The 57671-nt window shown below is 72.2% G+C and carries 51 protein-coding genes (1 of these 51 cut by a window edge); 26 read left to right on the plus strand and 25 right to left on the minus strand.

The annotated features are described in order from the left end of the window. Nucleotides 1-199: 199 nt before the first annotated feature. The gene (locus tag V1634_RS23925) at nucleotides 200-2089 is read left to right on the plus strand and encodes an acyl-CoA dehydrogenase (protein WP_331210136.1); all 1890 of its coding nucleotides are present in this window, start codon (nucleotides 200-202) and stop codon (nucleotides 2087-2089) included. A 145-nt stretch (nucleotides 2090-2234) separates the two neighbouring features. Further along, nucleotides 2235-2504: a DUF6458 family protein gene (locus tag V1634_RS23930; protein ID WP_101368713.1), complete on the plus strand. Its 270-nt coding sequence runs from the start codon at nucleotides 2235-2237 to the stop codon at nucleotides 2502-2504. Nucleotides 2505-2588: 84 nt separating this feature from the next. Here the strand turns inward: V1634_RS23930 and V1634_RS23935 are convergent, their stop codons facing one another. Continuing rightward, on the minus strand, nucleotides 2589-3185 hold the full coding sequence (locus V1634_RS23935) for a SixA phosphatase family protein (protein WP_331210271.1): 597 nt from the start codon (nucleotides 3183-3185) through the stop codon (nucleotides 2589-2591). A 277-nt stretch (nucleotides 3186-3462) separates the two neighbouring features. Here V1634_RS23935 and V1634_RS23940 point away from each other — a divergent pair, with 277 nt between their 5' ends. Then, the gene (locus V1634_RS23940) at nucleotides 3463-3729 is read left to right on the plus strand and encodes a DUF6458 family protein (protein ID WP_331210137.1); all 267 of its coding nucleotides are present in this window, start codon (nucleotides 3463-3465) and stop codon (nucleotides 3727-3729) included. Between the two features lie 24 nt (nucleotides 3730-3753). On the opposite strand, the gene trhA is transcribed toward V1634_RS23940, so the two are convergent. The 6 genes from trhA to V1634_RS23970 all read right to left on the minus strand — a co-directional run bounded on the left by trhA (nucleotide 3754) and on the right by V1634_RS23970 (nucleotide 9710). Beyond that, nucleotides 3754-4431, minus strand: a complete 678-nt coding sequence (gene trhA / locus V1634_RS23945; RefSeq protein ID WP_331210138.1) for a PAQR family membrane homeostasis protein TrhA — start codon at nucleotides 4429-4431, stop codon at nucleotides 3754-3756. A 76-nt stretch (nucleotides 4432-4507) separates the two neighbouring features. After that, nucleotides 4508-6346: an NHL domain-containing thioredoxin family protein gene (locus V1634_RS23950; protein ID WP_331210139.1), complete on the minus strand. Its 1839-nt coding sequence runs from the start codon at nucleotides 6344-6346 to the stop codon at nucleotides 4508-4510. A 156-nt stretch (nucleotides 6347-6502) separates the two neighbouring features. Beyond that, nucleotides 6503-6856: a hypothetical protein gene (locus tag V1634_RS23955; protein ID WP_331210140.1), complete on the minus strand. Its 354-nt coding sequence runs from the start codon at nucleotides 6854-6856 to the stop codon at nucleotides 6503-6505. A gap of 221 nt (nucleotides 6857-7077) precedes the next feature. Next, on the minus strand, nucleotides 7078-7863 hold the full coding sequence (locus V1634_RS23960) for a class I SAM-dependent methyltransferase (RefSeq protein WP_331210141.1): 786 nt from the start codon (nucleotides 7861-7863) through the stop codon (nucleotides 7078-7080). 18 nt (nucleotides 7864-7881) lie between these two features. Further along, a complete protein-coding gene (locus V1634_RS23965) occupies nucleotides 7882-8673 on the minus strand; it encodes an ABC transporter permease (RefSeq protein WP_331210142.1) in 792 nt (263 codons plus the stop codon). Nucleotides 8674-8684: 11 nt separating this feature from the next. Further along, complete coding sequence (locus V1634_RS23970) at nucleotides 8685-9710, minus strand: ABC transporter substrate-binding protein (protein WP_331210143.1); 1026 nt, start codon at nucleotides 9708-9710, stop codon at nucleotides 8685-8687. Between the two features lie 343 nt (nucleotides 9711-10053). On the opposite strand from V1634_RS23970, the gene V1634_RS23975 reads away from it, so the two are divergent. Continuing rightward, nucleotides 10054-10248 carry a winged helix-turn-helix domain-containing protein gene (locus V1634_RS23975; RefSeq protein ID WP_234359154.1) on the plus strand — a complete coding sequence of 65 codons (195 nt, stop codon included), beginning with the start codon at nucleotides 10054-10056 and terminating at the stop codon, nucleotides 10246-10248. A gap of 102 nt (nucleotides 10249-10350) precedes the next feature. On the opposite strand, the gene V1634_RS23980 is transcribed toward V1634_RS23975, so the two are convergent. The 5 genes from V1634_RS23980 to pdhA form a co-directional block, all read right to left on the minus strand. Beyond that, nucleotides 10351-13272: a hypothetical protein gene (locus V1634_RS23980; RefSeq protein WP_331210144.1), complete on the minus strand. Its 2922-nt coding sequence runs from the start codon at nucleotides 13270-13272 to the stop codon at nucleotides 10351-10353. A gap of 360 nt (nucleotides 13273-13632) precedes the next feature. Next, nucleotides 13633-13770, minus strand: coding sequence for a hypothetical protein (locus V1634_RS23985; protein ID WP_203867450.1), 138 nt, complete (start codon nucleotides 13768-13770; stop codon nucleotides 13633-13635). A gap of 237 nt (nucleotides 13771-14007) precedes the next feature. Further along, nucleotides 14008-15453, minus strand: a complete 1446-nt coding sequence (locus V1634_RS23990) for a dihydrolipoamide acetyltransferase family protein (protein WP_331210272.1) — start codon at nucleotides 15451-15453, stop codon at nucleotides 14008-14010. A gap of 5 nt (nucleotides 15454-15458) precedes the next feature. Continuing rightward, entirely contained in the window at nucleotides 15459-16448 is a 990-nt protein-coding gene (locus V1634_RS23995) for an alpha-ketoacid dehydrogenase subunit beta (protein ID WP_331210145.1), read from the minus strand. Then, nucleotides 16448-17629 (minus strand): pyruvate dehydrogenase (acetyl-transferring) E1 component subunit alpha, encoded by a 1182-nt coding sequence (gene pdhA / locus V1634_RS24000; RefSeq protein WP_331210146.1) that lies wholly within the window; start codon nucleotides 17627-17629, stop codon nucleotides 16448-16450. The genes V1634_RS23995 and pdhA overlap by 1 nt, the downstream gene beginning before the upstream one ends. A gap of 484 nt (nucleotides 17630-18113) precedes the next feature. Between pdhA and V1634_RS24005 the strand changes: the two genes are divergently transcribed. After that, entirely contained in the window at nucleotides 18114-18926 is an 813-nt protein-coding gene (locus tag V1634_RS24005; protein WP_331210147.1) for a hypothetical protein, read from the plus strand. A gap of 30 nt (nucleotides 18927-18956) precedes the next feature. On the opposite strand, the gene V1634_RS24010 is transcribed toward V1634_RS24005, so the two are convergent. After that, nucleotides 18957-19652, minus strand: a complete 696-nt coding sequence (locus tag V1634_RS24010) for an NUDIX hydrolase (RefSeq protein WP_331210148.1) — start codon at nucleotides 19650-19652, stop codon at nucleotides 18957-18959. A 390-nt stretch (nucleotides 19653-20042) separates the two neighbouring features. Between V1634_RS24010 and V1634_RS24015 the strand changes: the two genes are divergently transcribed. Both V1634_RS24015 and V1634_RS24020 read left to right on the plus strand, forming a co-directional pair. Next, complete coding sequence (locus V1634_RS24015) at nucleotides 20043-21575, plus strand: M28 family metallopeptidase (protein ID WP_331210149.1); 1533 nt, start codon at nucleotides 20043-20045, stop codon at nucleotides 21573-21575. 155 nt (nucleotides 21576-21730) lie between these two features. Beyond that, complete coding sequence (locus V1634_RS24020) at nucleotides 21731-22345, plus strand: Uma2 family endonuclease (RefSeq protein ID WP_331210150.1); 615 nt, start codon at nucleotides 21731-21733, stop codon at nucleotides 22343-22345. A 7-nt stretch (nucleotides 22346-22352) separates the two neighbouring features. On the opposite strand, the gene V1634_RS24025 is transcribed toward V1634_RS24020, so the two are convergent. The 4 genes from V1634_RS24025 to V1634_RS24040 are packed head-to-tail and all read right to left on the minus strand — an operon-like array spanning nucleotide 22353 to nucleotide 27774. Then, nucleotides 22353-23582 (minus strand): hypothetical protein, encoded by a 1230-nt coding sequence (locus V1634_RS24025; protein WP_331210151.1) that lies wholly within the window; start codon nucleotides 23580-23582, stop codon nucleotides 22353-22355. Nucleotides 23583-23591: 9 nt separating this feature from the next. Next, nucleotides 23592-24143: a hypothetical protein gene (locus tag V1634_RS24030; RefSeq protein ID WP_331210152.1), complete on the minus strand. Its 552-nt coding sequence runs from the start codon at nucleotides 24141-24143 to the stop codon at nucleotides 23592-23594. After that, on the minus strand, nucleotides 24140-25858 hold the full coding sequence (locus tag V1634_RS24035) for a GTPase (protein ID WP_331210153.1): 1719 nt from the start codon (nucleotides 25856-25858) through the stop codon (nucleotides 24140-24142). The genes V1634_RS24030 and V1634_RS24035 overlap by 4 nt, the downstream gene beginning before the upstream one ends. Then, a complete protein-coding gene (locus tag V1634_RS24040) occupies nucleotides 25855-27774 on the minus strand; it encodes an ABC transporter (protein ID WP_407951839.1) in 1920 nt (639 codons plus the stop codon). Before V1634_RS24040 ends, V1634_RS24035 begins: the two co-directional genes overlap by 4 nt. Before the next feature lie 304 nt (nucleotides 27775-28078). Between V1634_RS24040 and dnaK the strand changes: the two genes are divergently transcribed. The 7 genes from dnaK to V1634_RS24075 all read left to right on the plus strand — a co-directional run bounded on the left by dnaK (nucleotide 28079) and on the right by V1634_RS24075 (nucleotide 35736). Next, complete coding sequence (gene dnaK / locus V1634_RS24045; protein ID WP_331210154.1) at nucleotides 28079-29959, plus strand: molecular chaperone DnaK; 1881 nt, start codon at nucleotides 28079-28081, stop codon at nucleotides 29957-29959. A gap of 57 nt (nucleotides 29960-30016) precedes the next feature. After that, nucleotides 30017-30994, plus strand: coding sequence for a nucleotide exchange factor GrpE (grpE, locus tag V1634_RS24050; protein ID WP_331210155.1), 978 nt, complete (start codon nucleotides 30017-30019; stop codon nucleotides 30992-30994). Between the two features lie 174 nt (nucleotides 30995-31168). Next, on the plus strand, nucleotides 31169-32356 hold the full coding sequence (gene dnaJ / locus V1634_RS24055) for a molecular chaperone DnaJ (RefSeq protein WP_331210156.1): 1188 nt from the start codon (nucleotides 31169-31171) through the stop codon (nucleotides 32354-32356). 84 nt (nucleotides 32357-32440) lie between these two features. Next, nucleotides 32441-32833 carry a heat shock protein transcriptional repressor HspR gene (locus V1634_RS24060; RefSeq protein ID WP_107264418.1) on the plus strand — a complete coding sequence of 131 codons (393 nt, stop codon included), beginning with the start codon at nucleotides 32441-32443 and terminating at the stop codon, nucleotides 32831-32833. 635 nt (nucleotides 32834-33468) lie between these two features. After that, on the plus strand, nucleotides 33469-34014 hold the full coding sequence (locus tag V1634_RS24065) for a DUF4360 domain-containing protein (RefSeq protein WP_234359153.1): 546 nt from the start codon (nucleotides 33469-33471) through the stop codon (nucleotides 34012-34014). 251 nt (nucleotides 34015-34265) lie between these two features. Then, entirely contained in the window at nucleotides 34266-34910 is a 645-nt protein-coding gene (locus V1634_RS24070; RefSeq protein WP_107262607.1) for a DUF4360 domain-containing protein, read from the plus strand. Nucleotides 34911-35097: 187 nt separating this feature from the next. Next, on the plus strand, nucleotides 35098-35736 hold the full coding sequence (locus V1634_RS24075; protein ID WP_331210157.1) for a DUF4360 domain-containing protein: 639 nt from the start codon (nucleotides 35098-35100) through the stop codon (nucleotides 35734-35736). 401 nt (nucleotides 35737-36137) lie between these two features. On the opposite strand, the gene V1634_RS24080 is transcribed toward V1634_RS24075, so the two are convergent. The 3 genes from V1634_RS24080 to V1634_RS24090 all read right to left on the minus strand — a co-directional run bounded on the left by V1634_RS24080 (nucleotide 36138) and on the right by V1634_RS24090 (nucleotide 38481). Next, entirely contained in the window at nucleotides 36138-36569 is a 432-nt protein-coding gene (locus tag V1634_RS24080; protein ID WP_331210158.1) for a hypothetical protein, read from the minus strand. 200 nt (nucleotides 36570-36769) lie between these two features. Further along, nucleotides 36770-37975, minus strand: a complete 1206-nt coding sequence (locus V1634_RS24085; protein WP_331210159.1) for a cation:proton antiporter — start codon at nucleotides 37973-37975, stop codon at nucleotides 36770-36772. 5 nt (nucleotides 37976-37980) lie between these two features. Then, complete coding sequence (locus V1634_RS24090) at nucleotides 37981-38481, minus strand: cation:proton antiporter regulatory subunit (protein ID WP_107262611.1); 501 nt, start codon at nucleotides 38479-38481, stop codon at nucleotides 37981-37983. 234 nt (nucleotides 38482-38715) lie between these two features. Between V1634_RS24090 and clpB the strand changes: the two genes are divergently transcribed. From clpB to V1634_RS24125, 7 genes are all read left to right on the plus strand, one after another. Further along, nucleotides 38716-41307 (plus strand): ATP-dependent chaperone ClpB, encoded by a 2592-nt coding sequence (gene clpB, locus V1634_RS24095; protein WP_331210160.1) that lies wholly within the window; start codon nucleotides 38716-38718, stop codon nucleotides 41305-41307. Between the two features lie 124 nt (nucleotides 41308-41431). Then, a complete protein-coding gene (locus tag V1634_RS24100; RefSeq protein ID WP_331210161.1) occupies nucleotides 41432-41809 on the plus strand; it encodes a hypothetical protein in 378 nt (125 codons plus the stop codon). A gap of 174 nt (nucleotides 41810-41983) precedes the next feature. Next, nucleotides 41984-42706 carry a hypothetical protein gene (locus V1634_RS24105; RefSeq protein WP_331210162.1) on the plus strand — a complete coding sequence of 241 codons (723 nt, stop codon included), beginning with the start codon at nucleotides 41984-41986 and terminating at the stop codon, nucleotides 42704-42706. Nucleotides 42707-42993: 287 nt separating this feature from the next. Then, complete coding sequence (locus V1634_RS24110; protein WP_331210274.1) at nucleotides 42994-43770, plus strand: SDR family NAD(P)-dependent oxidoreductase; 777 nt, start codon at nucleotides 42994-42996, stop codon at nucleotides 43768-43770. A gap of 184 nt (nucleotides 43771-43954) precedes the next feature. Then, nucleotides 43955-44494 carry an orotate phosphoribosyltransferase gene (gene pyrE, locus V1634_RS24115; RefSeq protein WP_331210163.1) on the plus strand — a complete coding sequence of 180 codons (540 nt, stop codon included), beginning with the start codon at nucleotides 43955-43957 and terminating at the stop codon, nucleotides 44492-44494. 57 nt (nucleotides 44495-44551) lie between these two features. Next, nucleotides 44552-44929: an ArsR/SmtB family transcription factor gene (locus V1634_RS24120; RefSeq protein ID WP_007073957.1), complete on the plus strand. Its 378-nt coding sequence runs from the start codon at nucleotides 44552-44554 to the stop codon at nucleotides 44927-44929. Between the two features lie 94 nt (nucleotides 44930-45023). After that, entirely contained in the window at nucleotides 45024-45944 is a 921-nt protein-coding gene (locus tag V1634_RS24125; RefSeq protein ID WP_331210164.1) for a class II aldolase/adducin family protein, read from the plus strand. Nucleotides 45945-46013: 69 nt separating this feature from the next. On the opposite strand, the gene V1634_RS24130 is transcribed toward V1634_RS24125, so the two are convergent. The 3 genes from V1634_RS24130 to V1634_RS24140 form a co-directional block, all read right to left on the minus strand. Continuing rightward, nucleotides 46014-46727, minus strand: a complete 714-nt coding sequence (locus tag V1634_RS24130) for a DedA family protein (protein WP_331210165.1) — start codon at nucleotides 46725-46727, stop codon at nucleotides 46014-46016. Nucleotides 46728-46922: 195 nt separating this feature from the next. Further along, nucleotides 46923-49505, minus strand: coding sequence for a polynucleotide kinase-phosphatase (locus tag V1634_RS24135; protein WP_331210166.1), 2583 nt, complete (start codon nucleotides 49503-49505; stop codon nucleotides 46923-46925). After that, complete coding sequence (locus V1634_RS24140; protein WP_331210167.1) at nucleotides 49502-51004, minus strand: 3' terminal RNA ribose 2'-O-methyltransferase Hen1; 1503 nt, start codon at nucleotides 51002-51004, stop codon at nucleotides 49502-49504. Before V1634_RS24140 ends, V1634_RS24135 begins: the two co-directional genes overlap by 4 nt. A gap of 102 nt (nucleotides 51005-51106) precedes the next feature. Here V1634_RS24140 and V1634_RS24145 point away from each other — a divergent pair, with 102 nt between their 5' ends. From V1634_RS24145 to V1634_RS24155, 3 genes are all read left to right on the plus strand, one after another. Continuing rightward, a complete protein-coding gene (locus V1634_RS24145; RefSeq protein ID WP_331210275.1) occupies nucleotides 51107-51586 on the plus strand; it encodes a SigE family RNA polymerase sigma factor in 480 nt (159 codons plus the stop codon). Nucleotides 51587-51588: 2 nt separating this feature from the next. Beyond that, the gene (locus tag V1634_RS24150; protein ID WP_331210168.1) at nucleotides 51589-52737 is read left to right on the plus strand and encodes an LCP family protein; all 1149 of its coding nucleotides are present in this window, start codon (nucleotides 51589-51591) and stop codon (nucleotides 52735-52737) included. A gap of 175 nt (nucleotides 52738-52912) precedes the next feature. Then, a complete protein-coding gene (locus tag V1634_RS24155) occupies nucleotides 52913-54508 on the plus strand; it encodes a glycosyltransferase family 4 protein (RefSeq protein ID WP_331210276.1) in 1596 nt (531 codons plus the stop codon). On the opposite strand, the gene V1634_RS24160 is transcribed toward V1634_RS24155, so the two are convergent. Further along, a complete protein-coding gene (locus V1634_RS24160) occupies nucleotides 54499-54714 on the minus strand; it encodes a hypothetical protein (RefSeq protein WP_331210169.1) in 216 nt (71 codons plus the stop codon). The two genes, V1634_RS24155 and V1634_RS24160, sit on opposite strands and share 10 nt — an antisense overlap. 137 nt (nucleotides 54715-54851) lie before the next feature. Between V1634_RS24160 and V1634_RS24165 the strand changes: the two genes are divergently transcribed. Together V1634_RS24165 and fbaA are read left to right on the plus strand one after the other, a co-directional pair. Further along, nucleotides 54852-55232 carry a phage holin family protein gene (locus V1634_RS24165; protein ID WP_331210170.1) on the plus strand — a complete coding sequence of 127 codons (381 nt, stop codon included), beginning with the start codon at nucleotides 54852-54854 and terminating at the stop codon, nucleotides 55230-55232. 235 nt (nucleotides 55233-55467) lie between these two features. Next, nucleotides 55468-56496, plus strand: coding sequence for a class II fructose-bisphosphate aldolase (gene fbaA / locus V1634_RS24170; protein ID WP_331210171.1), 1029 nt, complete (start codon nucleotides 55468-55470; stop codon nucleotides 56494-56496). Between the two features lie 90 nt (nucleotides 56497-56586). On the opposite strand, the gene V1634_RS24175 is transcribed toward fbaA, so the two are convergent. Further along, nucleotides 56587-57671, minus strand: the 3' portion of a protein-coding gene (locus tag V1634_RS24175; protein WP_331210172.1) for an LOG family protein. 190 nt of this gene lie beyond the right edge of the window; only the last 1085 of its 1275 coding nucleotides appear in the window; its start codon lies off the right edge, out of view; the stop codon is at nucleotides 56587-56589.

Genomic DNA, 57671 nt, shown 5'->3' on the forward strand with positions numbered 1-57671 from the left:
GTCCGACGGGGGTGGCCTGGGCCCGGCTCGGCACCTGGGCGGTTGCCACCGCAGCGTCCGGTCCGGGACTTTGCGTAAGGTTGCCGTCACTGTGGTGCGGGTCACTGGCGCCGGTGCACCGCAGTGACTTACTCGCTAGTAATATAACTCCTGTTACTGCCGGGTAACCTGTGTTCGCGAGTCCGGGGGGCAGAGGCGTATGACCCATTACAGGAGCAATCGGCGAGACCTCGAGTTCAATCTCTTCGAGGTCTTCGGCGCGGACCAGGCGTTCGGCGCAGGCCCGTACGCCGAACTCGACGCCGACACCGCGCGGAGCGTGCTCGCCGAGGTCGAGCGGCTGGCCCGGGAGGACCTGGCGGCCAGCTACGCCGCCAGCGACCGCAACCCGCCGGTCTTCGACCCGGCCACGCACAGCGCGCCGCTGCCGGAGCCGTTCAAGAAGTCCTTCCAGGCGATGATGGACTCCGAGTTCTGGCGGATGGACCTGCCGGCCGAACTCGACGGCACGATGGCACCCCGCGCGCTCTGGTGGTCGGCCGCCGAGCTGATCCTCGGCGCCAACGCACCACTGTGGATGTACGCCGGTGGTCCCTCCTTCGCGCACACCCTCTACCGCGAGGGCACCGAGCGGCAGAGGAGGTGGGCCAAGCTCTTCGTCGAGAAGCAGTGGGCCGCGACCATGGTGCTCACCGAGCCGGACGCCGGCTCGGACGTCGGCGCCGGCCGTGCCCGGGCGATCCCGCAGCCCGACGGTTCCTGGCACATCGAGGGCGTCAAGCGCTTCATCACCAGCGGCGAGCACGACCTGACGGACAACATCGTCCACTATGTCCTGGCCCGGCCGGTCGGGGTCGAGGGGGCCGGCGGCCCGGGCACCAAGGGCCTCTCGCTCTTCATCGTCCCCAAGTTCCACTTCGACGAGGAGACCGGGGAGCTGGGCGAGCGCAATGGCGTCTACGCGACCAACCTCGAGCACAAGATGGGGCTGAAGGTCTCGAACACCTGCGAGATGACCTTCGGCGAGCACGGCGTACCGGCCAAGGGCTGGCTGCTGGGCGACGTGCACGACGGCATCCGGCAGATGTTCCTGATCATCGAGTACGCCCGGATGATGGTCGGCACCAAGGCGATCGCCACGCTCTCCACCGGCTACCTCAACGCCCTGGAGTACGCGAAGAGCCGGGTGCAGGGCGCCGACCTGCTCCGCTCGACGGACAGGAACGCCCCCCGGGTCACCATCACGCACCACCCGGACGTACGCCGTTCGCTGATGCTCCAGAAGGCGTACGCCGAGGGCCTGCGTGCCCTGGTCTGCTACACCGCGACCTGGCAGGACCGGATCAACATCGCCGAGGCGAACGGCGACGAGTCGACCGCCAAGCTGGCGAAGGGCGTCAACGACCTGTTGCTGCCGATCGTCAAGGGTGTCGGCTCGGAACGGGCCTACGAGTTGCTCGGTCACGAGTCGTTGCAGACGTTCGGCGGCTCCGGTTTCCTCCAGGACTACCCGCTGGAGCAGTACGTCCGGGACGCGAAGATCGACACCCTCTACGAGGGAACGACCGCGATCCAGAGCCTCGACCTGTTCTTCCGGAAGATCGTCCGGGATCGCGGTACCAGCCTGATGGCGGTGGCCGGCGAGATCGCGGCGTTCGTGGAGGCCGGCGGTGCGGACTCGGCCGGGACGGACTCTGCCGAGCCGGGCGACGGGCAGCTCAAGGAGGAGCGGGCCGCGCTGGGCCGGGCACTCGGCGAGGTGCAGGCGATGGTCGGCACGATGACCGGGTGGCTCGGCGACGCCCAGGGCGGCGATGCCCGGGCGCTCTACAAGGTCGGGCTCAGCAGCCGGCGCTTCCTGCTCGCCGTCGGCGACCTGGTGGTGGGCTGGTTGCTCCAGCGGCAGGCCGAGGTCGCGCTGCGGGCGCTGAGCGGCGAGGTGAGCCCGGCGGACAAGGCGTTCTACACCGGCAAGCTGGCCGCCGCCCGGTTCTTCGCCCGCGAGGTGCTGCCCCGGATCGGCGCCGACCGGCGGATCGTGCAGGGCGCTGACCTGGAGCTGATGGACCTGCCCGAGGAAGCCTTCTAGTCGGGCGCGACCGAGGGCGATTTTCGGCGGCCGGTGGAGCTGTTGCTCCCCGGCCGCCGCGCTATTGTTGAGGCGGTGCTAGGAGCAGTTTGACCTGATTTGTCATGAAAGCCCACGACCCATCGCACGGGGGAGTGCAGCGGACATGGGCATCGGTACGGGAATTTTCCTCATCACCCTGGGAGCCATCCTGACGTTCGCGGTCAGGGCGAACGTCTGGTGGCTCGACCTTCGAGCGGTCGGCTGGGTCTTCATCCTGGCCGGGGTCGCGGTGCTGGCCACCACGCTGTGGTACTGGCAGGACCGCAAGAAGCGGGCGCGGACCCTGATCGTCGAGGAGAACAGGCTGTCGCATCCGACGGCGATGATGCCGCCGCCGCCGGATCCGCCGCCGCCGAGCGCGCCACCCACCTGACATCCCCGGTGCCCGGCCCGGTGGCGATGCCACCGGCCGGGCACCGGCTCGTCCGGTACACGGTCGATCTGCCCGCGTGCCCGGTCAGCCCCGGGCGGTGTGCCACTTCACGATCGGTCCCGCCTGGGCGGCCACGTCCGCCCACTCGCCGTCGATCCGGTGGATCACGATTCCACTGGTGCGCAGCCCTTCCGGGTCCGCGTGCACCGGATCGAGCAGAGTGGACAGTTCCGAGATGGCCGGGTTGTGCCCGATCAACAGCAGCGTGCCCGCCGCCGGATCCGTGCCACGGACGAGTTCGAGCAGGTCCGCCGCGTGCCCGTGGTAGATCCGCTGGTCGTACCGGACCGCGGGCACCGCCCCGCTGCCGGGCGGGCCGGCCTGGGTGGCCGAGGTCGGTGCCGGGGCGGTCTGTCCGGCCGGGACGCCGAGCGGGCGGATCGGCGGCGCCGCCATGCCCAGCGCGACGTCGTGCCAGGTCTGCCGGGTGCGCTTGGCGGGCGAGCAGAGCACCACGGTCGGCAGATAGCCGCCGTGCCCCAGCCAGGCACCCGCGGCGGCGGCATCCGCGTGCCCACGGGCGGTGAGCGGACGATCGGCATCGGGCGCGCTGGTGGGCCGCTCGGCCTTCGCGTGTCGGAGCAGCACCAGGCTCCGCCCGGGTACCTCCGGCCGCCGCACCCCGCCCGGATCGTCGTCTCCACCTGTTCCGCCCACCGGGCTGGTCTGCGTCACGTTGGTCTCCCTGGTCGCCTGGTGTCTGCGTCCCGTCGGTCCGGTCCCGGCCGGCGGCGCCCCGTCCGGTCCGGCCGCCGTCCTGCCGGTTCGGCACCGACAGGGACCCGGTTACCAGCTTGCCGGATTCGGATTTGAAACGCCTGGGTATGTCGATGGATGCCGCGACCGTAGCGGGGACCGGCGCGACCGGTACCAGTCGACAGCCTAGGAGGGCGACCCAATGGGCATCGGTGGAAGCATTTTTCTCATTGCTCTCGGCGCGATCCTCGCCTTCGCGGTGAACGTCGAGACGGGCTGGCTCAACCTGCACGTCGTCGGCTGGGTGCTGATGCTCGCCGGCCTGGCCGGGCTGGCGATGACCAGCTACCTCTGGCGCAACCGTCGCCGTACCGTCGTCACGCCGGTGGCCGACCCGCGGGTGCCGGGGCGCGAGGAGCAGATCGTCGAGGAGTACCACGAGGTGCGGCGTCCCGGTCGCCCGCTCTGACCCGGCACGACCGACCTGGGACGGTCAGGCGAACAGGGCGAAGTAGATCGCGATGTGGTGGCAGATCGCCGCGACCAGCGTGCAGGCGTGGAAGATTTCGTGGTGGCCGAAGACCGTGGGCCAGGGATTGGGACGGCGCAGCGCGTAGCAGACGGCGCCGACGCTGTAGGAGGCGCCGCCGGCGACCAGCAGGGCTAGTACGGTGACACCGCCCCGGTCCAGGATGTCCGGCAGGACCGCCACGGCCACCCAGCCCAGGGCCAGATACAGCGGCGCGGAGACCCAGCGGGGCGCGTGCGGCCAGACGAGTTTCATCGCCACTCCGGCGACCGCACCGCCCCAGACGATCAGCAGCAGTACCGCCGCGCTCTGCGCCGAGAGGACCAGCAGGCAGAACGGGGTGTAGGTACCGGCGATGAACACGAAGATCATCGAGTGGTCGAGCCGGCGCATCACCCGGTAGCCGCGTTCGGACCAGACCCGCCGGTGGTAGAGCGCGCTGGTGCCGAAGAGTCCGCAGACCGTCACGCTGTAGACGAGGCAGCTCACCAGGGGCGTCCAGCCCGGCCGGGTGGCGGCGATCGCGCAGAGCACGACGCCGGCCACCACCGCGACGAAGAAGGCGTACGCGTGCAGCCAGCCTCGCATCCGCGGCTTGCCCAGGTCGACGGGTCGCAGCCGGATCGGGGCCGAAGTACTCACCTCATCAGGTTACGGCACCGTAGGTTACTCAATGGTAGTTACCGGCCAGTGGTTCCGGTCACGTCCCAGGACCCGGTCAGCTGTCCAGCCCGCGCAGCACCAGCGGCAGCCGGTGCACGCCGTCCGGGGTGATGCGTACCGGCACCCCCCAGTCCTGGCGGCTCAGGTGACAGGCGGCGTGCTCGGCCTCGGCGTCGCAGGTGGCGGCCTGCGCGACGACCTGGAGCACCCCGGAGTCGACCTGGTCGTTCAGCACCAACCGGCGGGACAGCTCCGTGCTCACCCCGGCGCCGTCGAGCAGCAGTTCGGGCGGGGAGGCGGAAACCTCCAGCCGGGTGGAGGGGCCGAAGGACTCGTCCAGCTTCTGCCCGGGCGGCGGCTCGAAGATGACGTCCAGGGTCAGCTCACCGGCGGCGAGATCGGTGGGCGGGCGCTCCGCACGGTGCCGGCTCCCGGCGACCGTACTCGCCCCGGCGGCGGAGAGGGCGCCCGGCGCCAGGCGGCTGAGCCGGTGCCCGGCCGACTCGACCACCAGCACCCCGCCGTCCCCGGTCAGCACCACGTCGCTCGGCTCGGCCAGCCCGGAGGCGACCGTCGACACGGTCCCGGTCGCCGGGTCGAACCGCCGTACCGCGCCGTTGTAGGTGTCGGCCACCAGCACGGAGCCGTCCGGCAGCGCGCCGACACCCAGCGGATGCTGCAACAGCGCCTGCTCCGCCGGGCCGTCGACGTGGCCGAAGTCGAAGAGCCCCTGCCCGACGGCGGTGTGCAGCACCGCGTCGGTGACGAACCGCAGCGCGCTGGTCTCGCTGTCGGCGATCCACAGCCGACGGCCGTCGGCGGAGGTCGAGAGCCCCGACGGCTGGGCCATCCAGACGTCCGGCAGCGGCCCGTCCCGCAACGCCTCGACGGTGGTACCGGCGTAGACGCCGACGGTCCGCCTGATCGGGTCGAACCACCAGAGCTGGTGGATGCCGGCCATCGCCACGATCACCCGGTCGTCGTACCAGGCCAGGTCCCAGGGGGAGGAGAGGTCGGCGGCGAGCGCGTCGTGCGCGTGGTCGTCCACGGTCGAGCGCCACTGCCGGCCGGAACCGGCCACCGTGGTCACCTCGCCGGTCGCCAGCCGTACGCCCCGGAGCAGGTGGTTCACGGTGTCCGCGACCACGATGTCGTAACCGGCCACCTCGGCGGCGTGCTCGGGCAGCCGGCACACGCCCTGCGGCTCGGCGAACCGGGCCACCTCGGCGGGGCCGTCCGTCCGGCCCCGCTCCCCGGAGCCGATCCGGCGCAGCACCGTCTCGCCGTCCGGGGCCAGTTCCAGCAGCGAGTGCCGGGCCGAGTCCGAGACCAGCAGGTTCCCGCCGGCCAACTCGATCGCCTTGCCGGGAAACCGCAGCGTGGTCTCCGGCTCGGCCGGCGGCACGTACGGGCCCTCGCCCCGGTGCAGCGTGCCCTTCGCCTCGTGCGTGGCGATCAACTCGTCGAGCAGTCGGGACAGCCCCTCGGCGTGGCCCTCACCGGCCATCGTGGCGACGACGTACCCCTCCGGGTCGACCACGTTCAGCGTCGGCCACGCCCTCGCGGCGTACTGCTGCCAGACCGCCATCTCGGCGTCGTCGAGTACCGGATGGGCGACGCCGTACCGCTCGACGGCGGCGGCCAGCGCCTCCGGGTCGCGCTCGTGCTCGAACTTCGGCGAGTGCACCCCGATCACCACCAGGGCGTCGCCGTACTTCTCCTCCAGCGGGCGCAGCTCGTCCAGCACGTGCAGGCAGTTGATGCAGCAGAAGGTCCAGAAGTCCAGGATGACTATCTTGCCGCGAAGGTCGTGCAGGGTCAGATCCGCTCCACCGGTGTTGAGCCACCGGCGGCCCCTCAGTTCGGGCGCACGTACGCGGGGCGAAGTAGCCATACGGGCAACCCTGCCATGCCGCTGCCGGCGCCGCCTCCGGGCCCCGGGCATTGTGGTACGCCGAACCCGCCGCGCTGTACGCCGAACCCGCCGCGCCGCCGTCCCCGGCCGGCCGGGCCGGACCGCAGCGCCGGCCGACACCGAACGGGCCGGCGGCTACGGCGACGAGTTGACCCGTGGCCGTGCCCCGGCGGCCGGTACGGTGGCGCCGGCCCGGCGGAGCATGTCGGCCAGCGCCTCCACCAGCGCACCGCCCTGCTCGACCGTGATGTGGAAGACCTGCCGGTCCTCGAAGTCGGTCCGGGCGAAGCGGATGAAGGGTCGCGGCCGGGGGTCGTCGACGTACTGCACGAGTTGGGCCGTGATCTCGACCGCCTGCCGGTCGTCCTGCGGATTGCAGTCGTACCACCGGCTGGCGTGGGTCGGCGGCGAGGCGTCGGGGTGGAGGCCGCGAAAGCTCGCGGTGCATTCGCCCGGGTCACACCAGCCCGGATGGGAATCGGCGCTCATCGGCGGCTCCTTGCGAACTGTCGGCATCTCGGATCCGTAAGTGCGGTAACCGGTAGCGAATGTCACGCTGGGTGACTCAGTGGTGCCTCCGGCAGGACCGGATAGACCCTATCCAATATGTGTTACACCATTCGGTCAGGTGTCTGGCAGATTGCCGGTAGTCGGTGCGGTCGACAGCGGCGGCACTTCTGCGCCGATTCCGGTCCTGTTTCGGTACCTGCTCAGCGCGGCCGCCGGCCGACGGTGGACAACGCGAGATTGCCCTTGACCCTCAGTTCCGGTACGAGGAGCAGTTCCCGGAAGGCGTCCAGGTCGGCGGCTGACATGCCCGCGTCGATCAGCTTCTGCCGGATCGCACCGGCAGTGCCCCACGGCAGCAGGCATCCGTGGCTGCCGCCGGCCCAGGTCCCGCTGTACCCGACGGTGTCGCACTCCGTCAGACCCAGCTCGAGCATGGCGCCGTGCACCCGGCGGCTCCACTTCGCGCGGTTCCCGGCGTCCTGCAACGCGGCCTGGAAGGCGTCGTGATAGGCGCCGAAGAGCCGGTCGGCCTCATCGGGGTCCGGCGCGGCGAGCACACTGGAACGCCAGGTCGCCTCGAATTCCTCGACGACCAGGACACCCTGCGGGTTGAGCGCGTCGACGAGTTTCCCGAGCACGTCGATCCGCTGCGGCAGGTGTCCGAGCAGCAGCCGGACGTGGATGAGGTCGAACATCCCGGGCAGCGGATCGGTGACGACGTTGTGCTCGCGCAGGTCGACCCGAGGGTCCCGCTGGCAGGGACGCAGGTCGACGTCGGTGGCGATCACCTCCCCGCGCGGGGCCAGCCCGGCGATCGTCCGGGCGATGCCGCTCGCGCCCACCGCCACCACCAGGCACCGGCCGTCCTCGGATATCCCCGCCTCGCGGAGCCGTCGCTCGCTGAACGGGTCGTACATCCCCGCCAGTGCCCGGAGCATGACGTCGTTGTCCGTTTCCGCGTCCCGGAAGATGTAGGTGGTCGACACAGGTTCTCCTCGTGGGTGTCAGGCGGTGGTGTGCCGGATCCAGGGGGCGAGCGCCCGCAGGGTGGCGGTGAGGGCGTAGAAGAGGTTGATGCTCATCGCCGCGAGTACGACGATCGCCGCCCAGGCCAGGGCCGCGTTGGTGCCGGCGTTCTGGACGACGACGCCGAGCCCTTCGGTCGCCCCGAAGAGTTCGGCGACGGTCGCGCCGATGAGTGCCAGCGGTAGGGCGATCCGGAGGCCGCCGAAGATGTGCGGGAGCGCGGCGGGCACCCGGAACTTCCGGAAGGTGGTCCAGCGCGAGGCGTTCAGGGATCTGGCCAGCTCCACGAACTCCGCGGACGTGGCGCTGAGCCCGGTACTGGTGGCCAGGGCGATGGGGAAGAAACACATCAGCCAGACCAGCACCACCTTCGGTCCCGCCCCGAAACCGCCGATCGTGATGAGCAGCGGGGCGAAGACCGGCTTGGGTGTGCTGCTGATGGTCAACAGCATCGGGTACAGCGCCCGTTCGAGCCGGCGTGATGCCGCGAGGACGGTACCGAGCAGCACGGCGGAGGCGATCGCGAGGGCGAATCCCGCCATCGCCTCGCCGAGCGTGACGGCCGCGTTCCGCAGCAGGTAGCCCGGTTCGTCCAGGATCGCCGCAGCCACCGCCGGCGGCCCGGGCACGATGTACGGCGCGACGTCCAGGGCGACGACCGCCGCCCACCAGGCGGCGACGAACCCGGCGATGCCCACCAGCGGCGTCCCGACGGTGGAGAGCGCGCCCCGCCACTGGGGCGGACGCGCGGAGCCTGCGCGGCGTGGCATGCCGACGGGGCCTACCCGACCAGGTCGGGCGCGATGATGTCGCCGGGGGTGAGCCCCACGGGGATCGTCCCGGCGGCCTGGAGAATCGCGATGTTCTTGGCCATCCGCGCCTCGTTGAAGTGGCCGAGCGGGCCGTCCGAGATGCCCTCGACGTATGCCCGCAGGGCCTTGACCTCGGCGACCGCCGCCGCGGGTGGCTGCCCCTGCGTCTCCTTCTCCGAGGCGTAGATCTGACCGGCCTCCTCGGGGTGGTTGATCGCGTACTCCAGCCCGCGCAGCAGCGCCCGGTTGAAGCGACGGACCAGATCCGGCTTGTTCCGGGCGGTCTCCGTGGTGACGCCGATGGCGGAGCCGTGCAGGTCGCCGATGTAGTCCGTGAAGGGCAGGGTGACCAGATCCTGCTTCGCCACCGTCCGGACCGATTCCACCGCCGGGACGAACTGGCTGATCGCGTCGACCCTCTTCTGGGCGAGCATCGCCGCGTGCTGGGTCGCGATCGGGTTGCTCACCCACTTGACCTTGGAAGAGTCGAAGCCCGCCAGCCGCGCGTAGGTGCTGAAGAGGAGGTAGTTGATCCCGCCGGGAAGGTAGGAGAGCGTCCTGCCGGCTAGGTCGCGCGGGGTGGCGATCCCGCTGGACTTGAGCGCGACGAAGCACGCCAGGTTCCGCTGGTGCAGTACGGACGTCAGCCTGAAGTCCTTGATGCCGCCGTTACGGGTGAACTCGATCATCGCGCCGTTCACGTCCACCGTCGCGAAGGTGGCCTGACCGCCGGCCAGGGTCTGCAGGTTGCTCGTGGTGCCCTTGCCCGGCAGCACCTGCACCTCCAGCCCGACCTCGCTGAACCAGCCCTTCGACCGGGCCACGAAGATCGGCGCCTCGCGGCCCTGGAAGCCCGCCCCGCTCAGGATCGAGACCTTCTCCACCTCCGGCTGCGCGCCACCGCTGCCCTCGCCGTCGTCGCAGGCCGTCATCGCCGCGGTGGCGCTAACCGCCGCACCGGCCAGCAGGCGGCGGCGGGTCAGTACGAGCGTCATCTGATCTCCTCACACTTGTGAAGCTTGGTAAGCCAAGTTGGTGGTCGGGATCCTCCGGCGGAGGGCGCCCCGCTGCGGCTGGGCACGGTGCGACGCGGGCCGTGGTCGGGCGGTTGTCGTCCCACGACGAAGGAGCGGTGTGGACGGACTCGGAGGGGCCGCCTGCCGTGGAGATCACCCGACCTGCCCAGCCAACTTAGATTGCCAGGTAAGACAAGTCAACGTCGATGCCTGGGCCTGCTTGTGTTGCCAGGTCGGTCATGGTCCGATCTTGGTTGACTACCCAGGGGGACCTCATATGCCTGCACCTGCCTCGCCGGCCGAGCCGGTGTACCGCCGCGTCATGCGGGACGTGGAAGCCAAGATCGCCAGCGGCGAGCTTGGACCGGGCGACCAGTTACCGTCGATCAGCCAGCTCAGCGAGCAGTACAGGTGCTCGGCGCCGACCATCAAGCAGGCGTTGGCGCGGCTACAGGAGCGGGGCGTGCTCCAGGGACATCAGGGCCGGGGCGTGTACGTGACGCCCGCCCCCGACTGACACCGCAGCCCCGCCCCGCCCGACCCCGACCGGCCAGGAGACGGCCAGCGCCCCGCCTCGGAGACCCGGGCGGGGCGCTGGTTCGGCTCAGCCGGCTGGCTGCTATCCGCCGGCGGGAGCCGCCGCCGGTTGCAGGCAGAGCACTTCCTTGCGATCCGGTACGACGATCGTCTGCGGGGTGTCCGCCGGGCACTCGTTCTTGTCGGTCACCTTCGAGGCGACCTTGAACACGCCCTGCTCGGCGCAGTCCGCGATCACCGGCGTGCCGCCGGAGTCCTTGACGCAGGCGCCCACCGCCGGGTTGAACGGCGGTGCCGCGTCCTCGCCGCCGAACTTGCCGAGCAGCCAGAGCGTGCCGAGCGGGATCGCCAGCAGCAGTACCGCCGCGACCAGGACCAGGAACAGCACCTTGCCGTTGCGCACCTGTGGCGTCGGCGGCTCGGTCTTGGTCTCCGACTCCGCCGGTTCCGGCTTGAACGAGTCGAACCGTCCCGGCCCGGCGTCGTCGGAGCCGCCCCAGCCCGGGCCGGCGGACGCGGGTGAGCCGTACTGCGGCGCGCCGCCGGGCGGTGCCCCGTACGTCCCCGGTCCCGCCCCGGGCGCTCCGTACGTCGTCGGCCCCGCGCCCGTCGGGCCGGGCCGAGCGAATCCGGGCCCGTCCCCGTCCGGCGGCGGGCCGAAGCCCGGCCCTCCGGGCGGTGGCCCGAAGCCGGGCTGTCCAGGCGGCCCGCCGAACCGGTCGGTGCCGGGCGGGGCGGACGCGCCGAACTGGCCGGCGCCAGCCTGGCCAGCGCCGCCCGGGCCGGGGCCGCCGAAGCGGTCCCCGTCGAAGGGTGCGGGTCCACCGAACTGGCCGCCGGCCGGGCCGGCGCCGAACCGGTCCGGCTCGCCCTGCCCGGGCCCGCCGAACCGGTCCCCGTCGAACGGGGCGGGTCCGCCGAAGCGGTTCTGTTCAGCCTGTCCGGGCCTGCCGAAACCGTCCTGTTCCGCCGGGCCGGGGCCGCCGAAGCGATCTCCGTCGAACGGCGCCGGCCCGTTCGGACCGGGACCGTCCACGCCGACCCCGCCCGGACCCTGGCCGGGCATGCCGCCGGGTCCGATCAGATCGGCGAAGGGTGCGGAGTTGGACGGGCGGCTCGGCGTGTCGGTCTGCGGTGCCCGGGCGCCGGGAACAGCCACCCGGGTCGCCGGAGGCTCGTCGGAAAAGCCGTCACCGTACTCGCCCGGCCCAGGCTGGGCCGGTGGCGCACCGTAGACCGTCGGCCCGGCCCGGCGCGCGTCCGCGCCACCCGGCCGGTCGCCGTCCCAGCCACCGCCGGGCGCGCCGCCCGGCCGGTCGCCGTCCCAACCGGCCGGGCCGGCGGGCGATCCTGGTCGGGGGTCGTCCCAACTGCCCGGTCCGTGCGCCGGACCCGGCTGCTGGTCGGGCTCGTCCGCGCCGGCCGGGCGGCCGTACACCCTGGGCTTCGGCGCCGGTACCGACGCCGCGGCGGCAAGGTCGGCCGGCGGCAGTACCCGGCTCGCCGCCGGTACGGCGGCACTTCCGGCGACGGCGCGGCCGGCGGCCCGGTCGGGTGCGGCCGCCGACTCCGACGCCCCCGGCGCACCGGGTACGGAGACCCGGCCGGCGACCGCAGAATCGGTCGGAACCCTCGGCTGCGGTACGACCGGCGCGGCGCCGGAGCCGGGTGCGGGCGACTGCGGTGCCGCCTCGGAGATCCCGGGCGCCCAGCCACCCTGTTCCCGGGCCGGCGAGCCGTACTCGCCGGCCGGCTGGCGGCTGCCTGCCGGCGGATAGTCGGCCGGTGGTGCCGCCGCCAGGCTGGCCCCGGGGATCCGGGTCTCCTGCGGCGGCAGCGGTACGGCGTTGCCGGGCGAGATCCCCGGCGCCGGGCCCGGCTGGTACGCCGGCCCGTCCGACTCCCGCCGCTCGAACTCGGGTCCACGCCGCTCGAATTCCGGTGCACGCCCGTCGAACTCGGGCTCGCGCCGCTCGAACTCGGGCTCGCGCCGCTCGAACTCCGGTTCCCGGCGGTCGAACTCGGGTTCCCGGCGCTCGAATTCCGGCTCGCGCCGCTCGAACTCCGGCCGGGACGGCTCGAACGGGCCGGGCCTGCCCTCGCCGGGTCCCGCTGACCAGGTGGGCGCCTGGGGTGCCCAGGCGGACGCCTGTGGACCGCCGTGCGGCGGCTCCGGCTCGCCCGGCTGGGAACGGTCGGCGGGGCGCTGTGGATAGTCGCTCGGCGGCCCGGCGGAGTCCGGGCGCGACCCGGCATCCGGGCGGCCTGACGCCGCGCCCCAGGCCTCGGCCGCCGGCCAGGGCTCAGCCTCGGGAATGGCCGGGCGGTTGACCGGCGGATAGCTCGGCGGCTCAGCGGGCTGGGCGGGGCCGGCTGGCGTGGCTGACGGGTAGGCCGGGCTGCCCGGTGCCGCCGGCGGGTAGGCCGGAGCAGCGTACTGCTGGCCGGGGTGGCCGGGAGCGCCGCCGGGCGGGTCGGGGTAGCCGGACGGTCCGGCGGGCGGGCCGGGCTGGTCGGGGAAGCCCTGCGGGCCGGCGGACGCGCCGGACCCGGGCGGATATCCCGGGGGGCCGCTCGACGGCTCGGCGGGCTGGCCGGCACCGGTCCAGCGCGGTGGGCCGGACTGGTTGGGCGGGCCTCCCCACTCCGGCGGGAAGCCCGGCCCTTCCGACGGTGCACCGGCGGACTCGGGCGGCGGGCCCCACGGGCCGTCCGGCCGGGGGCCGGCCGGGCCCGGGTCTTCGCCCGGAGCTGCCCAGCCGGCCGGGCCGGGGTGCCCGGGGGGCCCACCGGGTGACTCGTTCCAGGCCACCGGCGCACTGGTCCGGCCCGCCGACGGCGGCGGGGCCCAGCCGAAATCGGCCGGTGGCGTACCAACGGAACCCTGGGGCGGGAACCGGTCGTCGTGGTGTGGTGCGGGGTTGCCGTACGGGGCTGGGCCTGCGGCGCCCGGCGCAGCCTCGTCCGGCCACCGGCCGGGGTGCTGCGGATCCTCGGACGTCATGCGCGCGCCTCCTCCATCACATGTCGGCCGCGCCGGTCTCGCGCGCCGGTCGCCAGCCAGGTTGCCGACGACTCCGGCGCGACACCGGGCTGGGCAAGCTCCCCGCACGGTAACCGGTACAGGCCGGCGCCGCGCGGGCAGCGCGGGTCGCCGGGCCCGGTCGTCCAGGGCGAGCCGAACTGACATCCCGTTCGGTGCACGTCCTACCGGCCGGTCGGGCGACGACCGAGCCTCACCGTACCGGGCGCTGTCGTGGCGGCGGTACTCCGGTGGGGTGCGGGTGCAAACACCGACGGCCCACCCGGAGCGCTCCGGGTGGGCCGTCGGTGTGGTGCGGAGGAGGTGAGGAGTCTGTCGAGGTCAGCCGTAGTAGCGCTGCGCGGCGATCAGGATCTCGTCACGGACAGCCGGCGAACTGGTCGCCCGCAGTGCCCGCTCGATGGCCCGCGCCCGACGCGCGCTGTCCCGGCGGTTACGAAGTCGGTTGAGCATGCTCATGGTGTTGCGCCCCCTGTGGCTATTCGGTTGTCTTCCCGTCTGATGTGTCCATTGAACCTCGCGAGCAGAGCTTCTGCCACCGATTATTAGGTGAGCTGGGACACCAGCCTAAGAATCTAAAGCCTGGCGGTCATCTGAGCGATGATTCTTCGTAACCATATGGATACGGCCGGTGTGCCCGGGGGTAACCCGGGACACACCGGCCGCTTCCTGCGAGGTGTTCGTCCTTACTGGAGATCAGGTCCAGCCGAGCAACGCCGCCTCCGGGTCGGCCAGGAAGTCGCCGACGTCACGCAGGAACTTCGAACCCAACTCGCCGTCGATGATCCGGTGGTCGAAGGAGAGTCCGAGGGTGGTGACCTGCCGCACCCTGATCTTGCCCTTGTGTACCCAGGGCATCTCCCGGACCGCTCCGAAGGCCAGGATCGCCGACTCGCCGGGCGGCAGGATCGGGGTACCGGTGTCGACGCCGAAGACGCCGACGTTGGTGATGGTCAGCGTGCCGCCGGTCATGTCCGCCGGAGCCGTCTTCCCCGCCTTGGCGGTCTGCACCAGCGCCGTCATCGCGTCCGCCAGCTCCCGCAGGGTGAGCCGGCCGGCGTCCTTGATGTTCGGCACGATCAGGCCGCGCTCGGTCGCCGCCGCGATGCCCAGGTTGACGTACTCCTTGACGACGATCTCCTCGCCGGCCCAGGTCGAGTTGACCATCGGGTGCCGGCCGACCGCCAGCAGCACGGCCTTGGCGACCAGCAGCAGCGGGGAGACCCGGACGTCCTGCCACTCCCGGCGCTTGCGCAGCCGGTCGAGCGCCTTCATCGAACGGGTCACGTCGACCGTCAGGAACTCGGTGACATGCGGCGCGCTGAACGCCGAGGCCACCATGTTCTGCGCGGTCAGCTTCCGCACGCCCTTGACCGGGATCCGCTGCTCCCGGTCCGGCCCGAAGGCCGGCGCCGTCGCGGCACCGGTCGTCGGCGGCTCGGCCGCCGTCGTCGCACCCGCCGCCGCCAGGTGTACGTCGTCCCGGGTGATCGAGCCGAGCGGTCCCGACCCGGTCAGGGTACGCAGGTCGACCCCGAGATCCTTGGCGAGCTTGCGCACCGGCGGCTTCGCCAGCACCAGTCCGCCCGAAACGGCGGTCCCGCCGGTTGCGGGTGCCGGGGCGGCAGCGGCCGGACGCACCGGCTCGGGAGCCGGAGCCGCGACCGGAGCCGGTGCCGGTGCTGGCACCGGAACACCGTTCGTGGCCGGTACCCCGGCACCCTTGCGCGGACGGCGCTTCGCGGCACCGGTGCGCGGGCCGTACCCGACCAGCACCGCCGTCCGGCCACCCGGAGCGGGCCCGCCGATCAGGCCGGGCTCGACGGCGCCCTCGGCGGGCGCGATCTCGACGGCGGCCAGCGACGCCGCCGACGGCTCCGGCAGGTCACCGGCGCCCGGGTCGGTGTCCACGGCGAAGATCGGCGAGCCGACGTCGACCACCGTGCCCTCGTCGTAGAAGATCGCGGTGATCTTCCCGGCCCACTTCGCCGGGATCTCCACGGCCGCCTTCGCCGTCTCGACCTCGACCACCGGCTGGTTCAGCTCGACGGTGTCGCCGACTCCGACCAGCCACTTGAGGATCTCGCCCTCGGTCAGCCCCTCGCCGAGGTCCGGCAGGGGAAACTCCCGTACCCGCGACATCCCGCTCACCACCCGAAGGTGCGGTCGACGCCGTCGAGCACCCGGTCGAGGTTGGGCAGGTAGTCCTCCTCCAGCCGGGCGGCCGGGTAGGGCGTGTCGAAGCCGGTCACCCGCAGCACCGGGGCCTCCAGGGAGTAGAAGCACTCCTCGGTGATCCGGGCCGCGATCTCGGAACCGAGCCCGAGGTTGCCGGGGGCCTCGTGCACCACCACGCACCGCCCGGTGCGCTTCACCGACTCGTAGGCCGGGCCGAGGTCCAGCGGCGAGAGGGTACGCAGGTCGATGACCTCCAGGTCCCGGCCGTCCTCCTCGGCGGCGCTGGCCGCCTCCATCGCGGTACGCACCATCGGCCCGTACGCCAGCAGCGTGGCGTCCCGGCCCGGCCGGACCACCCGGGCGGCGTGCAGCGGGTACGCGTCCCCGAGCGGGGCGTCCAGGTCCACCTGGCCCTTCTCGTGGTAGCGCCGCTTCGGCTCGAAGAAGACGATCGGGTCGTCCGAGGCGACCGCCTGCTGGATCATCGTGTACGCGTCCTGCGGCGACGAGCAGGCCACCACCTTGAGCCCGGCGGTGTGCGCGAAGTACGCCTCCGGGGACTCCGAGTGGTGCTCGACCGCGCCGATGCCGCCGCCGAACGGGATCCGGATGACCATCGGCACCCTGACCTTGCCCTGCGAGCGGTAGTGCATCTTCGCCACCTGCGACACGATCTGGTCGTACGCCGGGTAGACGAAGCCGTCGAACTGGATCTCGCAGATCGGCCGGTACCCCCGGATGGAGAGCCCGACCGCGGTGCCGATGATGCCGGACTCGGCGAGCGGGGTGTCGATCACCCGGTTCTCGCCGAAGTCCTTCTGCAGGCCGTCGGTGATCCGGAAGACGCCGCCGAGCTTGCCGACGTCCTCGCCCATGATCACGACCTTGGGGTCCTGCTCCAGTGCGCGGCGCAGGCCGCGGTTGATCGCCTTGCCCAGGGTGAGGGTTTCGGTGGCCATCAGTGCACGCTCCCCTCGAACGAGTCCAGGTAACGGGCGGTGAACTCGCGCTGCGCGTCGATCTCCGGCGAGCCGTTCGGGAAGACGTGGTCGAAGAGGGTCAGTGGCTCGGGATCGGGCATCTCCAGCACCCGTTCCCGCAGTCGCAGCGCCTCCTGCTTGGCCTGCTCCTCCACCTCGGCCAGGAACGCGTCGTCCGCGATGCCCTGCTTGGTGAGGAACGCCTTGACCCGGGCGATCGGGTCCTTGGCCTGCCACGCCTCGACCTCGCTGGCGATCCGGTAGCGCGTCGGGTCGTCCGTGGTGGTGTGCGCGCCCATCCGGTAGGTGTACGCCTCGATCAGGGTGGGGCCCTGACCGTGCCGCGCGTTGTCCAGCGCCGCCCGGGTCACCGCGTACGTGGCCAGCACGTCGTTGCCGTCCACCCGTACGCCCGGGAAGCCGAAGCCGGCGGCCCGCTGGTAGAGCGGGATCCGGGTCTGCCGTTCCAGGGGCTCGGAGATGGCGTACTGGTTGTTCTGGCAGAAGAAGACGACCGGGGCGTTGAAGACGGCCGACCAGATGAAGGCCTCGTTCACGTCGCCCTGCGCGGAGGCGCCGTCGCCGAAGTAGGCGATCACCGCCTCGCCGTCGTCGCCGCCGGTCCGGCCGTCCATGTTCACGCCCATGGCGTAGCCGGTGGCGTGCAGGGTCTGCGCCCCGATGACGATGGTGTACATGTTGAACTTGAACTCGTTGGGGTCCCAGCCGCCCAGGTCGACGCCGCGGAACAGGCCCAGCGGCATGATCGGGTCGATGCCCCGGCAGTAGAGCACGCCGTGCTCCCGATAGGTCGGGAAGGCCATGTCCTGCGGTCGCAGCGCCCGACCCGAGCCCACCTGCGCCGCCTCCTGGCCGAGCAGGCTGGCCCAGATGCCCAGCTCGCCCTGCCGCTGCAACGCGGTCGCCTCGGCGTCCAGCCGGCGGACCAGCACCAGGTCCCGGTAGAGGCCGCGGTATTCCTCGTCGGTGAAGTCGACGCTGTATTCCGTGCCGTCCGACCAGGTCACCTTGTCGATCCGGTCGCCCTCGGGCGTGAGTAGTTGCACCAGGTCAGTGCCTGGGGATTTCCCGCCAGACCGTGCGGACCGGGGTGTGGCTCGCCTGCCGCGGGCCGTACCCGCGGGATCGCCCTTCGCCATCCCTATCTCCCTGTCGTTCGTGCGTCGGCACCGGGGGTGTCCCGACCGCGCAGCTCGTGCGCCCGTCCGGCTGGTGCCGGACCGGGGGTGGCTGCCGCGCCTTTCCCCGGTAGGGGTAGCCACGCGGCGTGGACCAGATTCTGGCCGAGCCTGGTCCACCGAGCGCCGGCACCACGTCCTGCCTGCCGCGGGGGTGCGCGAAGGTCGCGGCCGCGTTGCCGTCGGCTCCATATTCGCAGAGCAGCTCGGTATCGCTACAGCTCGGCCTCCGTCGGATCCGGGCCGCCGCCGGCTTCGCACCACATCAACCGATTTGATCGGGTACGCACGTCGGCGCGATCGAAACTCGGCCGCTGACACGCTGTGTGACGCTGGCCAACGCACGGTTACTCCGCCACTGTAGGTAGCGGCGGCGTCACGGTCGCCGCGACCCGTCCCACCCGGCCGCCGCCTGGCCCGCGCCGCCGACGACGAGGAGTTTTCCGTGCCCAACCACGGTTACGAGCCACCGGCTCCCGTGCTGCTGGCCCGGCACCGCCGGTCCGGTGGCGCCCACGTCGGATATCGGAGGGTGACCGGGGTGCACCGGGCGGAGGGGCTCGCCGGCCCGGCCCGCCGGTACCTGTTCACGGTCGCGCTGCTGGCCGGAACCTCCTCCCTGCCGATCATGGCGGCGATCGGCAGCGGTTCGGCGACCGTCTCCGACGGGATGCGCCCGGCCGACGCCACCCCGTTCGTCCCGCCCCCGGCCGGCGCGCCGCCGGAGGTGGTGCCCCGGGAGCCGAGCGTGCCGCCGGTGGTGGAACCCGGGCCGGCCGGTACCGGCGCCAGATCCGAACGGACCGGCTGGCGGCCGTTCCTCGTCCCGCCCGGCGCCGTGCCCGACCGACCCGGCCCGTCGGGAAGCGAACCCGGCCGGTTGCCGCCGCCGGTCGACGTGCCGGGCGCGAACGAGCCGGGGATACCGGTGCCGCCGAGCGCCGGGCCGCCGATCCAGTCGCCCGCGCCCACCCCGCCGCCGCTGACGTCGCCCTCGCCCACCCCGTCACCGGACGCACCGACCGGGTCGCCGCCCGCCGCACCGACCTCGTCACCGTCCGGCACCGCGGTACCGGTGCCGACCGAGCCCGCCGGCTCGCCAGCGCCGACCGAGCCCGCGCCCGCGCCGGGCCCGACCGCCTCGGCCGGGCCGCCTCCCGCTCCGGTACCGAGCGCACCGCCGGCCACCGCCGCGCCGACCCCGGCGCCGACCCCCGTACCGGTACCCGGCAGTCCGCCCGCCGGGGCGGTCTCCTGAGCCCGGTACCGGGAGCGCCGGTTCGACCGCTCAGTTCCGGGTGACCGGCGGGCGGAGCATCGGCGGGTGCAGCAGTTCGGCCGGGCCGCGCCGGAAGAGCTGGGCGGGCCGTCCCCGGTCGCCCTCGGTGACCCGGCCGGCCGGCTCGACGAAACCGGGGGTACTGGTGACCTTGCGGTGGAAGTTGCGCGGGTCCAACCGGCTGTTCCAGACCGTCTCGTAGACGGTACGCAGCCGGGCGATGGTGAACTCCGGCGGGCAGAACGCGGTAGCCAGCGGGGTGTACTCCAGTTTGGCCCGGGCCCGTTCGAGCCCGTCGGCCAGGATGACGTCGTGGTCGAAGGCGAGTCGGGCGTCGGCGACCCGGGACACCGGGAGCCAGTCCGCCGCCGCCGCGTCGGTACCGGCCACCGGGGGCGGTAGGTCCGGCAGCAGTGCCAGGTACGCCACCGTGACCACCCGGCCCCGGGGGTCCCGTTTCGGCGACCCGTACGTGCCGAGCTGTTCGAGGTGGCCGATCGGCTCCGGAACTCCGGTCTCCTCGGTCAGTTCCCGGGCGGCGGCGTCCGGCAGGTCCTCGTCGAACCCGACGAATCCGCCGGGCAGCGCCCAGCGATCCTGGTACGGCGGCACGCCTCGGCGTACCAGCAGGATGCAGAGTTCGTCCGCCCGCACGGTGAGGACCACCAGGTCGACGGTCACGGCGAACGGCGGATATTCGGCCATCGGAATTATCACCACCTTGACGAGAAGCTACCACAGCGGTTATCGTCAGTAGGACGAGAAAGGATTCGGTCCCGCCACCACCGGCCGGACCGAACTACCGGGACAAGGTCGTCGACCGGCAACGACGGCCTTCGGCGGCGCCGGCCTCCGGGCCGGCGCCGCCGCACCGATCGGCTGGCGGGGGGCCAGCCCGGTCGCCGGTGGTGCCGGCGGGCCCGGCCTGCTCTCCCAGGTCGCGGCCTGCCGGCCATCGATGACCGATCATTCCCGGGTTCCGCACTACCGGCCGGTAAGCGCACTCGTGTGGACTATTCACCGGTCAGTGACGCGTGGCTATGCTGACCTCCCTCGATAAGACCGGTAACCCCGGTGACCCGACAGGGAGGCAGCGTGGGTCGCACCAGCAAACGGTGGAGCCGTGGCCTACTGGCCACCACGCTCGTGACAGCACTCGCGGTGGTGGCGGCACCAGCGCCGGCACAGGCCAGCTCCGGCCTGGGGAGCCTCGGCTCCTGGGTGCTGCGCAAGGCCGTCACGGCGAAGGGCGTACACAAGCACCTCAAGGAACTACAGAAGATAGCGGACCGGAACAACGGCAACCGCGCCTCGGGTGCACCCGGATACGACAGGTCGGTCGACTATGCGGAGAAGGTGTTCCGGAACGCCGGATACCGGGTCACCCGGCAGGCGTTCGACTTCCAGACCTTCCTGATCAACACTCCGTCCGAACTGGAACGGGTCTCGGCGCCCGCCGGAGACCTGCCACACAGGATCATGAGCTACTCGGGCAGCGCCGACGTGACCGCCCCGGCCAGCGTGCCGACCGGCGACTCCCAGGGCTGCGCACCGGGCGACTTCGGCCCGGCGAACGTCGGCACGATCGTCGTGATCAGCCGGGGCACCTGCCCGTTCGGGCAGAAGGCCAGGACGGCGGCGGCAGCCGGTGCGGCGGCGGTGGTCATCTACAACAACATCCCCGGTGACCTCTCCGGGACACTCGGCAACGACTACACCCTGGACTTCGCCGCCGTCGGCGTCTCGCAGGCGCTCGGCCAAGAACTGGTCGGCCAGGTCGCGGGCGGTCTCACCCTGCGGGTCTTCACCGACACCTTCCGGGGACAGGCCACCACCGAGAACATCTTCGCCGAGTCGCGCTGGGGCGACCCGGGCAACGTGGTGATGGCGGGCGCCCACCTCGACTCGGTACCGGAGGGTCCCGGCATCAACGACAACGGCAGCGGCAGCGCCGCGCTGCTGGAGATCGCCGAGCAGATGCGCTGGTTCCCGACGAAGAACAAGGTCCGGTTCGCGCTCTGGGGCGCCGAGGAGGCCAACCTGGTCGGCTCGACGTACTACATCGCCAACCTGCCGCAGGCGGAGCGGGACCGGATCGCCCTCTACCTGAACTTCGACATGGTCGGCTCGCCGAACTACGTCCGGTTCGTCTACGACGGCGACAACTCCGCCTTCCCGCCCGGCACCGGGTCGGCGGCCGGCCCGCCCGGCTCGGGAGCGATCGAGAAGCTCTTCCACGACTACTTCCGGTCGCAGCGGCTGGCCTCGGCCGAGACGCCGTTCTCCGGACGCAGTGACTACGGACCGTTCATCGCGGCCGGGGTGGACATCCCGTCCGGCGGCCTCTTCACCGGGGCCGAACTGGTCAAGACGGCCGAGGAGGCCCGGGTCTACGGCGGTACCGCCGGTCTCGCCTACGACCCCTGCTACCACCAGGCCTGCGACGACATCGACAACATCAGCCTGAAGGCGATCGACGAGATGTCCGACGCGATCGCGCACGCGCTCATCACGTACGCCTACGACACCCGCAGCCTCGGCACCCCGCCGACCGGCCCGGCCAGCGGCACCACCGCGCCGGCCGGTGGCGGCGGCGGCCTGCACGACGACCACGAGGTCGCGAGCTGATTCATCCGGTACGCGGACGACGGGGCGGCGCACTCGCGGCGCCCCGTCGCCGTTACGTGAAACTGTCGGTGCTCTGGAGTTACCGTGGCGCCCGTGAACGTCCCACCCGTAGCCTTGACCTCGTGGCTTCCCCGACCGATCCCGGAGGTTCTCCGATGAGTGCCGCCCCGATCGCCCTCGACCGGCCCGGCCCGCACGGCTACACCACGGCAGACCTGCACGCTCTGCCCGATGACGGCCGGCGCTACGAGCTGATTGACGGGAGCATCATCGTGTCCCCCTCGGCCACGATCGACCACAACACCATCGCCCGGTGGATCGCCAACATCCTGGAGGACTCGTGTCCCTCTGACGACTACGCGGTCGGCACCGACCAGTCGACCACGGTCGACCCGCACAACGAGCCGCGGCCGGACGTGGTGGTGACCCGGGCGGAGCACCTGCGGCGTACGCCGTTCCCGATCACCGACGCGCTGCTGGTGGTCGAGGTGGTGTCGCCGACCTCGGCGCTGCGGGACACCGAGACCAAGCGGGCGCTCTACGCCCGGGCCGGGGTCCCGGCGTACTGGATAGTGGTGCCGGAGGAGGAGAAGCCGACCATCTCCCTCGCCGAACTGGTGCTCGACCCCGGCAGCCGGAAATACCGCTACGTCACCCACTACACCACCGAGCCGTTCGCGACCGGGCACCCGTGGCCGCTCCGGGTGGACCTGCCCGCGCTGACCGCCCGCCGCGCGAAGCTGCTGCGCCAGCCCGGCGGGGAGGACTGAGCGGTGGCTACGCCGGGTCGTCGTCGAGGCGCTGCCGGTTCGCCTCGATCCAGGCGTCCAGCGCCGCCGGGTCGTTCGGGTCGACGCCGTCGGCGATGAGCTGGGCCACCGCCGCCGTCGCCGGGCTGCGCCGCTCCCCAGTCGTGTAGAGCCGGACGAACTCCGGCACCATCTCCTCGACCGAGGTGTCGGTCTGGGCCGCCGCCTCGGCCGGCAGTCCGCGCAGCCGGGCGGCGTACGCGGCCCAACTCCGGACCACCCGGGGCAGCATCGCCGCGTCGTCCATGTCGAGTACCGCCCGCCGGTGCACCCAGTCGAGCAGGAAGAGGCCGGCCACCGCCGGACTCCAGCGCAGCGGGTCCGGGTCGGAGAAGCTCGCCGAGTGGTCGAGGATCAGGCTGAGGCAGAAGTGCAGCGAGGCGAGGTCGGCCTCGGGCACCTCGGGCAACCCGAACCGGCCGGCCTCGGGCGAGGCGAGGAAGGCCCGGACCAGCCGGTCCCGCTCCGCCGCGGAGAGCGGCTCCGGCTCGGTGGTGAGGTCAGCGGTCGACGCCGCCCGGGGCAGCAGCGCCAGCCGGGCGCCGACCAGGGTCCGGTCGGTGGCCAGCGAGCCCTCGTCGGGCAGGTCTCCCAGCTCGTCGGTGATGTCCAGGTGCCGGGCCACCTCGTCGCGCAGCCGGGCTGGATCCTCCTCGCGGAACCAGGTCAGCGCGTCGTCGGCACACATCTCCCGGACCTGTCCGAGGATCCGCTCCGCCGGGCCGCCGACGAAGACGTCCTTGGTGATCCCGATGTTGTGGTCGACCAGGGCCACCACGGCGTGTTCCGGGCCGCCCGAGGTGGTGTCGTCGTAGGCGAAGGTGGCGAGGTAGGAGGTCTGGTCGCCGTACACGTCGCCGTAGGCGTAGCTGCCGGTCAGGCGTACCTTGCCGAGCTGGCCGGACCAGGACGGGGCCTGGGTTCCCGGCTTGACCGAGGCGGCACCGGCGGCGTCCGGCACCAGGGCCGCGAAGACGGTCCGGATCGTGGTCGCGGCGGCGGTACGCCGACGGGAGGTCGCCGAGAGGAAGTCGCCGACGAAGTCACGGACGGCGTTGTTGCGGTCTTCCTCCGCGATCGCGTAGACGCTGCCCAGCAGGGCGGTGCCGAGCATCTCGGCGTCGAGCGCGCAGTCGAGCTTGGTCACGTCGCGGGCGGCATGCAGCACGGCTTCAAAGGGGGTCCGAGGCGAGGCCATGGACCGACCCTACGCCCGTCCGCGCCGGTCCAGCATCAGCAGCGCGCCGGGACCGAGCACGCCGAGCAACAGCGTGCCCCGGCTGGCGAGAAGATCGGCACTGCTCAGCGTGCCGACCTGCACCAGGTGGAAGACCAGGTGCACCGTACTGAAGATCAGCACCCCGGTCAGCACCACGGCGGTGACCCGCCGGTCGTCGAACCAGGCGGCGGCCAGCAACATCACGCCGAGGGTCAGGAACGCCGCCCCGACATCGGTCATCAGGTGCGAGTTGTACGGCGGGTAGCCGGCCGTCCAGGCCAGGCCGAAGCCGGGGAAGGTGTCGAAGAACCAGCGCGGGGTCAGCACGGCCGGCACCCCCCAGCAGACGTGGAGTACGCCGAACAGCGCCAGCCCGCCCCGGACCAGGACCGGCCGCCACCTGCCGACGACCGCCGACGCGCCGCCGTTCGCCGAGCCGCCGCCGTTCGCCGAGCCGCCGCCGTTCGCCGAGCCGCCGCCGTTCGTCGAGACGCTGCCGTTCGTCGAGACGCTGCCGTTCTTCGGGGCGCTGTCGGTCATCGCCGACGCGCCGACGCGACGCCCAGCGCGGACCGCGCCTCGGCGTACGCCCGCAGCACCTCGCGGACCGGGGCCACCACGTACCCCCGGGCGGCCTCGGCCACCGCGTCGTGCATCCGCCCCTCGGCCCGCCACCGGGCCCGCCGGGCCGCCCACCTGATCACCGGCTTGACCAGCAGTGAGAGCAGCGCACCGCAGAGCAGGCCGCCGAGCAGCGCGACGGTGGGCAGCGGCACCGTACCGACCATCGGGTAGTCCAGTTCCGGCAGCCCGAGGGCGCGTACCGCGTAGCCGAGGAGCAGCCAACCCAGGCCGATGGCGGCGGCGACGGTCACCAGCCACTGCACGGCGTTGACCAGCCGCCACCAGACCGGCCGGCGGTCCATCCCGAGGTCGGTGGTGGCGACGGCCCGGTCGAGCGCGTCGGGCAGGTCGGCCAGCCGGGACCGGGCCGCCGCGGTCACCGCCGCCGGCCAGGGGCCGGGCAGGGTCGCGCCGGCCCGGTCGGCGACCGCCCGGACGGCCAGCCCGACCGCGGAACGCTGCGCCGCGGTCGGCTCGGGTACCGAGGTCGCGGCCACCGGCGGGCGGTCGAGGCCGAGCAGCCCACCCGGCTCGGGTACCCGTTCCGGCTCGGCGGGTGTCTCGGTCAGGTGCAGCCGGCGGAGCGGGTCGGGGCGGAGCCGGCGCAGCCCCCGGGCCAGCGGCCAGCCGGTCGCGGCCACCGCCCGGTGCCGGTACGCCTGCTCGGTCGCCTCGGCCACCGCCGGTACGCCGGCCGCGCCGGCCAGCGCGTCGATCAGCCGGCGGATCGTCGGCCGGTCCACGTCCTCGTCGGCGCGTCCGGAGTCGACCAGCTCGGCGAGCCCTTCGACGACCGTGTCGACGTCGCCGGAGAGCCGGCGCAGCGCGGCCTGCCGCTGCGCGACCGCCTGCTCCAGGACGGCCCGCAGGGGTGCCGTACCGGCGTCGGTCAGCGCCGAGGTGGCGAGCACCGGCACCCCGTCGAGTTGGTCGGCGTCGACCAGCCGGCGCAGGTCGGCCTGGACCCGGGGCAGTTCGTCCGGCGCCAGCCGGTCGGCCTGGTTGAGCACCACCACGGTGACGTCCCGGTGCCGGTGGAACTCGCGCAGGTAGCTGCGGTGCAGCACCTTGTCGGCGTACTTCTGCGGGTCGACGACCCAGACGACCAGGTCCACCAGGCCGAGCAGCCGGTCCACCTCGGAGCGGTGCGACCACTCCACCGAGTCGAAGTCGGGCAGGTCGAGCAGGACCAGGCCGTGCAGCGCCGCCTCGTCCGCCCCGTCCAGCGCGCTTTCCCGGACGAACCGGTGCCGGGGCAGTACGCCGACCCAGTCGAGCAGCCGGGTCGCGTCGTCCAGCGGCCCCCAGACGCAGGCGTGGGTGACTCCGGTGGTGGGCCGGCGCACCCCGACCGGCGACATCTCGAACCGGGCCAGCGAGTTGAACAGGCTGGACTTGCCGCTGCCGGTGGCACCGGCGAGCGCCACCACGGTGTGGTTCAGCGAGAGCGCCAGCCGGGTGCCGGCCCGCTCGATCAGAGTGTGCGCCGCGACCAGCCGTTCGTCGGGCAGGTGGCCGTCGACGGCGCCGAGGAACCGGTTGACGGCGTGCAGGCGTTCGACCAACCGGTCCGGGTCGGCCCGCTGGTCAGGGCGGAACGCGTCCCGGACCCTGCCCAGGATGTCGGTCATCGGGCCGCCTCCGCTCCGGCTGTCTCGCCCACGCCGCCCCGCGCGGCGTCGACCAGCCGGGCCGCCTCGCGGAGCTGGTCGCCGTGCGCGGCGTCGACACCGGCCGCCGCGGTGCGGGCCAGGTAGCGGGCCGCCTCCTCGTCGAACAGTCGGTCGACCATACCGAGCAGGTCGGCCCGGGCCCGGGTGGCCAGGGTACGGATGGCCTGGTCGCCGAAGATCGCTTCCAGTACCTTCTGCGCGGCGACGGTGGTGCCGCCGGCCGCCGCGACCTCCAGACCGGTCGGGATGAACGCGGTGGAGGCGAAGACCGCGATCATCACCGCCAGGCCGGTGGCGTTCACCGCGTACGCCGCGCTGCGGGCGACGAACCGCTTGTCACCGCCCTGGGCGCGGACGAGTTCCAGCACACCGCGCTGCCAGTCCCGGACCAGCCGCTCGGCCCGTTCCGGCAGGTCCTCGGCGGGCCGGGACAGCTCGGGGGTCAGCAGTGCCGCGCCGGCCGGATGGGTCTGCCAGGCGGCGGCGGTCTGTTCGGCGGCGGTGGCGGCCGCCTCGCGCAGCAGCGTGACGAGCTGCGACTCGATCGCACTGCGGAGCTGGGCGTTCGGGGCGGGTCGGCCGGTCAGCGCGGCGACGACCCGGTCGCGGAGCTGGCCGACCCGGGCCTCCAGGGTGCGGAAGAGTTCGCCGGTGCCGACGAACTCCTGCCAGCGGGCCAGCACCTCGCCCCGGAGCAGGCGGCCGTCCCGGAGGGCCTCCTCAACGGAGCGGCGGGCACCCCGATAGCCGCTGCGGACCCGTTCGTCCAGCGCCTGTGCGGCGTTCGCCTGCCCGTCGGCGGCGGTGGCCAGGCTCTCGACGGCCGGGACCAGTGCGGCGACGGCGCCGTGCAGGGTCTGCCGGATCACCGCCGCCCGGGCATCCGAGTCGGCGGCGAGCCGGGCGAACCAGGAGCGCAGCGGCTCGGTCAGCCGTCCGGGCAGCAGCCCCTGCCCGTCGACCACCGTCTCGGGGAGTACGAAGAGGGGTGCGGCGCCGAGCTGGTGTTCGGCCAGCATCTCGGCCAGGTGCGCGGCCACCTCGTCGGTGGCGGCCGGCGGCACCCGGTCGAGGACCAGCGCGATCGCGGTGCCGCGCAGCCGCGCGGTGTGCAGCAGTTCCCAGGGCACCGCGTCGGCGTACCGGGCGGCGGTGGTGACGAAGAGCCACAGGTCGGCGGCGGCGAGCAGTTGGGCCGCGAGTATCCGGTTGGCGTCCACCACCGAGTCGATGTCGGGGGCGTCCAGGAAGGCCAGCCCGGCGGGGAGGGCCGGCGCGGTGACCAGGTGCAGGGTGTCCGGCTGGTCCCCGGGGGTGGTGGTCCGGGTCAGTCCGGGCAGCAGGTCGCCCTGTCGGAACCACGCCGAGTCGAGCGGGCTGCACACCAGCACCGGCGAGCGGGTGGTCGGCCGGAGCACCCCGACGCTGCTGACCCGGGCCTGGACCAGGCTGTTGACCAGGGTCGACTTGCCGGCGCCGGTGGAGCCGCCGACGACCACCAGCAGCGGCGCGTCGAGCCGGGCGAGTCTGGGCAGCAGGTAGTCGGCGAGCTGGGCGCGCAACGTCGAGCCGAGCTGTCGGGCCTCGTCCGCCCCGGGCAGCGCCAGTGGATAGGCGGTGACGTCGATCGCGGCCCGCAGCCGGGTGAGCGCCCAGCGCAGGTCCGACCCGTCCCCGGCCGGGGAGTCTTCCGCAGGGGCGGTGCCGGGCGGCACGGTGGCGGTCGGCAGCTGGTCGGTCGGGGCGGCCGGGTCGTCGGCCGGTGGGTGCCGGGGGGTGCTTTGGGCCGGCTCGCGATCCGCGTCGGCGATGGGGGTTTCCGGGCCGACCAGGGGCGTGCCGAGGCCGGTGGCCGGTTCGCCGTGGGTCGTCACGGGGTAAAGACTGCCCGATCCCTGCAACACAGACAACAGGCACGGTTGCTCGCGGATCAGCGCCGGGTCGGCCGCCGGTTTCCTCGCCGGGTGTCCGGATCGCCGCGACCACTGTCGATGCCCCGGTCGGTGGAGGGATTCGTGGTGCTGAAGTCCCCCGAGGTGGGTTGCGTCGATGTGACTCAAGTCCGACTTTGCACGTACGGCGGATCGTGGCACTATTGAGTCCGGTCCACTCAACTTGCGGTGGGTGCACTGCGGGCGGTGCCCGTCACCTGCCTTGTAACGAAGCGAGGAAGCGAAGATGGCACGTGCGGTCGGCATCGACCTCGGCACGACGAATTCCTGCGTCAGCGTTCTCGAAGGCGGTGAGCCCACCGTCATCGCGAACGCCGAGGGCTCGCGGACGACTCCTTCGATCGTCGCGTTCGCCCGCAACGGCGAGGTGCTCGTCGGTGAGGTCGCCAAGCGTCAGGCGGTGACCAACCCGGACCGGACCATCCGGTCGGTCAAGCGGGAGATGGGCACCAACTGGTCCGTCGACATCGACGGAAAGAAGTACACCTCACAGGAGATCTCCGCCCGGACGCTGATGAAGCTCAAGCGGGACGCGGAGGCGTACCTGGGTGAGCGGATCACCGACGCCGTGATCACGGTTCCGGCGTACTTCAGCGACGCCCAGCGGACCGCCACCAAGGAGGCCGGGGAGATCGCCGGCTTCAACGTGCTGCGGATCGTGAACGAGCCGACCGCGGCGGCGCTGGCGTACGGGCTGGACAAGGGCTCCAAGGAGCAGACCGTCCTGGTCTTCGACCTCGGTGGCGGCACCTTCGACGTGTCGCTGCTGGAACTGGCCGAGGGAGTCATCGAGGTCAAGTCGACCAGCGGTGACAACCACCTCGGTGGCGACGACTGGGACGAGCGGATCATCGACCACCTGGTGAAGACCTTCCGTGGCCAGCACGGCGTCGACCTGTCCCAGGACAAGATGGCGATGCAGCGGCTGCGCGAGGCGGCCGAGAAGGCCAAGATCGAGCTTTCCGCCGCCACCACCACCAGCATCAACCTGCCGTACATCACCGCCGGCCCGGCGGGTGGCGACGGTGCCCCGTCGGCGCCGCTGCACCTCGACGTGACGCTGACCCGGGCGGAGTTCCAGCGGATGACGCAGGACCTGCTCGACCGCTGCAAGGGCCCGTTCGAACAGGCCATCAAGGACGCCGGGGTCAAGGTCTCCGACGTCGACCACGTGATCCTGGTCGGCGGCTCGACCCGGATGCCGGCCGTCTCCGAACTGGTCAAGCAGCTCACCGGCCGCGAGCCCAACAAGGGCGTCAACCCGGACGAGGTGGTCGCGGTCGGTGCCGCGCTCCAGGCCGGTGTGCTCAAGGGCGAGGTCAAGGACGTCCTGCTGCTCGACGTGACCCCGCTGTCGCTGGGCATCGAGACCAAGGGCGGCATCTTCACCAAGCTGATCGAGCGCAACACCACGATCCCGACGAAGCGCTCCGAGGTCTTCACCACGGCCGACGACAACCAGCCGTCGGTGCTGATCCAGGTCTTCCAGGGCGAGCGGGACATCGCGGCGTACAACAAGAAGCTCGGCACCTTCGAGCTGACCGGCCTGCCGCCGGCGCCGCGCGGCGTACCGCAGATCGAGGTCACCTTCGACATCGACGCGAACGGCATCGTGCACGTCAACGCGAAGGACCTCGGCACCGGCAAGGAGCAGTCGATGACGATCACCGGCGGCTCGGCGCTGCCGAAGGACGACATCGAGCGGATGATGCGGGACGCCCAGGACCACGCCGACGAGGACAAGCGGCGCCGCGACGAGGCGGAGACCCGCAACCAGGCCGAGCAGCTCCAGTGGCAGACCGAGAAGTTCCTCGCCGAGAGCGGGGACAAGCTGCCGGCCGAGCCGCGCGACAAGATCAACGAGGCGCTCGGCGACCTGCGCTCCGCGCTCGGCGGTACCGACCTGGAGAACGTCAAGACGGCGCACGAGAAGCTGCTCAAGGTCTCCCAGGAGGCCGGTTCGCTGCTCTACGCGCAGCAGCAGGCCGAGCAGCAGGGGCAGCCGGGTGCCGCCGGTGCCGGCCCGGAGGGCGGCCCGACCGGTGCCAAGGGCGGCGCCGACGACGTGGTGGACGCGGAGATCGTCGACGAGGACGACAAGAAGTGACGACGCGTTCTTCGCGTACCCGGGCTGGCCGTAAGCACAACGGATCGAGGTAATTGAATGACGGACAAGCCACGAGCCGCCGATCCGGAACCCACCGGGTCGGCGCCGGGTGGCTCCGCGACCGCCGACCCTGCCTCGGGCACGGCCGGCGAGGGCGTCGTCATCCGGAACAACCGGAAGATCAATATGACCGGCGACCAGCCGGGCACCGGCGGAGCGGCCCCGGACGGTACGACCGACGGCACCCGACTGGCGGCGAAGGATCCGAACCCGGACCCGGAGCCGCCGGGCGACGCCGAGCCGGTGGTGGCGGCCGGTGAGATCGACGACACCGGTTCGAGCGGCGCTGCCGCCTCGGTGGACGACGCGAAGTCGGCCGAGGACGGGCCGGAGGTGGCCGACGACGCGACGACCGAAGCGGGCGAGGCGACCACCGACGACTCCGGTGCCCCGGTCACCGATCCGGCCACCCCGGTGGTGGACGAGGCCGAGCTCGCCGAGGTACTGGCGGAGGGGGCGCCGTCCGGCACGGACGGGCCGGTGGTCGACGCCCCGGCCGAGCCGGTCACCGAGGCCACGGCCGAGGCCGGCCCGCTCGGCGCCGAACTGGGGGCGCTGCGGGCCGAGCTGGACGAGCGGACCAGGGACCTCCAGCGGGTGACCGCGGAATTCGCCAACTACCGCCGGCGGATGGACCGGGAGCGGGCGAGGGACGCCGACCGGGCCACCCGGGTCGTACTCGCCGCGCTGCTGCCCGTCCTCGACGACCTGGACCGGGCTCGTGAGCACGGCGACCTGGTCGGGCCGTTCGGTACGGTGGCGGACCAGTTGATCGCGGCACTGGCGAAGTTCGGGCTGACCCCGTTCGGCGAGAAGGGCGACCCCTTCGACCCGAACCAGCACGAGGCGGTCGCGCACCAGACCTCGGCCGAGGTCACCGAGCCGACCTGTGTGGAGGTACTGCGCCGCGGCTACCAGGTCAACGACGCGCTGCTGCGGCCCGCGATGGTCGCGGTGGCCGACCCGGAGGAGTGAGCACTCCGGCGCAAGGGGTAACCGGGTCGGAGCGAGGTTGAGCGTTGAGCCGGTGCGTCGGGGGGGGGGGGGGGGGGGGGGGGCGCCCCCGCCGGCGGGGGGGGGGGGGGGCGCCCCGCCCCGCCCCCCCCCCCCCCCCCCCCCCCCGCCACAGGGGAAGGGGGTGGACGACCGATGAGTTCCAAAGACTGGCTGGAGAAGGACTTCTACGCCGTGCTGGGGGTGGCCAAGTCCGCCTCTCCTGACGAGATCAAGAAGGCGTACCGGAAGCTGGCCAGGGAATCGCACCCGGACCACAACCCGGGTGACGCCCAGGCCGAGGAGCGGTTCAAGGCCGTCTCCGAGGCGTACGACGTACTCGCCGACGCGCGCAAGCGCAAGGAGTACGACGAGATGCGCTCGCTCTTCGGGTCGGGCGCGTTCCGCCGCAACGCCCGGACGGGCGGGCCCGGCGGTTACCCGTTCGACGTCTCGGACCTCTTCGGCGGGGCCGGCCAGCCGGGCGGCGCGGCCGGTGGTGACCGCCGGTTCGGCGGGGCGGGCTTCTCCGACCTGTTCAGTTCGATCTTCTCCGGCGGCGGCCCGACCCGGGCCCGCGGTCCGGCCCGGGGTCGGGACGTGGAGGCCGAGGTGATGCTCGACTTCGGCGACGCGGTGCGCGGGGTGACGGTGCCGCTGACGCTGCGCGCTCCCGGCGTCTGCGACACCTGCCACGGTGACGGCGCCAAGCCGGGGACGCTGCCCCAGACCTGCCCGCAGTGCCGGGGCGCCGGGGTGGTCACCCGCAACCAGGGCTCGTTCAGCTTCTCCGAGCCGTGCCGGGAGTGCCAGGGCGTCGGCACGATCGTGGAGGAGAAGTGCCCGGAGTGCCGGGGTACCGGCGGGGTGACCAAGTCCCGCACGCTCAACGTCCGGTTTCCGGCCGGGGTCGCGGACGGCCAGCGGATCCGGCTCGCCGGCCGGGGTGAGCCGGGCGACCGGGGCGGCCCGCCCGGCGACCTGTACGTCCTGGTCAAGGTCCGCTCCGACGACCTCTTCGGGCGCAGCGGCGACGACCTCACCCTGACCGTGCCGATCACCATCGCGGAGGCGGTGCTCGGGACGGACCTGCGGGTGCCCACCCTGGACTCGTCGGTGACCCTGCGGGTGCCGCCGGGCACTCCGAGCGGCCGTACCCTGCGGGCCCGGGGCCGGGGTGTGGCCCGGCGGGACGGTCAGGCCGGCGACCTGCTGGTGACGGTGGAGATCGTGGTCCCCGAGCAGCTCTCGCCGGAGGCCAGGAAGGCGCTGGAGGAGTTCGCCGCGCAGACCCCGGCGGCGGCACGGGAACATCTCGACGCCCGGGTGCGTCGTTTCAACTGAGCTGTTGGCAACGCGGAGGTGATCAAGGTGGCCGAGGAGTACGTCGTCGTCTCGATCGAGCAGGCGTCCGACGCCAAGGTTCTGATGATCTCGGTCGCGGCCCGGATGGCCGGCATGCACCCGCAGACGCTGCGGCAGTACGACCGGATGGGGCTGGTGCAGCCCGGCCGGGCCCCGGGCGGCGGGCGCCGGTACAGCGTCCGCGACGTCGCACTGCTCCGGGAGGTGCAGCGGCTGAGCCAGGACGACGGTGTCAACCTGGCCGGCATCAAGCGGATCATCGTGCTGGAGCAGATGGTCGACGAACTCCAGCAGCGGATCGCGGGCTTGCAGGCCGAACTGGAGGCCGCCTACCGCCGGGTGGCCGAGCTGGAGGCGCTGGGCGGGCTCCCCCGCCGGGACCTGGTGCCGACCAACCGGCCCTCCACCGCGCTGGTGGTCTGGCGCCCCCGCCGCAGCGCCGATCCCTCGGCCTGATCCTGTCGACCGGGCGCCCGTCCCGGTCGGCGGTTGCGTGTCTGCGGTCGGCCGGACGCAGCGGCGGCCGGCGGCCCGAGCCGCTGAGCTGACCCGGGGGTAGCCGTTCCCGCATCGCGGGATGTCCGGGTACCCCCACGGGGTGTTCGAAACCATTACGCTGGGTGTTTCGGGAACATTACGCCCGATTCTCGGAATCCATTAGCGAGAAGGCTCGGAAACCATTACCCCGAGCGCGCCGCCAGCCATCACCGTACATAGCGGTGACGTCGGAGTCCGGTGGTCTGTTGATCGCCGGATCTTTCCGTCGTACGCCCGGCAAAGGTCATGGAGCGTCTTGTCCGTCCGCCCCGCGAGTGGGGTGCGGGCGGCGGGTCGCCGAAGAGTGTCCCGGTGCCGCGCTATGACGCGGTCCTGCGGATGCTTGTGATCTAGTCCGACGCAATTGATCAGCAGTTCTTGAATGTCCTGGGTTACAAGATTGTTTTATTGACGGCCGTCAATGTTATGACTATGGTGGGCTGCGGGCGCGACCGCATCGCGACGACCGGAAGGGAACTACCATGTCCAACGTGATGGCTGTCGGCGGCGTACTCGCGGCATTGTTTGCCTCGACGGTAGCTACCGAGCCTTTGGTGACTCCTGCCGAGAGGATCACCATCAGCGTGGAGACCGTCAACGGATCGGGCTGCCCGGCAGGGACGGCCGAGGTGAGCACCGCAGCCGACAACACGGCCTTCACGGTGAGCTACAGCGACTACTTCGTCCTGGCCGGCGCCGGGGCGAAGCCGACCGAGTTCAGGAAGAACTGCCAGCTCAACCTGCGGGTGAACATCCCACAGGGGCTCACCTTCGCGGTGGCCCAGGTGGACCTGCAGGGCTACGCGTACCTCCAGCGGGGGGCCAGCGGCTCGCAGCACTCGCACTACTACTGGATGGGCAGCTCGTCCACCGCGCAGACCAGCCACGAGTTCACCGGGCCGTACAACGGCGGCTGGCGGACCTCCGACCGGGCCGCCGCCCTGGTCTACGCACCCTGCGGCGAGGCGCGGAATCTCAACGTCAACACCGAGCTGCGGGTGGACGGTGGCAACGCCGACAACGGCACGAGCTTCATGGCGATGGACTCGAGCCGGGGCAGTGTGCGCAGCGTCTACCACCTCAGCTGGAAAGAGTGCTGATCGCGTCGCCGTAAACGCGTCCCCTTACGGCGGTCTGTGGGGTTAGCGCGAATTAGGGCCCCTGGGTCGGTCGATGGAATTGTGAATGTCCATCGCGCCTGACCCAGGGGCCCTCCGCGTTTTCGGCGACAGTCGCAGTACCACCTTTTCGGCCATTACTCATTCAACTTTAGGACATTGACGAACATCAATAAATAGCGTTAAAGTGTGCTTACGCGCGCGACATTATCGCCACGATCGGGAGGGAACCCATGATCAGTGTGCTGGCCATTGGCAGTCTCGTTGCCTCGATGCTCGGCGGGATTGTCATCCCGACGGATCCGCCTGTGGAGCCTCCGGAAGAGCAGATTGTCATCGAGGTCATTACCATCAATGGTTCGGGTTGCCCGGCCGGGACCGCGGCCGTCGCGGTCGCCCCCGACAACACCGCCTTCACGGTGACCTACAGCGACTATCTCGCCCAGGTCGGCGTGGGGGCGCGGCCGACCGACGCCCGGAAGAACTGCCAACTGGCCCTGCAGGTGCACGTCCCGGAGGGCTTCACCTACGCCATTCTCCAGGCCGACTACCGCGGCTACGCCTACCTGGCGAACGGTGCGACCGCGGTGTCGCGGGCGAACTACTACTTCCAGGGCTCCTCGCCGACGACGTACAAGAACCACAACTTCAGCGGTCCGCTGGACGACAGTTGGCAGACCACCGACACCTCGGAACTCACCTCGGTGAGCTACGCGCCCTGCGGGGAGATGCGCTTCCTCAACATCAACACCGAACTGCGGGTGAACGTCGGGACGTCCAACCCGGCGACCACGACCAGCTTCATGGCGATGGACTCGACCGATGGTGGCATCAACACCATCTACCACTTCGCATGGAAGAAGTGCGAAGAGTCCTGACGTGAGGCCTCCGGGTTGGGATGCGGGAATCTGCTCCGGCATCCCGGCCCTGGGGGCGGGGCCCGCCCGGTCGGCGTTGTCCGGACCGTGCGGGCACCGGCGAAGAGGGCCATCCGATCGATGGATGACGTTTGATACATCGCGCGGGCAACGGCTCGCGCGACGGTGACCGAAGGGAGCCCCGGAAATGTTGCACACATTAGTCATCGGCAGCCTGGCGGCGTCGTTAATGGGTCTGCCGGTACTCGCCGACCCCGTGCCGACCACGAATCCGCCCGCCGAACGCATCACCATCGAGGTCAAGACGGTCAACGGGTCGGGTTGCCGGCTCGGGACGGCGGCGGTCGCCACGGCCCCGGACAACACCGCCTTCACCGTGACCTACAGCGACTACCTCGCCCAGGCCGGCGCGGGTACCGCGCCGACCGACTTCCGGAAGAACTGCCAACTGGTCCTCCAGGTGAACGTCCCGGGCGGCTTCACGTACGCGATCCGGCAGGCCGACTACCGCGGCTTCGCCCACCTCGAACGCGGTGCCAGCGGCATGCAACGGGCGAGCTACTACATCCAGGGGACATCGCCGACGGCGACCGAGACGCACACCATCCCCGGCCCGATCAGTGACAGCTGGCAGACCACCGACGTCACGGACATGGCCGAACTGGTCTACGCCCCGTGCGGCGAGGTCCGGCTGCTGAACATCAACACCGAGCTGCGGGTCAACCGCGGTACGTCGGACCCGAAGACCACCAGCTTCATGATGATGGACTCGACCGACAGCAGCGTCAGCACCACGTACCACTTCAACTGGATGCGGTGCGACTAGTCCTCGCCGGGAACGGGTCCCGGTGGGTACGAGGCAGGGCGACATCCGCACGCACCGGTACGGCAGCCGCCGACCGGCGTCGTGACGCTTCAAGCGAAGAACTCCGCTGGCGCTCGTCGAGAGGTGCTTCGAGCGCCAGCTCTTCCTGTCCCGGCCGGGACAGCGACCCGCGATGGTCCACCCGGCCCGCTGCCCGGTTCCGGCACGCCGGACCGGTGAGATCAGTAACCTGGCTGATGGCGCGAGTTCCGCGGTCGCGGTCCTCCGGTACGCAGGTCAGGTCCCGTGCTCCGCGCCGGCACCAGCTGGTGGTCCGGGGTCCACGGGGGGTCCCGGCCCACCACTCGCCCACCGGGCCGCAGGCTCGGCGCGGACCCGGGCCGCCCGCCGGCCACCAGGTTTCAGCTCAACCGGCGACCCTGCCGGACCAGGCCGCCCTCGCACCAGTCGCGGTAGTCGAACAGCTCCGGCCTCGCCTGGAGCATCCGGGTGTTGTGCGCCCAGATCGCCATCGGCTCGTCGCCGAGCCGCTCGGCCTGCTCGACCAGCTTCCGCAACCGCCGCTTCGGATGGGCCTGGAACTTGGTCCGGATGCCGTCCGCGGCGTAGATGTAGAGGCAGTGCAGCGCGAAGCGGCGGGCCGGACAGGACGGGTCCATCGCCAGATCGAAGAGGGTGCCGATGAGCCGGTCTCCCGAGACCAGCAGGTCCCAGTCCTTCGGCATCGTGTGCAGCGGCACCGAGTCCGGCTCGTAGGCCCAGGCCCGGAGCTCGGCGGGGGACGGGTCCACCGGGTTGGCAAAGCCCCGGAACGCGGAGTCCTGCACGCTCAACGGGCCGCCTTTCCGCTCGCGCGGCTGCCGGGCGCGCCGGCCCCCGCGGGTACCTGTGGCTACTGCGGCGACACGGTAACGCGCTGTTGCCAACCTGCGAAAGGGTCGCCACGTGCTATTTCATCAACCCGTTACGCGTTGGGGGAACCGGCCGAACGGTGATCCCGGTATGTGGGGCGCGACACCCGCCGCGCCCCGACTCACTCCGTCGCCGGAGCCGGTGCCGGACCGCCGGGCGCGGCCCGACGGCGCAGCCACCGCTTGAACCAGGCGAAGTCGGGCAGCCGGGCCAACATCGGGCCGGTCACCACGGTGATCAGCACGTACGCGGTGGCCAGCGGGCCGAGTTGCGGATTGACCACGCTGGTGGCGACGGCCAGCCCGGCGATGACGATGGAGAACTCGCCGCGCGGTGCCAGGGCCAGCCCGGCCCGCCACCGGCCCGGCAGCCCGATGCCGACCCGTTTCGCCGCCACGTAACCGGTCAGCACCTTGGTGGCCATGGTGACCACGGCCAGCGCCAGCGCCGGCAGCAGCACCGGCGGAATCGCCCGGGGATCGGTGTTCAGCCCGAAGAAGACGAAGAAGACGGCGGCGAAGAGGTCCCGCAGCGGCGAGAGCAGCTCGGTCGCGTTGTGTGCCACCGGCCCGGAGAGGGCGATGCCGACCAGGAACGCGCCGACCGCCGCCGACACCTGGAGCCCGGCGGCGATGCCGGCGACCAGCAGGGTCAGGCCGAGCACGCCGAGCAGCAGCGCCTCCGGGTCCCGGGCGGAGAGCATCCGGGAGATGAAGTGGCCGTACCGGATCGCCACCACCAGCACCAAGACCACGGTGAAGACCGCGACGGCCAGCGCGATACCGCCGCCGAGCAGGCTCTGACCGCTGAGGATCGCGGTGACCAGCGGCAGGTAGAGCGCCATCGCGAGGTCCTCGATGACCAGCACCGACAGGATGACCGGGGTCTCCCGGTTACCGACCCGGCCGAGGTCGGCCAGTACCTTGGCGATGACGCCGGACGAGGAGACCCAGGTGACCCCGGCCAGGACGATGGCGCCGATCCAGCCCCAGCCGAGCAGCAGCCCGAAGGCCGCGCCGGGCAACGCGTTGAGCAGGCCGTCGACCAGCCCGGCCGGTGCGGCGGCGCGCAGGTTGCCGACCAGTTCGTCGGCGGAGTATTCCAGGCCCAGCATGACCAGCAGCAGGATCACACCGATCTCGGCGCCGACCTCGAAGAACTCCTCGCTGGCCGAGAGCGGCACCAGCCCGCCGTGCCCGAAGGCGAGCCCGGCGAGCAGATAGAGCGGGATCGGCGAGAGGCCGATCCGCCGGCTGAGCCGGCTGAGCAGTCCCAGGGCGAGCAGCAGCGCGCCTACTTCGATGAGCAGGATCGTGGTGTGGTGCATACGCCTCAGCCGTCCGGGTCGGTCTCGGCGAGGATCGCGGTGACACCGTCCAGTCCCTGGCGGGTGCCAACCACGACCACCACATCGCCGGCCTCGAACCGGAAGGTCGGATCGGGTGAGGCGATCACCTCGCGCTCCCGCAGGACCGCGACGATGGATGCGCCGGTACGGGTGCGGGTCTGCGTGTCGCCCAGCCGCCGGCCGACGTACCGCGAACCGGCCGGGATGGCGATCTGCTCGGTGAGCAGCCCGGCGGCCTGCTGGCGCAGCCCGGAGAGCTGGCCGAGCATCAGCGAGGCGCCGAGAATGTCGGCCAGCGCCTCCGCCTCGTCGTCGGTGAGCGGAACGTCGGCGGTGCAGGAGTCCGGATCGTCTGGGTCGTACAGCACCAGATCGCGTCGGCCGTTGCGGTGTGTGACGACACCGAGCCGGCGTCCGGAGGCGGTGACCACGTCGTGACGTACGCCGATCCCGGGCAACGCCGTCTGCTCAACACGTACTCGCACGTAACCAACCGTACCGGTTGTCGATCGAGGGCCGGTACCGGCGTCGGGGTGGTGCGGTCCGCCGTCTGGTCGGCGCGAATGTGACTGATGTCACGCCGCTGGACTTGAGTGGAATAGACTCAACTCTGGTTGTGTCGTTCGTACTGGAGGTGGTGTCGCCGGGCGGCGGCGTCACCGCCCGCCACGCTGCCGATGCCGGCCAGTGCCACGGCCGGCGGACCGTATTGGGAGCCCATGAACGCCGAACGTCTCACCACGAAGAGCCGCGAAGTCATCACCGGCGCCGTCGCGACGGCGAACCAGCGCGGCCACGCCACCGTCGAACCGTGGCACCTGCTGCTGTCCCTGCTGGACACCGGCGGGTCCACCGCGGCCGGACTGCTGCGCGCGGTCGGGGCGAATCCGGCCGACATCCGGCGGGCCGCCGCCCGGGCCGTGGAGAACCAGCCGGCAGCCCGGGGATCGAGCGTCGCCGAGCCGAGCCTGGCCCGCGAGTTCGTCAACGCCATCGGCGCGGCCGAGCAGATCGCCCGGCCGCTCGGCGACGAGTACACCTCCACGGAGCACCTGCTGGCCGGGCTGGCCCGGGTCGGCGGCGCGGTCGCCAACACCCTCAAGCAGGCCGGCGCCACCGAGGAGAACCTCGTCGCCGCCTTCCCGGCGGTACGCGGCGGCGACCGCCGGGTCACCACCGCCGACCCCGAGCAGACCTACCAGGCGCTGGAGAAGTACGGCGTCGACCTGACCGCCAGCGCCCGGGAAGGCAAGATCGACCCGGTGATCGGCCGGGACGCCGAGATCCGCCGGGTGGTGCAGGTGCTCTCCCGGCGCACCAAGAACAACCCGGTGCTGATCGGCGAGCCCGGCGTCGGAAAGACGGCGATCGTCGAGGGGCTGGCCCAGCGGATCGTCGCCGGTGACGTCCCCGAGTCGCTGCGGGACAAGAAGCTGGTCTCGCTCGACCTCGGCGCGATGGTCGCCGGTGCGCAGTACCGGGGGCAGTTCGAGGAGCGGCTCAAGTCGGTGCTGGAGGAGATCAAGAACTCCGACGGCCAGGTCATCACCTTCCTCGACGAACTGCACACCGTGGTCGGCGCCGGCAAGGGCGAGGGCTCGATGGACGCCGGCAACATGCTCAAGCCGATGCTGGCCCGGGGCGAGCTGCGGATGGTCGGCGCCACCACGCTCGACGAGTACCGCGAGCACATCGAGAAGGACCCGGCGCTGGAGCGGCGCTTCCAGCCGGTGCTGGTCGGCGAGCCGACCATCGAGGACACCATCGGCATCCTGCGCGGGCTCAAGGAGCGCTACGAGGTGCACCACGGGGTACGCATCACCGATGCCGCCCTGGTCGCCGCCGCCAGCCTCTCCGACCGGTACATCACCGAACGGTTCCTGCCGGACAAGGCGATCGACCTGGTCGACGAGTCCGCCTCCCGGCTCCGGATGGAGATCGACTCCCGGCCCACCGAGGTCGACGAGATCGAGCGCGCGGTACGCCGGCTGGAGATCGAGGAGATGGCGCTGGCCAAGGAGCCCGACCCGGCCTCGGCCGAGCGCCTCGAGCGGCTCCGCAAGGAGCTGGCCGACAAGCGCGAGCAGCTCACCGCGCTCAGTGAGCGCTGGCGGCTGGAGAAGGAACACATCACCCGGATCTCCACCGCCAAGGAGGAGCTGGAGCGGCTCGGCGGCGAGGCCGAGCGGGCCGAGCGGGACGGCGAGCTGGAACGCGCCGCCGAACTGCGCTACGGCCGGATCCCCGAGCTGAAGGCCGCGCTGACCCGGGCCGAGGGGGAACTCGCCGGGCTTCAGGCCGACGGGGCGATGCTCAAGGAGGAGGTCGGCGCCGACGACATCGCCGCGGTGGTCGCCTCCTGGACCGGTATCCCGGCCGGCCGGCTGATGGAGGGCGAGACCGCCAAGCTGCTCCGGATGGAGTCGTCGCTCGGCGCCCGGGTGGTCGGCCAGGCCGAGGCGGTGGCCGCGGTCTCCGACGCGGTACGCCGGGCCCGGGCCGGGGTCGCCGACCCGGACCGGCCCACCGGCAGCTTCCTCTTCCTCGGCCCGACCGGCGTCGGCAAGACCGAACTGGGCAAGGCGCTCGCCGAGTTCCTCTTCGACGACGAGCGGGCGATGGTCCGGATCGACATGAGCGAGTACGCCGAGAAGCACTCGGTGGCCCGGCTCGTCGGCGCCCCGCCCGGCTACGTCGGGTACGAGGAGGGCGGGCAGCTCACCGAGGCGGTGCGCCGCCGGCCGTACTCGGTGATCCTGCTGGACGAGGTGGAGAAGGCGCATCCGGACGTCTTCGACGTACTGCTCCAGGTGCTCGACGACGGCCGGCTCACCGACGGCCAGGGGCGTACGGTCGACTTCCGCAACGCCATCCTGATCCTCACCTCCAACCTCGGCACGGCGGTCGTCTCCGACCTGACCCTGGGCGAGGAGGAGCGCCGGGAGGCGGTGCTGGCGGTGGTCCGCTCGCACTTCAAGCCGGAGTTCCTGAATCGGCTCGACGACATCGTCGTCTTCGCCTCGCTGACCGGGCAGGAGCTGCGCGGGATCGTGGACATCCAGCTCGATCGGCTGCGGCGGCGGCTCGCCGACCGGCGGCTCGGTCTGGAGGTCACCGACGCGGCCCGGAGCTGGCTCGCCGAGCACGGGTACGACCCGATCTACGGCGCCCGGCCGCTGCGCCGGCTGGTGCAGTCGGCGATCGGCGACCGGCTGGCCAGGGCGTTGCTGGCCGGCGAGGTGCGCGACGGCGACACCGTCCGGGTCGACATGGCCGACACCAAGGAGTCGCTGACCGTCGTCCGGGTCTGAGCGGACACCCCGGGGCCGGCCCGATCGTGGGATCGGGCCGGCCCCGTCGTCCGTCGCGGACCACCGAGCGGTCCGGTGCCCTGCCGGCGAGCGCTCCCGGCCGGATCGGGTGACCATTGGTGGCATGACCGAGTTTCCGGGACGGGGCGACGAGCTGGCGACGGCGGTACGCGAGCTGGCCGGCGCCGACGTCGTCGCATTCGGCGGGGTGGGTCTCGCCGGCCAGGTGTTGCCGCCCACCGAGGCGTACCGGACCGTCGAGGCGGCCCTGCCCGAGCACGCCGGGGAGTTGCGTCCCCGGCTGGCGTGGTTGCTGGCGAACGGTTCGGCCGCCGGCAAGGCGTACGCGGCGACGCTGCTCGACCGGCTGGACCCGGCGGCGGCCCGGGACGCCTGGCGGGGGCTGCTCGGCGATCGGGCCGAACTGACCACCTTCAGCGGTTGCCTGATGGACCAGACGACCCTGGGTGAGTACGCCGCCGGCCGGCTCGGCCGGGACTGACGGCGCTCCGGGCCGCTCCGCGCCGCACCGCCAGCGGCGGTTCACCCCCGGGCAGTGGGACCGGTACCGATACGGTGGTCCGGAATCTGGGAATTCTGATCTGGGAACGTTCGATCCGCACAACCCGATCCCGGGACCCCCGACCCGGGGGACCCGAGCCAGGAAAGGAGAGCCGTGTCGGAACCAGCCACGTCCGCGTCGACCGCGAGGCCGCGCCCGAGCACCGTCACCAATGCCAGCTATCTGCTCTATCTGGCGGCGGCCCTGATCGCCGTGTCGGCGGTGGTCAGCCTCACCACGCTCGGCACTGTCTCGACCATCTTCCGCGAGGAGTACGCCGGCACCTCCGTCGAGGGTGCCGAGGGCTTCGCCGTCGGCATCACCGTGTTCAGCGTCGTACTGCAACTGCTGATCGCCATCGGTCTGGTGGTGTTGGCCCTGCTGAACAACCAGGGCCGCAACGGTGCCCGGATCGCCACCTGGGTGGTCGCCGGGCTCGGAGTCTGCTGCACCGGGTTCGGTGCCGCTGGAACGGCGCTCTCCGGGGTGGGCACCGGCGGAGGCTCCACAGCGGACGGCCCGGACAACGCCGAGATCCAGCGTCGGCTCGAGGCGGAGCTGCCCTCCTGGAGCGAGCCGCTCACGCTGATCTGCTCGATCGTCGCGCTGCTGGCGTTGATCGCCGCGATCATCCTGCTGGCGCTGCCCGCGTCGAACGAGTTCTTCCGCAAGCAGCCGGCCGGCTGGGAGCCACCGGTGCCGGGTGCGGCGTACCCGGGCCAGGCGCCGAGCACCGGCACCGACCCCGGGTACCCGCAGTACCCGCCGGCCGGGCCGCCGAGCAACCCGCCCGGCAACCCGCCGACGAACCCGCCGGGCAACCCGCCGGCGAGCTGAATCGACGCACCACGGATCCCCCGGTCGGCACCGGCCGCCGGGGGATCCGGCACGTCCGGCGGTCGGGCCGCGCGACGGCGCCGGGTACGCCCTCCGAGCCCGCCGCCGAGCCGCTCCCCGGGGGACGAGGTTCTTTTCGGATTCCGGACGCTCCGCTACCTTGTGGGAGCGGTACCCGCGTGGTCGTCGAGGTGAGGAAGTCAGTGGCAGCAGCCGTTCCGCCCTCGGGCACCGAACCCGACGCCGGCGGGCCCCCCGGGCCGGGCCGGAGCGGAACCCGGCGCGCCCTGATCACCGGCGCCACCGCCGGAATCGGTGCCGCGTTCGCCCGGCGGCTCGCCGCCGACGGCTACGACCTGCTGCTGGTGGCCCGGGACGCGCAGCGGCTCGCGGAGTCCGCCACCGAGCTGACCGCCCGGCACGGCAACAGGGTCGAGGTCCTCCCGGCCGACCTCGCCACCGACCAGGGGTGCGGCTCGGTCGAGGAGCGGCTCTCCGACGCGTCGGCACCGGTCGACATGCTCGTCAACAGTGCCGGGATCAGTCTCAACCGCTCGTTCCTGCGCTCGACCGTCGCCGACGAGTCCCGGCTGCTCCGGTTGAACGTGCACGCCGTGCTCCGGCTGACCCTCGCCGCCCTGCCCAGGATGGTCGAGCGGCGCTACGGCGCAGTGATAAATGTCTCTTCCGTCTCAGGCTTCGGGCCGGTGATGCCCGGGTCGACGTACCCGGCGAGCAAGGCGTGGGTGACGAACTTCAGCGAGTCGGTGGCCCAGTCGGTGCGGCCGATGGGCGTACGGGTGATGGCGCTCTGCCCCGGCTACACGCGTACCGAGTTCCACGACCGGGCCGGCATCGACATGTCGAAGACCCCGGACTGGTTGTGGCTGCGCGCCGACGACGTGGTGCGGGACGCCCTTCGTGACCTGGATCGGGACCGCATGGTCAGTGTCCCGGACTGGCGCTACAAGGTCGCGGTCTTCGGTCTGCGGCACGCACCGGGCCGGATCTGGCGGGCGGTGGCCAAGGACGCCCGGGGGCGGACCGGTCGCGCAGAGTTGTGATCCGGCCGGGTGAGGCGTCCCTGGCGCTCCGACGGCTGCGGTGACGACGTCCCGACCGTGGGCAAGATTCAGTGCGGAGAGTAGCCGATTTTCAGTCCCATCGGCCACCGTCAGACCGACTCGAACGGCCCTCCCACCGGGTCGGCCATTCGGCTCTCACCTTGGCGCAGTACCCTTACCGGCCATGGGCGACCACGACGACCTGCGTAAATTCATCACTGACCTCGCCGTCGTGCACGGTCGGGTGGTGTTGTCCTCTGGTCGTGAGGCGGACTGGTACGTCGATCTGCGGCGCGTGACCCTGCATCACGCGGCGGCACCGTTGGTCGGCCGGGTCATGCTCGACCTCACGGCGGACTGGGACTACGACGCGGTTGGCGGCCTGACGTTGGGTGCGGACCCGATCGCCGTTTCGATGCTGCACGCCGCCTCGGCGACGTCGCGTCGACTCGACGCTTTCGTGGTGCGCAAGGCCGGCAAGACGCATGGGTTGCAGCGCCGGATCGAGGGTCCGGAGCTGAGTGGCCGCCGAGTGTTGGCGGTGGAGGACACCTCCACCACGGGAGGCAGTGTGCTGACCGCAGTGGAGGCGTTACGGGAGGCCGAAGCCGAGGTCGTGGGCGTGGCGGTTATTGTTGATCGTGGTGCGGGCGACGCCGTACGAGCCGCCGGATTGCCATACCGGGCAGCCTATACGTTGGCTGACCTCGGCCTAGTGGCCTAAAAGTTTGCCGATTCGGATCTGCTGATATGCAGGCGGGTCGATGCTGCTGGTGGAAGGATGGAATACGTGGGAACTGCGTTGGCCGAAATGACTATGCCTCAGATCTCGCCGCTTGCCGGCGAGCCGATCGAGCGCGCCGACGCTGAGCGGCTGGCGGGGGTCCTCAAGGCCCTTGCCGACCCCGCTCGGCTTCGACTGCTCAGCCTGATCCAGTCGGCACCGGAGGGCGAAGCGTGCGTGTGTGATCTCACCGCGCCGCTTGGCCTCTCCCAGCCGACGGTCAGCCACCACCTCCGTATCCTCACCGAAGCCGGCTTGCTGGAGCGGGAGAAGCGGGGCGTGTGGGCTTACTACCGGCTGGTGCCGACGGCGATCGCCACGATCGCCGACCTGCTGACCCCGCCGCGTAAGCGGGCCACCAAGAAGGCCCGCTGAATCAGCGCACGGCCCGTCTGGTGGCCGCCCTTCACAGGACGGCGCCAGACGGTCCAACCGCTGCTGACGCGGTGGGGCGGGGTGGGCTTCCGGCGTGAACTATCTCCGGGGAGACCTGCGGGATCAGCTCGCGTACGTCGGGCAGGACGTCGTCCGGACCGGCCTCGTGGTCGGTTCCGGAGGCAACCTGTCCGCCCGGTTGCCCGACGGCGATTCCTGCTGGGTGACCGCTGGCGGCACCTGGCTGGACCGGCTTGACCGTTCGTCCTTCGTCCGGGTGCGCATCTCGGATGGTTCCGTTCGCACGGACCCTCCGGCCTACTCGGACGATCCGCGCCGCCCCGGGGGCCAGGCCGCCGACGGTGGCCCGGCACAGCCGGCCGGAGAGTCTCTCCGGGACGCTGCCGCCGTCCCGGACGGTACGGTGCTGCCCGCGCCACGGGTGTCGGACGCTCCGGCCGCCGGTGGTGTCTCCGCGTCCGTCGGGGTGCCCGGTGCCGCTGGTGACGCGGCGTGGCGACGCTCCGCGCTTCCGCACGCCCGGAACGCGGGCGGCCCGTCAGCGCCGCAGCGCCGGCAGGTCATGCCGACCAGCGAGGTCGAACTGCACCTCGCCACCTATCGGGCCCGGCCGGACGTGAACGCGATCGTGCACCTGCACCCGCAGACCGTGCTGCTGCTCGACGCGCTCGGCGAGGCGGTCCGGCTGGTCACCACCGACCACGGCTTCTATCTGCGCCGGGTCGCCCGGGTGCCGTTCCGGCTGCCCGGCACCGCCGAGCTGGCCGAGTTGGCCGCCGACGCGACCCGGGACGGCACCAACTGTCTGGTGTTGAGCCGGCACGGCTGCTCGGTGCTGGCCGACAGCGTGGAGCTGGCGCACAAGCGTGCCGCGAACCTTGAGGAAGCGGCCCGGCTGACGTACAAGGCGCTCGCCGTCGGGCGGTTGGCCGAGCTGCCGGAGCTGCCCGCCGAGTTCCTGTCCCGGATCGACGGCGGCGCGACCAGCGTGTGACCGGCCGCGCCGCTGCCCCGTGGTTCACCGGCGACCGGCCGCTGCCGGCCCCGCCGTAATTCCGCCGGCTCAGTAGCCGCGGCGGTGCCGCTGGGCCTCCTGGGCGGCGTGCTCCAGCTCGGTCCGTTCGGCCGGGGTGGTGCCCCGGCGGGCGGCCATCCGGGCCCGGAGCAGCTCGATGATGATCGGGATCACCGAGACGAAGACGATGGCGATCAGGATCAGCTCGATGTTCGCCTTGACGAACGGGATCTGACCGAGGAAGAAGCCGAGCACGGTGACCCCGGTGCCCCAGAGGATGCCACCGATCACGTTGTAGACGACGAAGGTGCGGTAGCGCATCCCGCTGACCCCGGCGACGATCGGGGTGAAGGTACGGACGATCGGTACGAACCGGGCCAGCACCACCGATCGGGCGCCGTACTTCTCGAAGAACTCGTGCGCCTTGAGCAGGTTCTCCTGCTTGAACAGCCGGGAGTTGGGGCGCCGGAACAGCGCGGGGCCGACCTTCTTGCCGAACGCGTACCCGACCTGGTCGCCGGCGATCGCCGCGATCGTGATCAGCAGGCAGACCAGCCAGAGCGGGTAGGTGATGTATTCCCCGTCGGCGGTCAGCAGGCCGGCCGTGAAGAGCAACGAGTCACCGGGCAGGAAGAAGCCGATCAACAGCCCGGACTCGGCGAAGACGATGGCCAGGATGCCGAGCAGCCCGAAAGTCGAGATCAACCACTCCGGATCCAGCCAATCCGGACCCAGGGCCAGCGTGGTGGTGGGCGTCGGCACGAGGAGACCTCCGGAACTCTCGGCATGGCCGGTGAAGGGTCCGCCAACATGGTGGCGGGTACCACAGCAGTCTAGGCGGACCTTCCCGACAGTCGCCGCGCGATGCCGCCGCCGGGGCCTACCGGGAACGGATCGCTCCGCCCGTCCTGGTCGGCGCCGGAGTCGACCCCGTCGCCGACCAGGGCGGACGTCGCCCTAGAGTCGCGGATCGACCGGTTCCGACTCGCAGGCGAGGATCGCGAAGACCAGCTCGTGCCGCCGCCAGAGCGGGGCGCCCTCGGCCAGCCGGTCCAGCGCGGCCAGGCCGAGCCCGTGCTCGCGCAGGGCCAGCCCGCGCTTGCGGCCCAGCGACCGGTGCCGGAGAACGGCCAACTGGTCCGGTTCGGCGTACTCCGGGCCGTAGATGATCCGCAGGTAGTCCCGGCCCCGGCACTTCAGGCCCGGCTGGAGTAGCCGGCCCTCGGCGTCCCGGGCACCGGGCCCGGCGTACGGCTTCACCACCATGCCCTCGCCGCCGGCCCCGGTCAGCTCCAGCCACCAGTCCGTCGCCGCCGACACCGCCGCCTCGTCGGCGAGATCCACCACCCGGCGCCGGGTCGGGGTGAACAGCTCCGGCTCGGCGCCGTGCAGCCGGTCGGCCAGGGCGAGGTGCCAGCCGTGGTCCCGGCCGGCGTGCGAGGCACCCTCGCTGGCGAGCACGGCGAACGGCGCCAGGGTCACCCCGGCGAGGCCGTCGGTCGGCCGGACGTAGCTCCGGTACGCCTCGGTGTAGCGGTGCAGGTCGGTCGCCCGGCGAGCCATCCGGGCCCGGAGGTCGGCGACCGGCAGGTCCCGCCCGGCCGCCCGGTCCAGCGCGTCGAGTACGGCCGGCAGCGCGGCCCGGCCCGCCGCACCGACCGGGGCGTACTGCTCCCGGATCAGCGCGCCGGCCTTGGCCGACCAGGGCAGCAGTTCACAGTCGAGCAGCAGCCAGTCGGTGTCGAGTTCGGCCCAGAGTCCGGCGCTGCCGACGGCGGAACGTACCCGGGCCAGCAGCGCCCGGTCGAGCGCCCCGCCGAAGAACGGCCGACCGGTCCGGGTGTAGACGACCCCGTCACCCGGGCCGAACCGGCCGGCACCCGTCTGGTCGGTCTCGTCCCGGCAGACCAGCACCACCGCCCGGGAGCCCATGTGCTTCTCCTCGCAGACCACCCGGTCGACCCCGGCCCGCCGGTAGTCCTCGAACGCCTGCGCCGGATGCTCCAGGAAGCCGTCCACGGTCGAGGTGGAGCAGGGCGCCATGGTCGGCGGCAGCCAGGGCAGCCAGCGCGGGTCGACGGCGAACCGGCTCATCACCTCCAGCGCGGCGGCGGCGTTCTCGGCCGGTACGGTCACCGTGCCGTAGCCGTAGTCGAGGTGCCGCCGCCCGGTGACGTCCCGCAGGTCCAGCCCGAGATCGTCCCGCCCGTCCGCAGCCGGCCGGCCGGCTGCCCCGGCCGGTGACGGCGCGACCGGCGCGACGGCCAGCGGCCGGGCCGGCGGGTAGTACTCCTTCGCCGCCGGCACCGAGACGAGTTCCCGGCTCGGGTAGCGCAGCGCGGTCAACGTGCCGCCGAAGACGCAGCCGGTGTCGATGCAGATGGTGTTGTTGACCCACTCGGGCGCCGGGGTGGGGGTGTGGCCGTAGACGACCATGGCCGAACCCCGGTAGTCCCGGGCCCACGGGTAGCGCACCGGCAGGCCGTACTCGTCGGTTTCGCCGGTCGTCTCGCCGAAGAGCGCGAACGCCCGGACCCGGCCGGACGCCCGGCCCTGGTATTCGGCCTTGAGCCCGGCGTGCGCGACCACCAGCCGGCCGTCGTCCAGCACGTAGTGGCTGACCAGGCCGTCGACGAACGCGGAGATCTCGGCGACGAAGCCGGGTTCCTCGGCGTCGAGCTGGGCCAGCGTCTCGGCCAGGCCGTGCGACACCGTGACGTTGCGGCCGCGCAGCTTGCGCAGCAGCTTCTGCTCGTGGTTGCCGGGCACGCAGAGCGCGGTGCCGGCGCCGACCATCCCCATCACCAGCCGGAGTACGCCGGGCGAGTCCGGCCCGCGGTCGACCAGGTCACCCACGAAGATCGCGGTACGCCCCTGCGGGTGCGTCGCGTTCACCGGCCGCCCGGCACCGTCCCGGTGCAGCGTCCAGCCGAGCCGGAGCAGCAGCGCCTCCAGCTCGGCCCGGCAGCCGTGCACGTCGCCGATGATGTCGAACGGCCCGGTCAGCTCCTTCCGGTCGTTGAAGAGCTTCTCGTAGCGGATCTGCGCGGCCTCGATCTCCTCGACGCCGCGCAGCACGTGCACCTTGCGGAAGCCCTCCCGCTCCAGCCGCCCGAGGCTGCGCCGCAGGTCCCGCTGCATCCGGCCGAGGACCTGCCGGCCGAAGGTCCGGTCCGGCCGGGTCTGCGTACGCTCCCAGCAGAGCGGTTCGGGCACGTCCAGCACGATCGCCACCGGGAGTACGTCGTGTTCCCGGGCGACGGTGACCAGCCCGGCCCGGGCGTGCTGCTGGAGGTTGGTGGCGTCCACCACGGTCAGCCGGCCGGCGCGCAGCCGCTTCCCGGCGACGTGGTGCAGGACCTCGAAGGCGTCGGCCGAGGCGGACTGGTCGTTCTCGTCGTCGGCCACCATCGCCCGGAAGATGTCCGAGGAGAGCACCTGGGTCGGCGCGAAGTGCCGGCGGGCGAAGGTCGACTTGCCCGAGCCGGAGACGCCGACCAGGGCCACCAGGGCCAGTTCGGGAATGTCCAGTGTGCTCATCGGGCGCCTCCTCCGTTCTCGGTTCCGTTCCCGGTGCCGCCGGGTGCGGTGCGGGTGAAGACCGCGAGCTGGGTCGGGCTGCCGACCTCGGGGTCGTCGGCGCCGACGCCGCTGATCGCGACCGCGTAGCCGTAACCGGCACCGACCGAGCCGGCCCAGTCGGCGAACTCGGCCCGGCTCCACTCGAACCGGTGGTCGGCGTGCCGGAAAGCGCCGGCGGCCAGCCCCGGATACCGCACGTTGTACTCGACGTTCGGGGTGGTCACGACCACCGTCCCCGGCCGGGCGTGCCCGAAGACGGCCGCCTCCAGCGCCGGCAGGCGCGGTGGGTCGAGATGCTCGACCACCTCCATCAGCACGGCGGCGTCGTACCCGCGCAGCCGGTCGTCCCGGTAGGTCAGCGCGGACTGCCACAGCTTGATCCGCTCGCGCTGCCGGGGCGGCAGCCGGTCCAGCCGCAGCCGGCGCTCCGCGACCGCCAGGGTCCGGGACGAGACGTCGGTGCCGACGACCTCGGTGTACCGGCGGTTCTTGACCAGCTCGGTCAGGAGCGCGCCGCCGCCGCAGCCCAGGTCGAGGACCCGGGTGGCGCCGCAGGCGTCGAGCGCGTCGAGTACGGCGGCCCGGCGCAGCGCCGCGAGCGGCTGCCGGTCCACCGTCGCCGGCAGCCCGGCCTCCTCGTCCGCACCGCAGTCCGGAGTCTCCACGATGGAGTCCGGGTCGGCCGGCTCGTCGACCAGCCGCTGCTCGGCGAGGCGGGCCAGGGCGACACCGGCCAGGGCCCGCCGGTGGGCCAGGTAGCGGCGGGTGATCAGGCCGCGTTCCGGGTGTTCCGCCAGCCAGCCGGCACCGGCCCGGAGCAGCTTGTCGATCTCGTCCGGCGCGACCCAGTAGTGCTTGGCGTCGTCGAGTACCGGCAGCAGCACATAGAGGTGGTTCAGGGCGTCGGCCAGCCGGACCGTGCCGGTCAGGGTGAGGTCGACGTACCGGCTGTCGCCCCACCCGGCGCGGTCCGGGTCGAGCGGGATCGGGACGGCGGCGACCGTCCAGCCCAGCGGGGTGAAGAGCTTCCCGGCCAGCTCGGCCCCGCCCCGGCAGCGCAGCGCCGGCACCCGCAGCTCCAGCGGGATCGGGGTGGCCGCCAGCTCGGGCCGATCCTTCGAGCTGCCGCGCAGCGCGGAGCGGAACACGGTGGACAGTGCCGAGGAGAGCAGGCTGGAGGCGGCGTACCCGCGGTCGTTGACGTACTGGCCGAGGGTGAAGCCGTCCGGCGTCGGGCCGCCGCCCCGGCCCCGGCGCCCCCGGCCGGCACCGGAGAGCGCCAGCGGGTCGATGTCGAGCAGCAGGGCGGCGGTACAGCGTTCGGTGCCGGCCTCCGGATACACCACGTACGCCGTACCGGTGGGCATCCCGAACGTGTGCACCCGGTCGGGATGCTTCACGAGCAGATAGCCCAGATCGGTGGCCGGCTGGTGGGTGGTGGTCACGGTGATCAACACGTCGACAATGCTGACAGCTCACCGACGACCCGTCGCCTCGATTAATCGCAATCTTCCTGTCCCACACTTCCGTCTATAGGAAGGAGAGGCCCGGAGGTGCCAGTGACGTACGAGGAGTTCGCCGACTCCAGACTCACCGCGCTGCTGCGCTACGCGGTGATGCTGACCGGCGATCCCCATCTCGCCCAGGATCTCGTGCAGGAGACGATGGTGCGGGTCCAGCTCAACTGGCGTCGGGTGACCCGGGCCGACGCGCCCGAGCGGTACGTACGCCGGATGCTGACCAACCAGTACCTCGACTGGCAGCGCGGCTCCTGGGTGCGCCGGGTACTGCTGCGCGCGGAGCCCGACGAGGCGCTGGCGGTACGTGTCGACCACGCCGAGACCACCGTGGAGCGGGACCAGGTGTGGAGCTGGTTGGCCCGGTTGCCGCGCCGGCAGCGGGCCGCGCTGGTGCTCCGCTACTACGAGGACCTGCCGGACGCCGAGATCGCCGAGGTGCTCGGCTGCGCCGTCGGCACCGTGCGGTCCGCCATCTCGCGCGCCCTCGCCACCCTTCGTGCCGAATTCGTGGAGGCCTGAGAATGAGCGACGACGACATCCGGGTGTTCGACGACTCGGCCGGGTCGGACGAGTCGGGCGCCGGCCCGGACCAGCGGCCGGTCGAGGACGAGCTGCGGGCGGCGTTCGCCCGGTACGAGTCGCTGACCCCGGAGGCCGGGCCGCTGCGGGCGGCGATCGACCGGCGGGCCTCCCGCCGACGCGGCCGGCGGCGCGCAGCCCGGGTCATCGGGGCCGCCCTCGCCATCCTCGGCGTGCTGGCGGTGCCGACGTTCGGTCGTACCGTGGGGATGCCGCCGGTCTCCGAGGTCGCCGCACCACCGCTCGCGGCCCGGGCGACCGGCCCGGCCGAGCCGCTGGACTTCCTCGTCCTCGGCGTCGACGGCGGAGACGGCCGGAGCAACGGCCACCGCGCGGACACCGTGCTGCTGGTGCACGTGCCGGCGGACCGCAGCCGGCTCTATCTCGTCTCGGTACCTCGGGACCTCGGCGTCGAGGTGCCCGGGCACGGCTTCGGGAAGCTGAGCGCCGCCTTCTACCTCGGCAGCCACCGGCCGGGTGGCCGGCCGGACCTGGCCGCCGGGGCCGCGCTGACCGAGCGGACCGTCACCGCGCTGACCGGGATCCGGTTCGACGCGACCGCGACGCTGACCTACGCCGGGCTGCGGCAGCTCACCGACGCCGTCGGCGGGGTCCGGGCGTGCCTGCCGCAGCAGGTACGGTCCCACCACACCACCCGGGTCTTCCCGGCCGGCTGCCAGCGGCTCGACGGCGCGGCCGCGCAGGACCTGCTCCGCCAGCGGTACGGGCTGGAGCAGGGGGCGCACGACCGGGACCGCAACGGGCAGCGGTTCGCCGAGGCGCTGCTGCACGAGGTCACCGATCCGGCCAACGGCCTCAACCCGGTCCGGGTCGCCGAGATCGTCCGGGCGCTCGGCCGACACCTGACCCTCGACCTGGACGGGACGACCCCGCAGGAGCTGTTCGGCGCGCTGCGGACGGTGGCCGCGGCGGACGCGGTCGGGATCGGCTGGACCTACCACCCGGACCGTGGGCCGGTGGGCCAGGTCGAGAGTCTGGACCCGACCCAGAGCCGCAGCCTCTTCGACGCGTTCGCCCGGGACACCCTGGCGGAGTGGGTCGGCAGGCACCCGGAGCGCGTCACCCGCTGACCGGTCCGACCGGTTCCGTCGCGCGCTGTTCACCTCCGTGTCATCTCGTTCCCGCCCTGGTCGCCGGGGCCGGCTCGTACACTCGCCGGGTCCGTGGGGGCGGTGCGTGGGACGGAGCCGAACGATGACGCCGGACGATGCCGGGACGGGCCGCCAGGTGCGGGGCCGGATCGTCATGCTGGTCGACAACGGCGTCCACGGGGACTCCCGGGTGCAGAAGCAGGCCCGCTCGGCGGCGGACGCCGGCTGGGAGGTGATCCTGCTCGGCCGGTCGCCGACCGGGGCGCCGCAGGACTGGCAGCTCGGCGGGGCGCGGGTACGGCTGCTGCCGATGCCCGAGCCGCTGTTCCGCAAGCGGCACCAGTACCGGCGGGCCTGGCTGCGCTGGCCGCTCGGCTATCCGCCGAACGGGATCGCCGAATACCGGTCCCGGCAGGTCGACGCCTGGCGGGCGGACCTGCGGTTCCGGGGCGCGCAACTCGAACTGGCCGCCCGGGCGGGCCGGCGGGACCGGGCGGCGGAACTCCTGCTCCGGCTCCGGCTGCTGCTGGCCGCGCTGGCCGGCCGCTGGGTCTGGGTCCGGACGAAGATGCACAACCGGGGCCGCTACGCCCGCCGCTACCGCAACCCGTGGGACCGGGCGTACACGCTCTTCTGGCAGTTGACGATGGGGAACGGTGCCTGGCGGCGGCTCGAACCGGGACTCTGGGACTACGAGCTGGCGTACGGGCCGGTCGTCGACGAGCTGGCGCCGGACCTGATCCACGCCAACGACTTCCGGATGCTCGGGGTGGGTGCCCGAGCCAAGATCAGGGCACAGGCCGCCGGCCGGCCGGTCAGGCTGGTCTGGGACGCCCACGAGTTCCTGCCGGGCATCCGGCCGTGGCAGCCGAACATCCGCTGGCTGCCGGCGATGCGGGCGCACGAGCGCGAGTACGCCCGGTACGCCGACGCCGTGGTCACCGTCTCCGACGCGCTCGCCGACCTGCTCCGGGCCGAGCACCAGCTCGCCGAGCGGCCGGCGGTGGTGCTGAACGCGCCCGCCGCCGAACACGCCCCGGCCGGGGTGGACGGGTCCGGGCCGGACCTGCGGCAGCGCTGCGGGATCGGGCGCGACGTGCCGCTGGTGGTCTACAGCGGCAGCGCCGCCGAGCAGCGCGGCCTGCGGACCATGGTCGACGCGCTGCCGGAGCTGCCCGGGGTGCACACCGCGCTGGTGGTGAACCCCGACCTCCAGTACGTGCGCAGGCTCGTCGCGCACGCCCACCGGATCGGCGTCGCCGACCGGGTACACGTGCTGCCGTACGTCGAGCACTGGCAGGTGGTGCCGTTCCTGGCCGGCGCGGACGTCGGGGCGATCCCGATCCACCACTGGCCCAACCACGAGATCGCGCTGATCACCAAGTTCTTCGAGTACGCGCACGCCCGGCTGCCGCTGGTGGTCAGCGACGTGCGGACGATGGCCGAGACGGTCCGGTCGACCGGGCAGGGCGAGGTGTTCCGGGCCCGGGACGTCGCCGACTACGCCCGCGCGGTCCGGGCGGTGCTGGCGGACCCGGGGCGGTACCGGACCGCGTACGACCGGCCGGGGCTGCTGGCGGGCTGGACCTGGGCCGCCCAGGCCGAGATCCTCACCGGGATCTACCGCCGGCTGCTCGCCGGGGCGCCGGAGCAGGGTGAGCCTCCCGCCCCGCCGGCTGGGCTTTCCGACCCGTCGGTGACGGTGCCGGGGAGCCCGGCTGAGTTACCGGCGCCGGCGGCTCAGCGGTAGTCGTCGTCGTCGGAGCCGACGACCTGGGCCTGCTCCACGGCGTCCCACTCGTTGACCTCCAGCCCGCGCTGGACGGCCGGCTGGTCCTCGACGTTCGGGTCCGCGACGGTCGCCTGCTCCAGGGCGTCCTCGGCCGGCGCCTCCGGGTCACGCTCGTCCGGGCTGAGGTGGTTGCCGGGAGCGAAGTCCTCGTCGGGCTGGCCCATGTCCTACTCCTGCCGGTCGGTGCCGCTGCTCTTCACCGTACGGGCTGAGCGGGCGACCCGTACCCGGAGCACCGTGCCCGGTCCCGGAGCGGGCTAAACCGCCCGTCCGGCTCCGGGTCGCGTGCCACGATGATGCGGTGGGCTTCCTGTTCCGGCTGGTGATCAGCGCATTGGCGCTGTGGATCACCAGCCTGGTGGTGCCCGGTATCGAGCTGACCGGGCGGACCACCGCGGACGACGCGCTGACCGTACTCGTCGTGGCGTTCATCTTCGGGGTGGTCAACGCGGTACTCAAGCCGATCATCCGGGTCGTCGGCTGCGTCTTCTACGTGCTGACCCTGGGGCTGTTCGCGCTGGTCGTCAACGCGCTGCTCTTCCTGCTCACGGACTGGATCGCGGACGTGTTCGACCTGCCGTTCGAAATCGACGGCTTCTGGCCGGCCTTCTACGGGGCGATCGTGATGGCGGTGGTGAGCTGGCTGCTCGGTGTGGTCTGGCCGGGCCGGTCCGAACGCTGAGCCGGGCCGGGTGGGTTGAATTGGCGCGAGCGGGCTACGGGATACTTCGGGGCGGAGGACAGCGCGGTCCGGGCGCACCCAGCGAGTCCCTTCCCACCTGAGCCGCGCGGCGCCCGCGTATCGACCCTCACCCGGGGACCAGGACCAGGACCACGGGCCGCGAGGGGAGGTGGGAAAGAGGTTCATCCAGACAGCGGCCGAGCAGGCCGAGAGCGGTTAGTAAGGAGCGTTTCACATGCCCATCGCTTCCCCCGAGGTCTACGCCGAGATGCTGGACCGCGCCAAGGCGGGCCGGTACGCGTACCCGGCGATCAACGTGACGTCCTCGCAGACCCTGAACGCGGCGCTGCGCGGCTTCGCCGACGCGGAGAGCGACGGCATCATCCAGGTCTCCACCGGTGGCGCGGAATACCTCTCCGGCCCGACCGTCAAGAACATGGTGACCGGGGCGGTGGCGTTCGCCGCGTACGCCCGGGAGGTGGCGAAGAACTACCCGGTCAACGTCGCGCTGCACACCGACCACTGCCCGAAGGACAAGCTCGACAAGTTCGTCCGGCCGCTGATGGCGATCTCCAAGGAGCGGGTGGCCCGGGGCGAGGAGCCGCTCTTCCAGTCGCACATGTGGGACGGCTCCGCCGTACCGGTCGGGGAGAACCTGGAGATCGCGGCGCAGCTGCTCGACGAGGCGGCGGCCGGGCACATCGTGCTGGAGATCGAGGTCGGTGTGGTCGGCGGCGAGGAGGACGGCGTCGAGAACGCGATCAACGAGAAGCTCTACACCACCGTCGAGGACGGCATCGCCATGGTCGACGCGCTCGGCCTCGGTGAGAAGGGCCGCTACATGGCGGCGCTGACCTTCGGCAACGTGCACGGCGTCTACAAGCCGGGCAACGTCAAGCTCCGCCCGGAGATCCTCAACGAGATCCAGCAGGCGGTCGGCGCCAAGTACAACAAGGGTGACAAGCCGCTCAGCCTGGTCTTCCATGGCGGCTCCGGCTCGCTGCTGGAGGAGATCCGCGAGGCGCTCGACTACGGCGTGGTGAAGATGAACATCGACACCGACACGCAGTACACCTTCACCCGGCCGGTCGCGGACCACATGTTCCGCAACTACGACGGGGTACTCAAGGTCGACGGCGAGGTCGGCAACAAGAAGCAGTACGACCCTCGGGTCTGGGGCAAGGCGGCCGAGGCGGGCATGGCGCAGCGGGTCGTCGAGGCGTGCGAGCACCTGCGCTCGACCGGTACGACGCTGGCCAAGTAGTTTCCGGCACTCCATCCCGGCGACGGGTGGGCCACGGTCGGCGATCGGTGAACCGGCCAGCCCACCCGCCCAGGGCCGCGGCGTGCAGCGCTATCCGGCGGCGGTGAGCAGCCGGACGGCCTCGTGCACGTCGTCGGTGACGTACACCGAGCGGGCCAGGTCACCGGTGGGCGCCAGCGCCAGCAGCGGCCGCAGCAGCGCCTCGATCGGCAGGGTCCGGGTCCAGAACGCGCTGTCCAGGAAGACGTACGGCCCGCTGTCGCCATCGGTGCCGTAGAACGTCTTGGTGGCCGCCTGGAACACCTCCTGCACCGTTCCGGCCCGGCCGGCGGCGAAGACGATCCCGCCCCGGGCCAGCCGGAGGATGGTGTCCTCCCGGATCGCGTTGGAGAAATACTTGGCGATCCGGCCGGCGAAGAGGTTCGCCGGTTCGTGCCCGTACAGCCAGGTGGGGATGGCGAGCCCACCGCGCCGGGCCCAGCCGTCCGGGTCGACCTCCCGCTGCCCGTTGCCGATCCCGTTCCCGCTGCTCTTCCCGATGTCGGTGGCGTTTCCGTTGCTGGTGCGGGGCTGCGGAACGGCCGGCCCGAACCGGGCCCGTACCCGCAGCGCGACCGCGGTGTAGGGGTCGTGATCGGTGAAGTCCGGTGCGGTGGCCAGCAGGTCGATCGCCGAACCGAGGTCGGCCGCCGACCGCTCGGAGAGGTAGGCGCCCAGGTTGGCCGCCTCCATCACCCCGGGACCACCGCCGGTCACCACCAGCCGGCCGGCCCGGGCCAGCTCCCAGCCGAGCGTCGCGGCCAGCCGGTACGCCGAGGTGCCGCGCGGTACCGCGTGCCCGCCCATCACCCCGACCACCGAACCCGGACCGTGCCGGGCCAGCCAGGAGCGGGTGGCGTCGGTCAGCGCGTTGTCGACGGCGTGGTCGTGCAGCCGCTGGGCCAGCGCCTCCCGCAGCTCCGGCAGCGCGCCGCCGTGCGCCCGGAAGTGCTCGTAGACGACGGTGTCGTACATTCCGGCGAAGCCGCCGGTGTCGAACCCGGCGGCAAGCTCGTCGGCGGTGTAGAGCCGGGACGGGTGCGTCGGGTACGGCACTGCCGCGAACGCGGGCACCACGGTCGCGCCGCGCCGGACCAGCTCCGCCTCCACCTCCCGGGACACGAACCGGCACCCGG

Origin of the sequence: Plantactinospora veratri (genome assembly GCF_036421995.1) — a bacterium.
GTDB classification, from domain to species: Bacteria; Actinomycetota; Actinomycetes; order Mycobacteriales; family Micromonosporaceae; genus Plantactinospora; species Plantactinospora veratri.

Coding starts and splice junctions, on each gene's coding strand:
- V1634_RS23995 (WP_331210145.1), bottom strand. CDS start 16,448: ATGGCCACCGAAACCCTCACCCTGGGCAAGGCGATCAACCGCGGCCTG.
- dnaJ (WP_331210156.1), top strand. CDS start 31,169: ATGAGTTCCAAAGACTGGCTGGAGAAGGACTTCTACGCCGTGCTGGGG.
- V1634_RS24025 (WP_331210151.1), bottom strand. CDS start 23,582: ATGGCCTCGCCTCGGACCCCCTTTGAAGCCGTGCTGCATGCCGCCCGC.
- V1634_RS23975 (WP_234359154.1), top strand. CDS start 10,054: ATGCGGGACGTGGAAGCCAAGATCGCCAGCGGCGAGCTTGGACCGGGC.
- V1634_RS24100 (WP_331210161.1), top strand. CDS start 41,432: ATGACCGAGTTTCCGGGACGGGGCGACGAGCTGGCGACGGCGGTACGC.
- V1634_RS24135 (WP_331210166.1), bottom strand. CDS start 49,505: ATGAGCACACTGGACATTCCCGAACTGGCCCTGGTGGCCCTGGTCGGC.
- V1634_RS23940 (WP_331210137.1), top strand. CDS start 3,463: ATGGGCATCGGTGGAAGCATTTTTCTCATTGCTCTCGGCGCGATCCTC.
- V1634_RS24075 (WP_331210157.1), top strand. CDS start 35,098: ATGTTGCACACATTAGTCATCGGCAGCCTGGCGGCGTCGTTAATGGGT.
- V1634_RS24085 (WP_331210159.1), bottom strand. CDS start 37,975: ATGCACCACACCACGATCCTGCTCATCGAAGTAGGCGCGCTGCTGCTC.
- V1634_RS23955 (WP_331210140.1), bottom strand. CDS start 6,856: ATGAGCGCCGATTCCCATCCGGGCTGGTGTGACCCGGGCGAATGCACC.
- V1634_RS23980 (WP_331210144.1), bottom strand. CDS start 13,272: ATGACGTCCGAGGATCCGCAGCACCCCGGCCGGTGGCCGGACGAGGCT.
- clpB (WP_331210160.1), top strand. CDS start 38,716: ATGAACGCCGAACGTCTCACCACGAAGAGCCGCGAAGTCATCACCGGC.
- V1634_RS23970 (WP_331210143.1), bottom strand. CDS start 9,710: ATGACGCTCGTACTGACCCGCCGCCGCCTGCTGGCCGGTGCGGCGGTT.
- V1634_RS23965 (WP_331210142.1), bottom strand. CDS start 8,673: ATGCCACGCCGCGCAGGCTCCGCGCGTCCGCCCCAGTGGCGGGGCGCG.
- V1634_RS23985 (WP_203867450.1), bottom strand. CDS start 13,770: ATGAGCATGCTCAACCGACTTCGTAACCGCCGGGACAGCGCGCGTCGG.
- V1634_RS24120 (WP_007073957.1), top strand. CDS start 44,552: ATGGAATACGTGGGAACTGCGTTGGCCGAAATGACTATGCCTCAGATC.
- V1634_RS24070 (WP_107262607.1), top strand. CDS start 34,266: ATGATCAGTGTGCTGGCCATTGGCAGTCTCGTTGCCTCGATGCTCGGC.
- V1634_RS24155 (WP_331210276.1), top strand. CDS start 52,913: ATGCTGGTCGACAACGGCGTCCACGGGGACTCCCGGGTGCAGAAGCAG.
- V1634_RS24060 (WP_107264418.1), top strand. CDS start 32,441: ATGATCTCGGTCGCGGCCCGGATGGCCGGCATGCACCCGCAGACGCTG.
- V1634_RS23950 (WP_331210139.1), bottom strand. CDS start 6,346: ATGGCTACTTCGCCCCGCGTACGTGCGCCCGAACTGAGGGGCCGCCGG.
- V1634_RS23930 (WP_101368713.1), top strand. CDS start 2,235: ATGGGCATCGGTACGGGAATTTTCCTCATCACCCTGGGAGCCATCCTG.
- V1634_RS24020 (WP_331210150.1), top strand. CDS start 21,731: ATGAGTGCCGCCCCGATCGCCCTCGACCGGCCCGGCCCGCACGGCTAC.
- grpE (WP_331210155.1), top strand. CDS start 30,017: ATGACGGACAAGCCACGAGCCGCCGATCCGGAACCCACCGGGTCGGCG.
- dnaK (WP_331210154.1), top strand. CDS start 28,079: ATGGCACGTGCGGTCGGCATCGACCTCGGCACGACGAATTCCTGCGTC.
- fbaA (WP_331210171.1), top strand. CDS start 55,468: ATGCCCATCGCTTCCCCCGAGGTCTACGCCGAGATGCTGGACCGCGCC.
- V1634_RS24010 (WP_331210148.1), bottom strand. CDS start 19,652: ATGGCCGAATATCCGCCGTTCGCCGTGACCGTCGACCTGGTGGTCCTC.
- pdhA (WP_331210146.1), bottom strand. CDS start 17,629: ATGGCGAAGGGCGATCCCGCGGGTACGGCCCGCGGCAGGCGAGCCACA.
- V1634_RS24160 (WP_331210169.1), bottom strand. CDS start 54,714: ATGGGCCAGCCCGACGAGGACTTCGCTCCCGGCAACCACCTCAGCCCG.
- V1634_RS24035 (WP_331210153.1), bottom strand. CDS start 25,858: ATGACCGACATCCTGGGCAGGGTCCGGGACGCGTTCCGCCCTGACCAG.
- V1634_RS24030 (WP_331210152.1), bottom strand. CDS start 24,143: ATGACCGACAGCGCCCCGAAGAACGGCAGCGTCTCGACGAACGGCAGC.
- V1634_RS23990 (WP_331210272.1), bottom strand. CDS start 15,453: ATGTCGCGGGTACGGGAGTTTCCCCTGCCGGACCTCGGCGAGGGGCTG.
- V1634_RS24150 (WP_331210168.1), top strand. CDS start 51,589: ATGAGCGACGACGACATCCGGGTGTTCGACGACTCGGCCGGGTCGGAC.
- V1634_RS23925 (WP_331210136.1), top strand. CDS start 200: ATGACCCATTACAGGAGCAATCGGCGAGACCTCGAGTTCAATCTCTTC.
- pyrE (WP_331210163.1), top strand. CDS start 43,955: ATGGGCGACCACGACGACCTGCGTAAATTCATCACTGACCTCGCCGTC.